This is a genomic window from Escherichia sp. MOD1-EC6842, assembly GCF_002965705.1.
GTDB lineage: Bacteria > Pseudomonadota > Gammaproteobacteria > Enterobacterales > Enterobacteriaceae > Escherichia > Escherichia ruysiae.
This window is the reverse complement of sequence record NZ_PTRF01000006.1, coordinates 230,687-281,325: the sequence shown is the minus strand read 5'-3', so window position 1 is coordinate 281,325 and position 50,639 is coordinate 230,687. Positions and strand designations below refer to the sequence as shown.

Genomic DNA, 50,639 nt, shown 5'->3' with positions numbered 1-50,639 from the left:
GTAATCGGTAATAATATCGACATTGTAATTATCACAATTATAAAAAATATTTTTGAGTTTCCATGTGAGTCAGATTCTTTAAGTTTTTGGAACGTTCTTCTTATTACTGGATTAACTGCTGAAGAAATTATAATAATAATGATAAAAGCAGCTAAAAAATTTAATGTATATTTTGCGTAGTAACTTTCATTATTCATATCAAAAAACAGCAACCACACCAGGGCACAAAACAAAGTCATGCCAAAGCATATAAATGAAATAATAAAGCCAATTTGTTGTGTTCTTTTATCAAGTTCAGAGAGGAATTTCTCACTAACTCTTTGACATTTATAAGATGAAATAAGAGCATGAACGGCATTGAAAAATATATTTGTGCAAATCAAAACAAAGAATATATTGATTGGCATAAATCCTATAAGTGTATCAAAGAAGAAGTCTTGTTGAAGATAGTACGGTAATCGATCATCAACTTCCATCAATAATGTTAATATAAACCCGAAAGAAACATAAAAAAACAAACCTTCCTCACGTAGTTTTTTAATGTAATTTTTGAATTTAAAATCTTTAATCATCTTCAGCATAGCTATTCCTTATTGTAAATAATATGGCCGAGGTAGAAAATGCGACCCCGGCTATCAACGTATTTTATGTTGGCAAAGCAATTTTCCCCGTTAGCATATCAAACATCAGATAAGCAAAGCCCTTTGCCCGAGCTGGATCGGATAAATATTGCAACATAAATTCTTGCCGAGCGTCATTACTGTCCATTACAGCATTATCAACTGCCTGGAGGAAATCACCAAGAATAGCTTGTTCTGGCGGATTGTTTTTAATTTGTGTCATAACATTTTCATTTTCAGTTATTTTGTTATACACCGCAAAAACATTGCTGATCATATCTTTGTCGGTCAAATGGTCGCTAATGAATAATTCATTCATCCGAGAAAGAACCTGAGATAAAAACTCCTCTTTTTTATCTTTCGCTTTTGCCGTACCAATATCATTACTTGCATCCAGCGTATAGTCAGGCGTTTCTTCCTGTAAGCGTAAATCTTGCTCATGGATTTTCGATAAACGATAGTGACTCATCTCCACATTACTGAGATCAATTTCATCCTCTTCCAGACGTTGCTCATGCAGCAGCGGGCGCAGGTGGCGGGCAAACAGACTTAGCTTTTCCAGATCCTTGTCATCGTACTCGACGATCTGTGACATAAATTCGTAGAAGCGAACAAAGCTGCCGAGATCTTTTTTGAATATTTCCAGACGATCCTTTTCCTGCTTACAGGATTTAAAACTGTTTTCCGCATTGGTAATTAACACCGTGTCGCCCGTTTTTTTGGTGCGCTCGAACATCTCTTTGGCAGTCAGATAAGCATCTATTGCCATCAGATAACGCTTTTTCCAGCGTTCTACCGCCGGTTTACAGATATTACTGATCGCCGCATTCGATTTATTTTTGGTGAAGAAAGCCTCGCAGAACTGCTCGACTTCATGCCACTGAAAAATCTGCGTGGCGCGCAGTTTTTCAAACAGATCGAATACTTGTTGCGGATCGCTGACATCGGTCAGTTCCGCCGTCTGGTAATAGGGCTGGAATGCGTCGAGGATCTCGTTCGGATCGTTATAAAAATCGAGGACAAAAGTGCCCGATTCCGCTTTGCCCGGATAGGTTCGGTTCAGGCGGGAGAGCGTCTGCACGCACTCGACGCCGCCGAGGGCTTTATCCACGTACATCGCGCACAGCTTCGGCTGGTCAAAACCGGTCTGGAATTTATTGGCGACCAGCATGACCTGATAATCGTCGCTGTCGAAGGCTTCGCGCATATCCCGTCCTTTCAGGCCGGGGTTCATGTTTATTTCAGTAAATTTCTGGTTTAACAACGCGAGGCTGTTGTGGTCGCCTTCCTGAAATTCAACTTCCCCGGAAAACGCCACCATTGCGCTGATTTTCTGGTAATTGTTCTCTCTAAGGTATTTATCAAACGCCAGCTTGTAGCGCACGGCAGCTTTACGCGAACTGGTGACCACCATCGCTTTGGCCTGGCCGCCAAGCAGATGCATCACATGTTTGCGGTAGTGCTCCACAATCACCTTCACCTTCTGCGAAATATTGTGATCGTGCAGGGTCACCCACTGGTTAAGCCTGACCTTCGCCCGTTTGCTATCGACTTCGCGGTCTTTGTCTTCCAGCTTTTGCAGCAACTGATACGCCACTTTGTAGTTGGTGTAGTTTTTCAGCACGTCGAGGATAAAGCCTTCTTCGATTGCCTGGCGCATCGAGTAGACGTGAAAAGCCGCAGGTTTATTGGTTTTTGACGCCGGTTCATCCGGACGCGGGCGGCGGCCAAAGAGTTCGAGGGTTTTGGATTTTGGCGTAGCAGTAAAGGCGTAGTAGTTCAGGTTACTGCTGCCCTGACGTGCGGCGATGGTCGTATCCAGAACATCTTCTGACGAAAGCACCACGTCATCATCCAGCTCTTCGCTCATCAGCACTTCTTTAAGCTGACGGGCGGTGGAACCGCTTTGCGAGGAGTGCGCTTCATCGGCGATCACCGCATATTTACGCTGTTTCAGGCTGACGCTGTTTTCGATTGCTTTGAGTACGAATGGGAACGTCTGGATGGTGACGATAATTATCGGCTGCGAGTTTTCCAGCGCACTGGCGAGCTTTTCTGATTTGGAGCCGTCGCCCTCTTTGTTATTGATGCGCCCGACCACGCCGTCGACATGTTCAAACTGCCAGATGGTGTCCTGAAGCTGGTCGTCCAGCACCGTGCGGTCCGTCACCACGATAACGGAGTGGAACTGCTTTTCCCCGTTTGTGTCGTACAGACGAGAAAGCTGGTGGGCGGTCCAGGCAATGGAGTTCGATTTACCGGAACCGGCGCTGTGCTGGATCAGGTATTTATTGCCGGTTCCTTCAATCGTCGCGGCTTCCAGCAGTTTGTTGACCACATCCCACTGATGATAGCGCGGGAAGATCAGGCTCTCTTTCTTCGCTTTCAGCCCGTTCCACTCCTCTTTTTCTTCAATCTCCAAATGGACAAAACTGGCGAGGATTTTTAATAAGTTATCCGGTAGCAGCACTTCATTCCACAGATAATCCGTGGCGTAGCGGCTGGCATCTTCAGGGACTTCGTTGCCCGCACCGCCATCTTTGGTGCCTTTGTTAAACGGCAGGAAGAAAGTGCTGTCACCCGCGAGTCTGGTGGTCATAAAGACGTCATACTGGCTGACGGCAAAATGCACCAGCGCGCCGCGCTTAAAGGTCAGCAGCGGTTCGGGTTTATTGGTCGCGGGATCTTTCGGCAGGCGGGTCTTTTTGTACTGCGCAATGGCGTTCTGCACCGCCTGTTTAAATTCGGATTTCAGTTCCAGTGTGGCAACCGGCAGGCCGTTGATAAACAGCACCAGGTCGATGCGCCATTTTTGGGCTTTTACGCCCGTTTCTGCAAAGACGTTATTTGAGGCATACGGGCTGTAGACCAGTTCTGGCACGATACGGCAGATATTCTGCTGATAGCGCGCCAGCGTTTCCGGGTTGAGGTTGTGTTCTGGCTTAAACTGGCACAGCGAAAAACGGGCGTTGCGAATTTTCAGGCCGTGGCGCAGTACGCCAAGCGTACCCCAGGTGCGCGACTGGATATCGGTGGCGTTGCTGTCGGCTTTTTGAAGCTGCGCGACCAGCGCGTCGAGGAAATGGCGCTCGGTATCGTTGGGGTAAACGCGGGCGAATTTCTCCCACTCCTGCGGTTGGGTGGTTTGAACGAAGTTTAAGGTATCCTGTGCGTATAGTGCTCGTTCCCGGTCGTAGCCGTCACCTTTGCCGACAATCCAGCCTTTTGTCACCATCTGGGCGATGATGTCGTTTTGCAGGTTGACCTCTTTTGTAATGTCGTGGCTCATGCGCTGGCCTCCGTGGGGGCTTCTGCTTCGGGGATGGGGGCGGTCCAGTTGCGGAGGTCTATTTTGCCGGTGACGGCGGCAGAGATAAGGGCGGAGCGGCGTTCTTTAAGAAGTTCGATTTGTTGGAGTTGTTTATCGATTAGGATGTCGATTTTTGTGGTTTGACTATCCAGATATACAACTATACGTTCCTGTTCTTTAGGTAAAGGGAACCATATTGAGATACCTTTTAGAATTGCTTGAGTAACACTAAATACTTTTACTCCCTTTACTGTATTGCGAATTTGTGTTCGCAATTCTTTGCTATCTAAGAGATAGGCGTAAAATCTAAAGCATTCTTTATTTAGAGGACGAGTGATAATAGTGTGATAGCCTGCAAAAATTGTTTCTTCAATAATTAATTGTGTGAAATTCCCAGCACCTTCGGTATCTTCTGATGTGTCTGCAAAAACAATGTCACCTTTTTGGATTAATGATGATGAGTTATTTTTAAGATGAGATATGTCTACACATTTCAATGCATGGACTTGAGGGTTAACTTCAAATCTATATTTAGAGTGTATTTCACCATAATTCACACAAGGTATACCTTCATCCTGAAGGTTTTCTTTGGTAATTGTTAATCCCTTTCCAAAGCTAAACATGTAGCGCAGTTTGCTTAATCGCCAGTGCGCGGGTATTTCCCCCAACCACTCAACCCCAGAATCTTTCATCGGCACATCAGGATTTAGCCCTTTGGTCACCGCATGGCTAATCACTGCCTGACGTTTTTCTTTTAGTAGCTCAATAAGTTGTTGTTGTTTCTCGATCAGTTTGTCGATTTTTGCGGTTTCGTTGTCGAGAAATAGAGCAATTTTCTCCGCTTCGTTATGGCTAGGTGTAAGCAAAAAGGAGTTTCTTATAAGCTCCTGATTTAATATTTTAGCACCATAAATGTTGGTTGAGGAATTCTCTATTATGAATTTTGGAAGCGCATAATATAAGTATGATAGTGGAAGTTCTGCCTTATTTAGAAACGAGGCAATTGCTTCATTTGTATATAAATCACAGTCAGCAAATGAAATAGCACCAACAGATAATTTAAAACTGTATAACAGTGACCCTCTAGGGGTTATCTCCATAGAGGCTTCTTTTGCCGCTTGATCTGAGATGCATTTTGCTGTGCTCGAAATAAATTTACCTTGCAGGTCGGAGATGTTGACCCATAAATTATTACCAATAAAATTAGCATCATTTTTAGTCGAAGGAGTCCAGCCAACTTGAAAGGGAGCTATATGTTTTACTCGACTTAATTTCCATTGGTAAGGTATCTCCCCCAACCACTCCACCCCAGAATCCCTATACTCCGGATACGCCTGATACTTATTTAACCCCGCCATTAGGAATGTACCTCCTGCAGCAGTTTCATAATCTCGGCACTTACCGCATCCAGATCCGCATCAATCTCCTCCAGCGGCCTTGGTGGCTGATAAACATAAAAATGACGATTAAACGGAATTTCATACCCCACAATCCCGATATCTCCATCTTTCGCATCGCGCTTATCGGCGTTAATCCATGCATCCGCCACATGCGGCAACACTTCTGCTTTGAAGTAACCCTCGATCAACTCGCTGGTCGATACCGCCGGGTTCAGCGGCACATTTTCGTTATCGCGCAGGTCGCCATCCGGCTCAAACTCCACAACCTTTCCGTGGTACTCAAACGCGCCGTAAAGCGGTTGAGCCGCCTCTTTCAGTACCTTGCTGATTACCGGTTCGGCGTCCGGGTTTTTGCGGGTAATGGCATCGATGAACTGTTTGTTCTCTTTCGCATCCAGCTTCACGCCTGCGGTTTTGAACGCCTCTTTCAGCGTCAACTGGAACTGATTAAAGTCATTGCTGATAGCGTCTTTGCCACCCGTCTGCATACCCATCGCAACCTGAATACGCTGCGCTTTTTCCATTAACTCACGCTGGGCCAGCCATAATTTACTGTCGAGCAGATCTTTAATTTGCTTCTCTTTCAGCTCGGTGAAATCGGCTTTAAGAATGGCGCGGGCTTCACTTTCTATGCCAGTGAAGTCACCGTAGTTACCGTCTTGCCACTGGAAGGCAAAGGCGTCATACAGTTGCACCATCGGTGCGTTAAACGGCTTCGGCGCAAAGCGCAATGTGGCAATAGCGTCATCGGTCATCTGAGCCGACAGGCGTAACGGGCGCTCAACGGTTATGCGACGATAGCCAAACTCTGTGCTGTGAAAGACTTTGCTGGCAAAGGTTTTTGCTGCCTCGGTTTTGGTTGTTGCGGACTGGCGTCCCCGGCTGGATTTTGGCTCTGGTGCTTTCTCCAGGCCTAACGCCGCAAGCGTGGTGGTGGCAACGGATTCGAAATCGCCAAACGTGCGGGTGATTAAGCGAATATCTTCATCCCCGAGAATATTGCGTTTTGACCCCAGCGATTTACGCATCTTGCCGCAAAGATTGCTGCCGTCAATTAGCTGAACTTTGCCTTTACGCTCTGGCGCTTTTTTGTTGGACAGCACCCAAACATAGGTGGCGATACCGGTGTTGTAAAACATGTCGGTGGATAGGGCGATGATGCCTTCCAGTAAATCCGCTTCCAGAATGTAGCGACGGATCTCGCTTTCGCCGCTGCCCGCGCCGCCGGTGAATAACGGGGAACCGTTAAGAATGATGCCGATCCGCCCGCCACCGCTTTTGGCATCGCGCATTTTGCTGATCAGGTGCAGCAGAAACAGCAATGAACCGTCTGAGACGCGGGGCAGGCCAGGGCCAAAGCGGCCATCAGCACCTTTGAGTTTGTGCTCGTCGTTGATGTCACCTTCGATCTTTTTCCAGTCCACGCCGAAAGGTGGGTTAGAAAGCATGTAATCGAATTTTTCAGCGGGGAGTTGATCGTTTGAAAGGGTGTTGCCGAGTTTGATAAGGCTGACGTCCTGACCCTTAATCAGCATGTCGGCTTTACAGATGGCGTAGGATTCCGGGTTTAACTCCTGACCAAACGCGCGCATCACGGCATTGGGGTTTTGTTTGTGGACGTACTCCATACCGGAAGAGAGAAAGCCGCCGGTTCCCGCCGTCGGGTCGTAAAGGGTGCGGATGATGCCGTCTTTGTTGAGTGCATCATCATCATCGAAAAACACCAGCGAGGTGGTCAGATTGACGATATCTCGTGGGGTAAAGTGCTCCCCGGCGGTTTCGTTAGAACTCTCGGCAAAACGTCGGATCAGCTCTTCAAATACCAGCCCCATGTCATGGTTGGTGACGTGCTCCGGGTATAAATCTGCTTTAGCGAATATTTGCACCACTTTAAACAGTAAGTTCGCATCAGCCAACTGCCCGACAAACTCGCTGAACTTGAAGTGTTCGAAGATCTCGCGGGCATCTGAAGAGAACGACTGGATGTAGTTTTCCAGGTTGTCCTGTATACCATTTTGCCCCATTTTGCTGAGATCCATCGCTGAGGCATTGAAGAACGTGAGGCCATTGGTCGCCCGCAGGATCATTTTCTCCTGGGCTTCCTCCGGCAGTTTCATAGCTTTTACTTTTTGCGCCTCGGCAATGACCGCGTCTTTACTTATTTCGAGTACGCATTCCAGACGACGAAGAAGTGTGAAAGGGAGAATAATTCGCCCATATTGTGATTGTTTAAAATCGCCGCGTAACAGGTCGGCGACAGACCAGAGAAAGGCCGCAATTTGGCTGAAATTAGGTAATGACATAAAAAGCATTCCTTGCCCTGCATGAGAGGGGATTTTCAATGTGAAGTGAATGCTTTGTTATATCAAATTACCATCAACAATATCAAAAATATGATCTTTTTCAATAGGTTATATGTATATATTTGGCGTATAAATTATTCCACTGAATGTGTTCTTGGGAATTTCTTAATATGCTTTGAATTATCCTGAAATATTGTCTTTGCAGCAGTAAAGTCGCTGACTTTTATTTTTTATTCGAAGCATAATGACGCAGTTTGCCAGCGCAATTTGACAGGCGTCATTCATGAAAGCCACCGAAGCCCGATTACTCGATTTTCTAAAACGCTCTCAGCAATTCGTTATTCCCATTTATCAGCGTACTTATTCATGGTCAGAGGAACAGTGTCGCCAATTCTGGGACGATGTAATACGGGCCGGACTACGCGAGGACATCTTGGCACACTTTATTGGCTCGGTGGTGTACATCGAACAGGGTCTGTATCAGGTTTCGGGGATTTCGCCGTTGCTGGTGATTGACGGACAACAACGTCTGACAACGGCGATGTTATTGCTGGAAGCATTGTCCAGACATCTTGGTGATGAAGAAGTGATGGATGGTTTCTCCACCATGAAATTACGAAACTACCAGCTCAACCTTTCACGCTGACTTCCTCAACCCCGCAAACGCCGCCCTTATCTCTTCCTCTGGCAGCTGAATCCCGATAAACACCATCGTGCTATGCGGTTTTTCATCGCCCCACGGGCGATCCCAGTCGGCGCTGTAGAGGCGCTGGACGCCCTGGAACAGCAGGCGGTTAGGTTCGCCGTCAATCCATAGCATCCCTTTGTAACGCAGTAGTTTATCTGCCGACTCCAGCAGCAGGTTTTCCATCACCCGGGAAACTTCGCTGATATCTACCGGGTAATCCAGTTCCACCACAATCGACGAAATATCGTTTTGTTTATCCGCGATAAAGTGAAAACGTGGCTTGGTGCTGACGACGTTCTCTTCCAGCATAAAACCGTTGGTGTTGAACAGCAGGCCCAGGTCGATGTCGCCGTGGGTGACGGTGTAGACCGGTGCACGGGCGTTGATGCGCGCCAGGCGTTCACGCAGTTTTTCTGCTTCGCCAGCGACGTCGGTTTTGGTCAGCAGAATACGGTCAGCGTAGCCAACCTGTGACTGGGCGATGGTGAACTGGTTCATCTGCTCATCGGCATGTACCGCATCCACCAGCGCAATCACGCCGTCCAGCAGGTAACGCTGGCATAAAATCTCATGGGAGAAAAAGGTCTGAATAATCGGGCCGGGATCGGCCATGCCGGTGCATTCAATCACCAGACGGTCGAACTGAATATTGCCCTTGTCGAGATTATCCAGCAGGTCGAGTAGCGCGTCTTCCAGCTCGTTGGAGCGCGAACAGCAGATGCAGCCGTTGGTCAGCGTTTTGATCTGCGTGGCGCGGTCGCCAATTAACTGATCATCAACGGAGACTTCGCCGAATTCGTTTTCAATCACGGCAATCTTGTAGCCGTGTTGTTCGTTAAGAATATGGCGCAGCAGGGTGGTTTTGCCCGCGCCTAAAAAACCGGTGAGTAGGGTAACTGCAATCGGGTTCATGCTCTCTCCATTAACAACAGCGCATACCGCCTTTACCATCGCCGCCGTAGCGTGCGTTCTGGCGTTCGCGGAAGAATTCTTCATAGCTCATGTACGGCTTGTCGGGATGGTTGGTCTTCATATGCTCGACGTAGTTGTCGTAGTCTGGAATGCCAATCAACATCTTCGCCGCCTGGCCGAGATATTTTTTTGCCTGTCCTAAGTTACCAAACATAGTTCACTCTGATAAGAACAAAGCCCCGCCGAAGCGGGGCTGAGATTGCTGACAAACTCGCTTACAGGTCAATACGGTCACTGTTTGCTCCCTTTCCCTGGAAGGCGAGAGGGCCAGGGTAGAGTATTTATATACACCGACGCTGGCCTGTTCCCCTCACCCTAACCCTCTCCCCGAAGGGGCGAGGGGACAATCCGTGCGCTTGCCTGGCTTTGTCATCAGCCTGAGCCCCGCCGAAGCGGGGCTAAACACGGTTAGTGGTGCGAAGAGATCTTCACGCCGCCTTCCGGGATTGGAACGTACGGCGTTTCTTTGTCAGTACGTTTGTCGCTGTTACGCACCTTCAGCCAGGTTTTGAAACCGTAGAAGATGATGCTGTACACCACAATCAGGAACAGAATACTCAGACCCGCGTTGGTGTAGTTGTTCACAACGATGTGGTTCATGTTGGCAATCTGCTGCGCCGTCAGGTCAGTACCGTTAGCAATCTTCTCTTTGTACTGGCTTGCCATGTAGAAGAAGCCTTCCATCTGCGGGTTGGTGCTGAACAGTTTCAGACCCAGCGCCCAGGTGGTGCAGATAAGCAGCCATACCGCCGGAACAACAGTTACCCAGATGTATTGGGTGCGCTTCATCTTAATCAGCACAACGGTGCCCAGAACCAGTGCCACGGCTGCTAGCATCTGGTTGGAGATACCGAACAGCGGCCACAGGCTCTTAACGCCGCCCAGCGGATCGACCACCCCCTGATACAGCAGGTAGCCCCACAGACCCACACAGCCCGCTGTACCGATGATACCGGCAACCAGAGAGTCGGTTTTTTTCAGGAACGGGATGAAGTTACCCATCAGGTCTTGCAGCATAAAGCGGCCAGAACGCGTACCGGCATCCAGCGCGGTCAGGATGAACAGTGCTTCGAACAGAATACCGAAGTGATACCAGAAGCCCATGTCAGCCATCGGCAGCACTTTGTGGAACACGTGAGCGATACCTACCGCCAGCGTCGGCGCACCACCTGCACGGTTCAGGACAGAAGGTTCACCAATGTCTTTCGCGGTTTGCAGGATCTGCTCTGGCGAAATCACGAAGCCCCAGGAGCTGACGGTTGCTGCCGCGTGTGCGGTAACGTCTTTCAGCTGCGCCATGATGATCGGCGCGTTCTCGCCCCCCATTTCATGCAGGTTAGGCATGGTGATGCCGAGACCCGCAGGCGGGGTATTCATCGCGAAGTAAAGACCCGGTTCGATGATGGACGCAGCAACCAGCGCCATAATCGCCACGAAGGACTCCATCAGCATTGCGCCGTAGCCGATGAAACGCGCATCGGTTTCGTTAGCCAGCAGTTTCGGCGTCGTACCGGAAGAGATCAGCGCGTGGAAGCCAGATACCGCACCACAGGCGATGGTGATGAACAGGAACGGGAACAGAGCGCCTTTCCACAGCGGGCCAGTACCATCAATGTACTGAGTCATCGCAGGCATTTTCAGTTCCGGGTTCAGCACCACGATACCCAGCGCCAGGCCGACGATAACGCCGATTTTCAGGAAGGTTGCCAGATAGTCGCGCGGTGCGAGGATCAGCCACACCGGCAGCAGTGCGGAAACAAACGCATAGCCAATCAGCGCGAAGGTAATGGTGGTGTCTTTAAAGGTCAGTGCCGGACCCCAGTACGGATCGTGAGCAATCACGCCACCGAAGTAGATAGAGGCAACCAGCAGCACGATACCAATGACAGAGACTTCACCTACACGCCCCGGACGAATAAAGCGCATGTAGATACCCATAAACAGCGCAATCGGTACGGTTGAGCAAACGGTGAAGACACCCCACGGACTTTCGGCCAGGGCTTTAACCACAATCAGCGCCAGGACGGCAAGGATGATGATCATGATTAAGAAACAGCCAAACAGCGCGATAGTCCCCGGTACTGGTCCCATCTCTTCTTTGATCATCTCACCGAGAGATGCGCCGTTACGGCGAGAGGAGATAAACAGCACCATAAAGTCCTGTACCGCACCGGCCAGCACTACCCCCGCCAGCAGCCACAGCGTGCCAGGCAGGTAGCCCATCTGCGCGGCGAGCACCGGACCAACCAGCGGACCGGCACCGGCGATAGCGGCGAAGTGGTGACCAAACAACACGTAACGGTTGGTCGGAACGTAGTTCAGACCGTCGTTGTTAATAACCGCAGGCGTCGCGCGCGTGGGGTCGAGTTTCATCACTTTCTGGGCGATGTATAGGCTGTAGTAGCGATAAGCCACCAGATACACCGACACAGAGGCGACCACGATCCATAGGGCGCTGACGTGCTCCCCCCGACGTAATGCAACTACCGCGAGGCAGAATGCACCGATGATTCCAAGAATCACCCAGGGTATGTGCTTGAATATCTTTTTAGTATCCATAGTAAAACCTGGCATGTATTGATTAATAGTTGGCCGAAGCCGTTCTAGGTTTGCGTTGCGTTTGAGGAGGTAAATTGACCGCTATCCTGCAGTGATGTTGCCAGAGTTACGCGCGCGTAAAGTAAGGTAAATAACTGAGTGGTTAAATTAGGGACGTAAGCGGTCAGTTTTGCGGTTGAGCGGTATTGAGCAAGGTTTATGAAGACTATTTATGTGATATTGATCACAACCGAAGCGATTTTTAGCCCTCAGTTGTGTTACTCATATAAAAATTATATTCATGCTATATATATTAAAACCCCATTTCCTCACTGATAATATTATTTTGGCCAATAATATTAATCTATTGGCAAATATCCTCACGTTCAAAATAGATACAGCTAATGTGAAAAATAAGAAAGAAAAATATATCAATACGTGGTTATTGTATTTTTGAACAAAAATAAAAAAGTGAGGTAAATTTAATCAATTTCAGGTCGCTACCTATAAAGTTTTCTCATTCCAGGCCGAAAATTCTGCTATCGGTCAACAGGAAAAGAGAAACCATGTTAAAACGTATCAGGATCGTGACCAGCTTACTGCTGGTTTTGGCCGTTTTCGGCCTTTTGCAACTGACATCAGGCAGCCTGTTCTTTAACGCTTTAAAAAAGGACAAAGAAAATCTCTCCGTCTTACAAACCATTCGCCAGCAGCAATCTACGCTAAATGGCAGTTGGGTTGCGTTGTTGCAGACGCGTAACACCCTCAACCGTGCGGGTATCCGCTACATGATGGATCAGAACAATATTGGCAGCGGTTCAACCGTCGCCGAGCTGATGCAGAGTGCCACTATTTCGTTGAAACACGCGGAAAAAGACTGGGCAGATTACGAAGCACTACCACGTAACTTGCATCAGAGCACAGCGGCTGCTACGGAGATCAAACGTAATTACGATATCTATCACAATGCACTGGCGGAGCTGATCCAGTTGTTAGGGGCGGGCAAAATCAACGAGTTTTTTGACCAACCTACTCAGGGATATCAGGACGGTTTCGAGAAGCAGTATATGGCGTACATGCAGCAAAACGATCGTCTCTATGACATCGCCGTCGCTGATAATAATGCTGCCTTTAACCAGGCAATGTGGGTGCTGGCGGGTGTTCTGATCGTCGTACTGGCGGTCATCTTCGTCGTCTGGTTTGGTATTAAAACGTCGCTGGTAGCGCCGATGAATCGCCTGATCGACAACATTCGTCATATTGCTGGCGGCGATCTGGTGAAACCGATCGAGGTAGATGGCTCCAATGAAGTGGGGCAACTGGCAGAGAGTTTGCGCCATATGCAAAGTGAACTGGTACGTACCGTGGGTGATGTGCGTAATGGTGCAAATGCCATCTATAGCGGAGCCAGCGAAATCGCTACCGGTAATAACGATCTCTCTTCACGCACTGAGCAGCAAGCCGCTTCGTTAGAAGAGACGGCAGCCAGCATGGAGCAATTGACTGCGACAGTGAAACAGAATGCCGAGAACGCGCGACAGGCAAGCCATCTGGCGTTAAGTGCTTCCGAAACGGCACAACGTGGCGGTAATGTGGTCGATAGCGTGGTACAAACTATGCGCGATATATCTACCAGTTCGCAGAAAATCGCCGATATTATCAGCGTTATCGACGGTATTGCTTTCCAGACTAATATTCTGGCCTTGAATGCGGCGGTCGAAGCAGCGCGTGCGGGTGAACAAGGGCGTGGTTTTGCGGTGGTCGCGGGAGAAGTGCGTAATCTGGCTCAGCGTAGCGCCCAGGCGGCGCGTGAAATTAAAAGTCTGATTGAAGATTCGGTTGGCAAAGTGGATGTCGGATCGACACTCGTCGAAAGCGCCGGGGAAACTATGGCGGAGATTGTCAGCGCCGTGACCCGCGTGACCGATATCATGGGCGAAATTGCCTCCGCTTCTGATGAGCAGAGTCGCGGTATCGATCAGGTTGGTTTAGCGGTTGTTGAGATGGACCGGGTAACGCAACAGAACGCTGCGCTGGTGGAAGAGTCAGCCGCTGCTGCTGCCGCGCTGGAAGAGCAGGCCAGCCGCCTGACTGAAGCTGTGGCTGTATTTCGTATTCAGCAAGAGCAACAGCGTCAGCGCGAAGCGTTGGCGGTAAAAACGGTGACGCCGGTTGTGCCGCGTAAAGCGGTAGTGGCTGATGGCGGGGATAACTGGGAAACGTTTTAATTGCCACAAAAAATGCCCGATAAGCGATGACTTATCGGGCAAGGGGAGATTACTCTTTATGCGGATCGCTAATGGGTTGATGTACCATGAAGATGTACGCCAGCGCGCCTGCTGCGGTGACGCAACCGCAGATGAGCAGCGCCAGACGGAATGAGTGAGTGGTATCGACAATAAAACCGGTAATAATCGGTGCTAATGAGGCACACATGAAGCTGGCAAAGTTCTGGATACTGCCCACTGACGCAGCCATGCGAGAAGCGACCGCTACGTGAACCAGCCCCCAGCAGGAGGTTCCAGCAAAGTGAAGGCAGAACAGCGCCATGCCAATCAGCAGAACCGCACTCATGGGGGTTGTCGCTTGTGGTACTACCAGAGTAAAGGCGGCTGAAATGAACATCCCGGTAACAATACAGAGCTTACGGTTCTTAATCGGCTTCATCCCGCCTTTGACCAGCCAGTCGGTCACATATCCGTTGAGTAGCATCCCGATCCCACCAAACAGGAAAGGTATTGCTGCCATCAAGCCCGTGCTTTTTAAATCCAGGTGATAGACTGTTTGCAGGTAACCTGGCAACCAGGCAATGTACAACCACCCCGCATAGTTCATACCACTGAAACCGAGCATCATTCCCCACATTGTGCGGTTACGAAACAGGCTGCGCCATTCGGCAAAAGTGAGTGGGTCGCGGCGGGTATTGACGCTACCGGCGTTGAGATAGGTTTGTTCAGCGGCGGTCAGCACCACCTGCTCGCGGTTGCGATAGAACATAAACCAGGCGATGGCGAGAAAAATGCCCAGTAAGCCGATGGTTATAAACATCCCACGCCAGCCGATGGCCAGCATTATCGCCGCCAGAATCGGCGGGCTTATGGCAATACCAATGACGGAGGCCGCGTTGAAAAAGCCCATCGGGCGTCCACGTTCTTTGATGTTGTACCAGTCGTTAATCACTTTAACACCGCACGGGTTCATGGGAGCCTCGCCGATCCCCATACCTATGCGCATCAGCACGAACTGCGCCAGGCTGTGCACCATGCCAGACATTGCCTGAAACAGCGACCAGACGATCATCCCTAGCCCCAGCATCAGGCGTGGGCCTTTGCGGTCCAGCAGTATGCCTGCGGGCAATTGCGCAATCCCGTAAGAGAGCGAGAACACGGAGAGTAAAGCGCCCATCTCGGTGGCGTTTAACCCCAGCTCTCCACGAATAGTTACATTTGCTACCGACAGCGAACTGCGATCGAGAAAATTTATTACCGCAGCAATAAATAATAACAACATGGCGGTGGTTTGAATGTGTTTAATTCGGGGACTACGTTGAATTAATCCATTTGGTGGCACGGGGATATCTACCGACGACGATGAGCGAAAGGACGAATGCGGATCGAGGGTAATATTTTCTTTTTCCACGCCGAACTCCTGTATTTATAATATTTTAATTATTGCGTAATTATGTATTGCGCAGGGTTAATATTAATGGCAGATGAAATTTTTAGGATTTCACTACCGCTCACAAAAAAACATTTATAGTCGACTGGTTGCGAGCATAGGTAAGCCGGAAATTTCGGGCGTTTATATTTTGATAAAACCGTGCACAATCTAATAGTTTGCTGTTTTTAATCTGTATTTAATAAACGTACCGCTTGTTCTTCTTGATGGAACGAATCATCGCTTGTTTAGCTGAATTCAAATGGTTACGTAGTGCAAGCGTTGCATCCACATAGCTGCGGCAAACCAAAGCACTGAGAATAGTCATATGCTCATCTATGGCAATAATATTGCGCTGCCTGCGATCGTTTTCGTCCCATTGATAGTGGAAGTGGAAGATGACGGAGATAATATCAATGGATTGATTGAAAAAGATATTGTCAGTGGCTGAAAGCAATAAGGAATGGAACTCTCTGTCCAGTTGCGAGAAGGTGTGAAAATTACTGCCGATGTTGTCACGCAGCATTCGGTGGCGTTCGAGCATGGTTTTCACCTGAAACCAGCGCGGATCATTATCAGGCAGAGTGAGAAAACGCTGGATTGAGCGCGTTTCCAACATTTCGCGCAGTTCAAAAAGCTGCTCGGCGTAGGATTGATCGAAATGCTTTATCCTCCACTGACCGCGTTTTTCGCTTTGGGTGAGGTTGTAGCACCATAATTTTAAAAGATATTTTCTTGCCGTAATCGAGCTGACACCTGCCGCTCGCGCCAGTTGTAGCTCAGAAAAAGTTTCACCAGGCAACAACTGACGCTGATTTATCATCGTGAAAAAAAACTGCTCAAATACTTTATCCTGCTCACTTATCGAAGCTGCGGGACAGGCAAAACCATCGTTGTGATCAGGTTTACGCGTGATGACGTGGTCATTTCCGACCTGCGTCAGGACACCGCATTCGCGTAAGTGGCTGAGAACATGACGCACCGTGGTGCGACTGACGTTGTACATTTCCGCTAGTGAGCTTTGCGATGGGAGTGGGGAAGGGATATGACCACATACCATCTCATCAATAAACTGGTTAACTACATTATGGCGTAAATTTTGTGAGCGACTCATATTTTTCTCCTTGTCGCGCTATTAAAACCCGATTTAAAACATTTTTATGCGTGTATTTTCACAAAATAGATTTTCTATTTCACTGGCGTTTTTCATTTTCATTGATATCTAAGACAACAAAAAATGGAGAGCAGAATTATGCCTAAGATAAATACATTAATTTGCCAGAAACCGAAAGAATTAGTCTGGAAACAATATGAAATGCCTATTCCCGGTGGCGATGAAGTATTGATAAAGATTAAGTCTGTCGGAATTTGTGGTACTGATATTCATGCCTGGGGTGGGAATCAACCATTTTTTAGTTATCCACGTGTGTTAGGCCATGAAATATGTGGCAAGATTGTTGAATTAGGTAAAGATATTGCTGATCTCAAAAATGGTCAGCAAGTTGCCGTGATCCCTTATATTGCCTGCCAGAAATGCCCGGCGTGTAAAAGTGGTCGCACCAACTGCTGTGAAAGCATTTCGGTCATTGGCGTTCATCAGGATGGCGGTTTTAGTGAGTATTTAAGCGTGCCAGAGGCGAACATTTTGCCCGCAGATGGCATTGACCCGCAGGCGGCAGCGTTGATTGAACCCTTCGCCATTAGTGCTCATGCGGTACGTCGCGCGGCAGTTGCGCCTGGTGAGCAAGTGCTGGTGGTCGGGGCGGGGCCAATCGGTTTGGGAGCTGCGGCAATCGCTAAAGTTGATGGCGCACATGTGGTGGTGGTGGATACCAGTCCGGCGCGGCGTGAGCATGTGATAAGGCGTCTGGAGCTGCCCGTGCTTGATCCGTTCGCAGAAGATTTTGATGACCAACTACGTGCGCAATTTGGCGGCTCTCTGGCGCAGAAAGTGATCGACGCGACAGGTAATCAACATGCGATGAATAACACTGTTAATCTGATTCGCCACGGTGGCACGGTAGTCTTTGTCGGCCTGTTTAAAGGCGATTTGCAAATCTCTGATCCAGAATTCCACAAAAAAGAGACCACAATAATGGGTAGCCGTAACGCTACGCCGGAAGATTTTGCGAAAGTCTGGCGGCTGATGGCGGAAGGGAAAATCACTGCTGACATGATGTTAACCCATCGCTATCCGTTCGCCACGCTGGCAGAAACCTATGAGCGCGATGTGATTAACAATCGTGAGTTGATTAAGGGCGTGGTTACTTTCTGATAATGAGTGACTGGTAAAGTGGCTATGCAGTGTTGGACACTATTTTTATTTATCAATAATGTTTTGTTGGTCGGATAAGACGTTTACGCGTCTTATCCGACCTGTAAATCAGTCAGTGATTACCCTTCTCGCTCCACCACTTTAATTTCCACCATCCCGATACCGAGTTTACGCGGCGAGTGACCGAGAATATTCCCTTCGTTAGTTGCGACGGGTTCCGGCGGCACAATCACCAGGGTGTCGGCATCGGTTGGGTTCTCGAAATGCAGCGTAGTGGTGGTTACTTCGTTGCCCAGCACGATGGTTTGTTCTTCATTGCCAACGCGTACCGGAATGGGGCGGCTGGCGTTATTACCGTAGGCTTTGGCGGTAATCACCAAATCAAATTTCTTCGGCAGCGGATGCTTGTACTCGATTTTCACTTCATCGCCAAGCTGTGCGTTGGACCAGCGTCCCCACGACTCCGGACGGGAAATCCCGCTAAACTGTTTTACCTCTTCCGGCGCACCCGCGACGTTAAAGATGAAACTGTCTGCTTTGTAGCGAATATCGTTATCGACAATCTTCAGTGTATCGACATTGCCTTTGTAGCGTTCCATGTCGATGACCGTGTCCTTAAATGCCGTTTTACCTTTCCATTCTGGCTTATCGACATGCTGCACTGTTTGTTGCCCGCCAAGTTGCCCCTGTGAAACACACCAGTCGGTAGAAAGCGCCAGTTCCGGCGCCCACAACTGCCCCATTTTGTAGCAGCGGTCAACCCAGATGAAATTATCACGTGGGGCGAAATCGGCCAGTTGGAAACGCAGTGGCGCGGAGTATTCACTTTCTGGCAGTGGTTCCACTCGTTTGTCTGAAACCCGCAACAGCAGCGGCAAACGGAAATGACTACCTGAGAAGGCGATCATATTTTTATTCTGATTGATGGTAAATTCTTTTATCTCGGTGGGGAATTTCCACAGACGAACGATATCCGGTTTCCACGCCAGTACTTTCTCTTTCATGTTGAGGAACACTTCTGACATTGACTGACCAGAAAGGCTACTGCGTCCGAGGCCGATAAAATTATCACCACCAAGGATATCCAGTACCGTAGCGCCGTTATCCATCGTGTTGCGCTTCACCGCCAGCGTCTCTTGCTGCGGTTTGTCGCCACGGATGACAAAAAACAGGTTATTGCGATCCTGCTTATTGAGGTATTTCCATGCCGTGTTGTTCATCGCCAGATGGTCGGAAGAGACGACAATGACGGTATCTTTAAACCACGGAGAGGCTTTGATTTTATTGATAAACGCCGCAATGTTCTCCTGGCTGCAACTTACCGCGCTGAATGACTGGTTCGGTTTACCGTCAAAATCATATTTTTTGCGATTACAGGTACGAGAGATAAAACCATCCGGGTGATGGGTATCGACCGTCAGGGTAAACAGTGAGAACCGTTGACCGGAGCGAGACAGCTCCTCAAATTTTTTCCATGCTTCATCCAGCACGGTATCGTCGTAGAATCCCCAGTCGTTGCGATAATGTGGGTCTGCGACCACGCTTTTCAGCTCTTCCGAGCCGTACAAATGGTCGAAACCGTGTGATTTCAGGAACACATCTTTACCGGCAAAACGCAGATTGGCTCCCTGTACGAAATAGTTCTGATAACCCGAGTTTTTCAGAATATCGCCCAGACAGATGTTCTGCGGGAAGAAGCTGGAAACGGATGCAGAAGCGTTGCCTTCAAATGGAGCAAAAAGCGGAATGCCACACTGGGAAGCCACCATGCCCGCAATCGTGTAGTCCGTTCCCGGCAACTGCTGCGTGTGGCTGAAATCCAGACTTTCATTTTTCAGCGCGCCCAATTCAGGCGTGAGATCCGGGAAAGCATCGTTGTCAAAATAGGTGCGCTCGAGGCTTTCTCCGTAGATATAAACCAGGTTGAGTTTCGGGTCAGGAATGGTTTTCGACGGTTCTTTATAATAAGCCGCAAAGTCCGGATCGCCGTCGCGTGACTGTGATTTCACCAGTTCCGTTATCTGACGAAACGCCGGGCTGGCATCGACAGAAGCCAGTGCCAGCAAGAGCGCCAAAAGGCTGTAACCAAAATGGTGCGGATGATGACGGCGGCGGCGCAGGATCCAGCCCAGTGCACCGAAAACGACTGCCAGTGCCAGTACAATGCCAATACCTGGCAGGATATATTTGCTGACGCCTGCACCGGTCAGGCTGTTGGTTAAGGTATAGAGAACCGCGTCGTTAATGCCATCGCCAGTAAAGTAGTCACTGGCAAAAAGGGTGATATTTAAAACGACAAATAGCCCCAGCACCGTTAATGTGGCGGCAAACCACCAGGTGTTACGTCCCGCTTTCCATGCGTAGATCAGCACAGAGGCGAGAAACAAGGCAAATGAGAGTAGTTCTGACAACGGGCGATCCTCACTAAACCAGGCTGTGTAGCCGATGCTTAAGATTTTTTGAGAAACACAATGTAATGGCGCTGCCATATTGCTGCAATTCTAGTGTCAAAAAAATGCGATGTTGTTAGGAATTAGTTTATAAACAGACTTTTTTGATCGGGGTTGTTTCCCGCATAGCAGGGGATGAAAGCGTCAGAAGCGGGAAAAAGAGAAGGGGATTGCCGCGCCAGCCGATTAACAGCTAAAACGCGGCGTTATGCGGATCAAGAGATAAAGTTCAGACCTTGCTTTAATACCAGATCGCAGGCTTTGGTTTTCACTTTCTCCGCCAGCGGAGTCGTACCGATGTTATCCAGATTAAGCTGCTGGCCATCTTTGGTTTTCAGCAAACCCTGAATACCGTCCAGATAGTTGGTGTCTTCTTTCTGCTCTTCGCTGTTCAGACCTAACTTTTCCAGCACCTGGTTTTTGATGTTTTCCGCATCGGTCACCGAAGCCAGCTTTTGCTTCGCGCAGTATTGCAGAATGCCTGCGGCATTGTTCATGTTATCTGCGCTTAATGCCTGGTTGCCGCTACTAAGCAGGTTAGTTAATGAAGCGAGCGACCAGCCGCCTTCCTGTGTAGTGCTGTTTTGATTGCTTAACTCGCTGGCGGCACTGGAGAGCGCATCTTTCCAGGAAGCGGCATTTACCCCGGTGGAAATTAATGCGCTGGCGGTAATTGCACAGCACAGAAGGTGTTTAACAGTTTTCATCATCATTACTCAAGGTGGAATTGTGTCGCAGTATAACGCCGGGAATGGGGATTAATACTCTTTACCCGTTACTCGACTACGATAACTGTCCCAGTTGAAGATCACCCACAGACTGTTACCCAGGCGCATACGATCCATAACACGCTCGCCCAGCAACTTCGTCATTTCTTCCATATTGCTGTTCGTCAGCATTCCGGTTGGGCGCTTGGAAGAAGAACGACGATCGACGATCTGATTGATGATCACTTTTTCGTATTTAGATTCGGTCTGCACGCCGATCTCGTCGATCACCAGTAGATCAACGTTGCTCAGATCGTTGAGCAGTTGTTCTTCACTGACGCCGCTATTTCTGAAGGTATCTTTCATCGCCGACATAATATCGGCAACAGTAATAATCAATACCGATTTGCCGCGCAGCAGTAGTTCGTTGCAGATTGCCGCCGCCAGATGGTTTTTACCGGTGCCCGGCTTGCCAGAAAAGATAAAGCTGGCGATGTTGCCGTCGAACTCTTCGACATATTGACGCGCTTTGCTCAACGCATTCATCTGCCCTTCGCATTCAACACGATAGTTCTCAAAGGAACAGTTCTGATGCAGCGGACGAATGCCGGAGCGGTTAAAGGTGCGCTGCATTTTCATCGCCCGATTCTCGCGCTCCAGAGCGGCGGAGCGGAGCGCCCCTTGTTCTTTCTGCCACGCCAGAAGTTCTTCACCCGTTTTGAAGGCGGGTTTGATATGGGCAGGCATCATTTTTTGCAGGCGTTGCATCAGGTCGCCAACGTTTTTCATCGTTACCCTCTGAATCCTGGTGGAATTTGGCTGTCAGGTTCGCTGACCGTGTTCACATCTCGTTTGGCTAGTCCGCCGTTGCTGGCGCGGCCAATTTGCAGACTGCGCGCCAGTTTTTGCTGCCACTGCACATGGTGAAAAACTTTACCTTCCGCCTGCCAGTAGGCAATGAATGAGGCCAGTTCTTCGGCGGTAGCGGGTTCTCTTAGTGCCACGCCCCATAACGCGGCCTGGCGGGTAAAGTCGGCATCGGGTCGCCAGTCTGGGTACATGGCAAATTTCCCCATCGGTACGGCAACGGGGGCAGTTTGCGGTTCCTGATAGAGTTGATCGTCCAGAGCGATATCGCTTCCCGGACGCGCCAGCTTTTCTTCCAGCGCCAGCAGTTCAGCAAGACGCGCGGGCGTGACGGCATAAAACGCCGGAGCGTTGTTAGCAAATACGGCAACCATTCCGCCTTCAGCTTTTGCCAGAACGGTCTGGTGATCGTGTACCAGGGCGTCAATACCAACGACGTCCGGGGTCAAAACTCTGGAAGACATACTGTTTCTCAATATGGAACGATGAACGAGAAGGGAGATTACTTTTATAGTAACACACGGATGAAAGGAGGCTGTCTCTCATCCGTGTGCTTTAAGCGAGGCAATTTTATACGCGAGGGCGCTTGCGGTACAACCATAATCCAGGAATGGAAAGGCCGATGGATAATGCTCCAACAATTGATGACGCCGTAAGAAAGTTGGTTAACAGGGTAATCATCAACGGCTCGCTGTAACCTAACTGACTGATTTTTACAGCTGAAATCATTGCTGTATAAGCAGAGATGCCAGGGAACATAGGGATAACGGCCGCCACGGTAAAGACTTTTGGATGCGCCAGATACCAGCGCGACCATTGAATTCCAATGGTGCCGACCAGCATAGAGGCCATAAAGGTTGACCACTCAATATTCAGCCCGGTAGTCATTAAGATCATTCGTGAACCATGACCAATCGCGCCAAGCAGCGCACACCAGCGTAACGCTCGAACCGGAACGTTGAATACCATCGCAAATCCGACCGCAGGAATTGCCGCGAGGATCATATCCTGCACCAACGCTATGAGAAATTCGATCACACCCATCCGCGTAGCCCCCAAATCGTGAGTGCCATCACCACGCCAACGCAGGTAGCCAACGTCAACAGGCTGGCAATTGCCCAGCGTGCCAGCCCGGTATTGATATGGCCTTTAAACATATCGGCGACGGCATTAATCAACGGAAAGCCCGGCACCAGCAACAGAACGCTGGCCGCCATCGCGATGGTAGGCGTATGACTGAATGTCGGAAGTTGTAAAAGGAGGCCGGAAATCGTGGTGGCGGCAAATGCAGTGAGGCAAAAGTTTATCTGTGGGTGAAGATGGCGTTGTGCCAGCAGCTGGCGGATGTACATAGCGATCATGCTGGCGAAGAACGTAATTAGCGCGCCGTCCCAGCCACCGTTATTCAGTTTGCAGAAACAGGCGCAAGAAAGTCCTACCATCAAGGCTACCAGCCAACGCGGATAGCGCAGAGGATGTATTTGGCTAAAACGCTTCTCCACACCTTTGTAATCCAGCAATTTGTGTTCCGCCAGAATCACAATGTGTTGTACTTCAGTAACCACATGCATATTAATGCCGCGATCCTGATTTTTACGTGTCGAGGTTAAACATTGACCATCTTTAATGGTGGTTAGCACAATTGCGTTGGAAGAGATGGAGCTTTCAACGCAGTCCATCCCCAGCGCGCGCCCAAGTCGTGAAGAAAGCTCATCCACCAGCGCACTTTCCGCCCCGTGCTGCAAAAGAAATAATCCGCACTGGATACATAACCGTGTTACGGCTCGCTGTTGCTCAGTTTGCATAACTCGCCCTTTGTCATAGACGTGCTGCGTATTGTTCAAATAATGAGACCCCATTTGTATCATGAAGCGCGGTTGTTTTGGGGTTGGTTAAGATCAAAATTGCGCTGATTAATTCTGGTTATGGCGACAGGAAGCGATCTGCGTCAGAGGTCAAATAAATATCCTCATGAATATTATCACTGAAATGAATTTATAGTTTTGTTTTTACTCGTTTGGCTAATAGCAGGGAAAATCAATTTTTCGAATCTGGATAAGAAATATCTTTCAGTTTTTATTGATTTTTTTGTTGCTCTTTCGGTCTAAAGGCCTTGTGTTTCGCCTTTGACCATTATTTTGAATGATATCGTAAACTGATTGGATTTGTGGTTTTTGATTAAGTATTTCTAACAACATAATTTAGATATTTTAAATGTGTCAGAGGTATTTTACCAGGTTATTATTTGATGCTAGCCTCCTGAAACATACAAAGGATTTTTGGTGTGTCAGGGGTAAACTGATATGGAAGTGAATGCTAAGGATAATTTATTCGCTAGAACTATTAATTTGTTGGATTAATTTAGGGGGTGAATATCCTGAATTAACCATCATGATTTATAGAGAGTGGATATGGAGGATATATGTTGCCAGGATGCTGCAAAAATGGAATTGTTATCAGTAAAATACCCGTTATGCAGGCAGGATTAAAAGAGGTCATGAGGACCCATCTACCTGAATATGAAATAACGAGTAGCGCCTCTGCGGAGGAGTTAACCTTATTACAATTACGTCGTGCTGGGTTAGTGGTTGCCGATTTATCCGGCGAAACGGAAGACCCGCGTTCCGTTTGTGAACATTACTATTCATTGATCTCACAATACCGGGAAATACATTGGGTTTTCATGGTTTCGCGTGCCTGGTACTCCCCGGCAGTAGAACTGCTAATGTGTCCAACAGCGACGTTACTGTCGGATATTGAACCCATTGAGAATCTGGTTAAAACAGTTCGTTCCGGTAATGCGTATGCGGATCGTATCAGCGCGATGCTGACCTCTCCGACAATGGCTGAAACTCAGGATTTTAGCTATCGCACCGTCGTTCTGACGCTTTCAGAGCGTAAGGTACTGCGGCTGTTAGGCAAAGGATGGGGCATCAACCAGATAGCTTCATTGCTCAAGAAAAGTAATAAAACTATCAGCGCACAAAAAAACAGTGCGATGCGTCGGCTGGCAATTCACAGCAATGCTGAGATGTATGCATGGATAAATAGCGCACAGGGTGCAAGAGAACTTAACTTGCCTTCTGTTTATGGAGATGCCGCAGAATGGAACACAGCCGAATTAAGAAGAGAAATGTCGCACTCGTAGAAAAATGCGTCATGAGCAGTATCGGTATTGAGAGTTTATTCAGAAAGTTTGCGGGTAACCCTTATAAGCTCCACACCTATACCAGTCAGGAGTCGTTTCAGAATGCAATGTCGCGGATCTCGTTCGCGGCGGTCATTTTTTCTTTTTCTGCCATGAGAAGTGAGCGCAGAGAAGGATTATCTTGCCTGACTGAGCTGGCGATTAAATTTCCGCGTACCCGACGTTTGGTTATTGCAGATGATGATATTGAAGCACGGTTGATCGGTTCATTATCTCCATCTCCGCTGGACGGAGTATTAAGTAAAGCATCGACGCTGGAAGTTTTTCATCAGGAGTTGTTTCTGTCATTAAATGGTGTGCGTCAGGCGACCGATCGGCTGAATAATCAGTGGTACATTAACCAAAGCCGGACGTTAAGCCCAACGGAGAGAGAAATATTGCGTTTTATGTCGCGTGGCTACTCAATGACACAAATTGCCGAGCAGCTTAAACGCAATATTAAAACGATCCGGGCGCATAAATTTAATGTGATGTCGAAACTGGGCGTCAGTTCTGATGCGGGGTTGTTGGAGGCCGCAGATATTCTGTTATGTATGCGGCATTGCGAAACAAGTAACGTGTTGCATCCCTTTTAATATGCTTAATGCCGGGTTATCGTCCCGGCAAAGTTTTTATTTCAGCGTACAGTCACCACATTGCTGCACATCCGGTAGGCGATAACGCTGGCAGCAGGTACGGCGTACCAGCAGACCATCGCGTAGCACTACTGTACGCCAGAGTGGATTATCTTCACCTGTAGTGAGCGTTTTCTCAAAAAACAGGGCATGACGCAGCGATTCAACCGCTGCCTCGCCGAGCAACTGCTTCATCTCTGTCAGATACCAGTTGATCAAATAACCGGTATTACTCCAGATGAGTTTGCCGTTGATCTCTCCAGTTGCTTCTAATGCCTGCACTACCGGGACAAGCGCCTGGCTGATTAACGTTTCCATTCGTTGTTGTGGAGAATGCGTTGTTGCGTTTTTATCTTCACATACATCGACCCAGAAACAGGCTGCGCGCCCGGTTTCGTGAAACTCAACGTGGAAATGTTCTGGAGAAAGGTCTAACGCTTTTTCCTGCGTCAGCAGCGCCAGCATTAAGGGTGGCACCATCAGGCCGATATACCATTGCGCCCAGAGTGAGATCAGCGGTTTGTTCTCACGGATCATCATCGGTTGATTACGGTAGATATGATCGGAATAGACCGCCAGTAGAGAACGTAGCGCATTCGGTGATGACCATTGCGCCAGTGTCATGGCGTTAAGCGGGGCGGGTTCATCCAGACGGATAAACTCCAGCAAATGTTCACGATGTTCTGCGATCGTCGCCCGTACTGATTCCGCAAGCCCAGCATCCTGCGGCTGGAGATGCGTTCGCCAGATAACATCTTCATAGAGCGGTGCAGAACGATAGGCCATAATCGTGATAGTAATCTAAATGATAATGATTGCTAATCCTAGCGATAGGTTTGCCCGATAGCAAGGGATTTCTCTGGCTTGCAAATGATAAAAATTATCATATGATATTGGTTATCATTATCGTTTTGAGAGATTAAACCATGTTGCAACGTATGCTGGGCAGTGGTTGGGGAGTGTTGCTGCCGGGATTGCTGATTGCAGGGATGACGTATGCGGATTTATCGCCGGATCAGTGGCGGATTGTCATTCTGATGGGATTAGTGTTGACGCCGCTGATGCTATATCACAAACAGTTACGGCATTACGTTTTACTACCATCGTGCCTGGCGCTTATTTCTGGCGTCATGTTAATGATAATAAAGTGGAATCAGGGATGAAAAATCAGGGAAGAAACAAGAGAGGAAGTAAAGATAATTGGTGCGAGGGGGGGGACTTGAACCCCCACGTCCGTAAGGACACTAACACCTGAAGCTAGCGCGTCTACCAATTCCGCCACCTTCGCATACCATCAATTCTTAAAAAGAATTGCTACCACGGAGGCGCATTCTAGTGGTTTTCAGCTTTTCGTCAATAGTTAATTATCGCCTGATGTGTAATTGCTGGAAAAATGGTCATCAGGAGGCTAACGTGCAGGTTTTGTATGTCGGATAAGGCGTTCACGCCGCATCCGACATGGTATGTGGGTGCAGATGCCAGATGCGACGCTGGCGCGTCTTATCTGGCCTATGAAGGGCTAATGTGCAGTTTTTGTAGGTTGGATAAGGCGTTCACGCCGCATCCAACAAGGATTGCGGCGAGAGACTTAACCTTTCTTCGCCTGGCGGGTCATAATGGCGCGATACACCTTGAAACGCCCGGTTTGCGCGATAACTTCGTGGAAGCCAAATGTCTCATCCAGCACGTCCGGATAAGGCAGGAAGGCGTTCGCTACAATTCGCAGCTCGCCGCCGCTATTAAGATGACGCACCGCGCCGCGAATCAGCGTTTGCGCGGCATCCAGGCTGGTTTGCATCCCATCGTGGAACGGCGGGTTGGAGATGATCATATCAAAACGACCTTTCACCTCAGAAAAGACGTTGCTGGCAAAGACTTCACCTTCAACACCGTTAGCAGCAAGCGTTGCGCGGCTGGCTTCTACCGCTGGTGCAGAAACATCGCACAGAGTGAGGCGAATCTTCGGTGAATGGCGCGCAAAGGCAACTGAAAGCACGCCCGCACCGCAGCCAACATCCAGCACTTTACCTTTCGTGTGCGGGGTTAACGTCGAGAGCAGCAACTGGCTACCGACATCCAGACCGTCGCGGCTAAACACGCCAGGCAGCGTTTTGACCGTCAGGCCATCGACGCTGTATTCGCCCCAGAATTTATCGGCATCAAATACCGGCTGTTTTTCCAGACGACCAAAATAGAGGCCGCAGCGACGGGCGCTGTCTACCTTATTCAATGGCGCATAATCTGCCAGCATTTGCTCGGCGCTGCGCACGCCGCTACGGTTTTCGCCAACGACGAAAATGTCAGTGCCCACTGGCAGCAGAGAAAGTAAATTCATCAACTGGAACTGAGCTTCCGGTTTGTTCTTCGGCCAGTAGTAAATCAGCGTATCGCAATCTGCGACGTCGTCCGCCGTTGCAACCAGACTAAAACGGGCGTTATCACCCATCTGGCGGCTTAACACCTGCCAGTGGTGGAATTGCTGGGTATGAGCACGACTGGTCGCGGTATCTAAACGCGCGGGCAGGTCATCCTGTAAGTCACCGGCAAACAGAATACGGCTTTGTTCGAAATCATCACTGTGGCGCAGCAAGACTTCACTTGCCGGGGTAAATGCAGACATGGAATGCTCCTCAATTGATACTGGCGGCGATTATAGCCATATGTTGGCGCGGTATCGACGAATTTGCTATATTTGCGCCCCTGACAACAGGAGCGATTCGCTATGACATCCCGACGAGACTGGCAGTTACAGCAGCTGGGCATTACCCAGTGGTCGCTGCGTCGCCCTGGCGCGTTGCAGGGGGAGATTGCCATTGCGATCCCGGCACACGTCCGTCTGGTGATGGTGGCAAACGATCTTCCCGCCCTGACCGATCCTCTGGTGAGCGATGTTCTGCGCGCATTAACCGTCAGCCCCGATCAGGTGCTGCAACTGACGCCAGATAGGATCGCGATGCTGCCGCAAGGCAGTCGATGCAACAGTTGGCGGTTGGGTACTGACGAACCGCTGTCACTGGAGGGCGCTCAGGTGACATCACCGGCGCTCACCGAATTACGGGCAAACCCAACGGCACGCGCCGCGTTATGGCAACAAATTTGCACATATGAACACGATTTCTTCCCTCGAACCGACTGATTTACCTGCGGCTTTCCACATTGAACAACGCGCCCACGCCTTTCCGTGGAGTGAAAAAACCTTTGCCAGCAACCAGGGCGAACGCTATCTCAACTTTCAGTTGACACAAGACGGCAAAATGGCTGCGTTTGCGATTACGCAAGTGGTGCTGGATGAAGCTACATTGTTCAATATTGCGGTCGATCCCGACTATCAGCGTCAGGGACTGGGAAGGGCGTTGCTGGAACATCTGATCGACGAGCTGGAAAAACGCGGCGTGGCGACGCTATGGCTGGAAGTCCGCGCCTCTAACGCCGCTGCCATTGCTCTGTACGAAAGTTTAGGCTTTAACGAGGCGACGATTCGCCGCAATTACTACCCCACCACGGACGGTCGCGAAGACGCCATCATCATGGCGTTGCCAATCAGTATGTAAGACAAGGTGGAATAATGAAGTGGGACTGGATTTTCTTTGATGCCGATGAAACGCTGTTTACTTTTGACTCGTTCACCGGCCTGCAGCGGATGTTCCTTGACTACAGCGTCACCTTTACCGCTGAAGATTTTCAGGACTATCAGGCCGTTAACAAACCACTGTGGGTGGATTATCAAAACGGCGCGATCACTTCATTACAGCTCCAGCACGGGCGTTTTGAAAGCTGGGCCGAACGGCTGAACGTCGAGCCGGGTAAACTCAACGCTGCCTTTATTAATGCGATGGCGGAAATCTGCACACCGCTGCCTGGCGCGGTTTCCCTGCTTAACGCCATTCGCGGCAATGCCAAAATCGGCATCATCACCAACGGTTTTAGTGCCTTGCAGCAAGTGCGTCTGGAACGAACGGGTTTGCGTGATTATTTCGATTTGCTGGTGATTTCCGAAGAAGTTGGCGTTGCCAAACCGAATAAGAAAATTTTCGATTATGCGCTGGAACAGGCGGGCAATCCTGACCGTTCACGCGTGCTAATGGTTGGTGACACTGCTGAGTCCGATATTCTCGGTGGCATCAACGCCGGGCTTGCTACCTGCTGGCTGAATGCGCACAATCGCGAGCAACCAGAAGGCATTGCGCCCACCTGGACCGTTTCTTCGTTGCACGAACTGGAGCAACTCCTGTGTAAACACTGATTGCCTCCCCCCCGTTGATGGGTAAAATAGCCGCAATTTTTCGTTTTCAACAAGCGCGGCGCGATGCCGCTTACTCAAGAAGAAAGAATTATGACGTTGTCTCCTTATTTGCAAGAGGTGGCGAAGCGCCGCACCTTTGCCATAATTTCTCACCCGGACGCCGGTAAAACCACCATCACCGAGAAGGTGCTGCTGTTCGGACAGGCCATTCAGACCGCCGGTACAGTAAAAGGCCGTGGTTCCAACCAGCACGCTAAGTCGGACTGGATGGAGATGGAAAAGCAGCGTGGGATCTCCATTACCACGTCTGTGATGCAGTTTCCGTATCACGACTGCCTGGTTAACCTGCTTGACACCCCGGGGCACGAAGACTTCTCGGAAGATACCTATCGTACCCTGACGGCGGTGGACTGCTGCCTGATGGTTATCGACGCTGCAAAAGGTGTTGAAGATCGTACCCGCAAGCTGATGGAAGTTACCCGTCTGCGCGATACGCCGATCCTCACCTTTATGAACAAACTTGACCGTGATATCCGCGACCCGATGGAATTGCTCGATGAAGTTGAGAACGAGCTGAAAATCGGCTGTGCGCCGATCACCTGGCCGATTGGCTGCGGCAAGCTGTTTAAAGGCGTTTATCACCTGTATAAAGATGAAACCTATCTCTACCAGAGCGGTAAAGGTCACACCATTCAGGAAGTACGCATTGTTAAAGGGCTGAACAACCCGGATCTCGACGCTGCGGTTGGAGAAGATCTGGCACAGCAACTGCGTGACGAACTGGAACTGGTGAAAGGCGCCTCTAACGAGTTCGACAAAGAATTGTTCCTTGCGGGCGAAATTACTCCGGTATTCTTCGGTACTGCGCTGGGTAACTTCGGCGTCGATCATATGCTGGATGGTCTGGTGGAGTGGGCGCCTGCGCCGATGCCGCGTCAGACTGATACCCGTACCGTAGAAGCGAGCGAAGACAAATTTACCGGCTTCGTATTTAAAATTCAGGCCAACATGGACCCGAAACACCGCGACCGCGTGGCGTTTATGCGCGTGGTATCCGGTAAATATGAAAAAGGCATGAAGCTGCGCCAGGTGCGCACCGCGAAAGACGTGGTGATCTCTGACGCGCTGACCTTTATGGCGGGTGACCGTTCGCACGTTGAAGAAGCGTATCCTGGCGATATCCTCGGCCTGCACAACCACGGCACCATTCAGATCGGCGACACCTTTACCCAGGGTGAGATGATGAAGTTCACCGGTATTCCGAACTTCGCACCGGAACTGTTCCGTCGTATACGTCTGAAAGATCCGCTGAAGCAAAAACAGCTGCTCAAAGGGCTGGTACAGCTTTCTGAAGAGGGCGCAGTGCAAGTGTTCCGTCCGATCTCCAATAACGACCTGATCGTCGGTGCGGTTGGTGTGCTGCAGTTTGATGTGGTGGTATCGCGCCTGAAAAGCGAATACAACGTTGAAGCAGTGTATGAGTCAGTCAACGTTGCCACCGCCCGCTGGGTAGAATGCGCGGACGCAAAGAAATTCGAAGAGTTCAAGCGTAAGAACGAAGGTCAACTGGCGCTCGATGGCGGCGATAACCTCGCTTACATCGCCACCAGCATGGTTAACCTACGCTTAGCGCAAGAGCGTTATCCGGACGTTCAATTCCACCAGACCCGCGAGCATTAATTCTTGCTTCCAGGGCGCGGCAGCCGCTGCGCCCTGTCAATTTCCCTTCCTTATTAGCCGCTTGCGGAATGTTCTTAAAACATTCGCTTTCGCTTATGTTTGCTCGCTTTTTAGCCGATATGGCGAGCGGTTTCAAAATTGTGATCTATATTTAACAAAGCAATGACATTTGTGTCGGCTTTAAATACCGTTATATGAGTAGGTAACAGTATTTAAAACCGTTAACTGTCATTCGATTGATATTAATAACTGATTAAGAAGTTGTAACGGTCGTTATTCATCACCTATCGCTTTTGTGATGGCGACCATTGACTTCTGTCGAGGGTGAAGTCTCTCCCTATTCAGCAATGCAACCTCGTGTTGCCTGGCTCAAATTACGAGCAAATATACAGGAATAAATCGATGACTATGACAAGACTGAAGATTTCGAAAACTCTGCTGGCTGTAATGCTGACCTCTGCCGTCGCGACCGGTTCTGCCTACGCGGAAAACAACGCGCAGACCACCAATGAAAGCGCAGGGCAAAAAGTCGATAGCTCTATGAATAAAGTCGGTAATTTCATGGATGACAGCGCCATCACAGCGAAAGTGAAGGCGGCTCTGGTGGATCATGAAAATATCAAGAGCACTGATATCTCTGTCAAAACCGATCAAAAAGTCGTGACTTTAAGCGGATTTGTTGAAAGCCAGGCACAGGCCGAAGAGGCAGTGAAAGTGGCGAAAGGCGTTGAAGGCGTGACCTCCGTCAGCGACAAACTGCACGTTCGCGACGCTAAAGAAAGCTCCGTGAAGGGTTACGCCGGTGACACCGCCACCACCAGTGAAATCAAAGCCAAACTGCTGGCGGACGACATTGTTCCTTCACGTAAAGTGAAAGTTGAAACCACCGATGGCGTGGTTCAGCTCTCCGGAACCGTAGATTCTCAGGCACAGAGCGACCGTGCTGAAAGTATCGCCAAAGCGGTAGATGGTGTGAAAAGCGTTAAAAATGATCTGAAAACTAAGTAATTCGTCGTAATTCGTCCTCCCGAACTTTGTCGGGAGGCGCGATGTGCACCACACTAAAAATATCGCATTGAGTGAATATCAAGCGGTGACATTAACTATGGTAAAGGAGAGGCTTATGTTTCGTTGGGGCATCATATTTCTGGTTATCGCGTTAATCGCCGCCGCTCTTGGGTTTGGTGGTCTGGCCGGTACTGCAGCGGGTGCTGCAAAAATTGTCTTTGTCGTCGGGATTATTCTGTTCCTGGTGAGTTTGTTCATGGGCCGAAAACGACCCTAGATTTCAGACGATTAAGAAAATTTTATACAAAGCCAGTCCAGCGGACTGGCTTTTGCGGTTTTAGCGAATAATAAATTGCGTTACTTTGTCATTCTTTCACAACAAAAACAGGAAGGCAGAGGTGGGGCAGCGAATACCTGTAACGCTTGGTAATATTGCGCCGTTGTCGCTAAGGCCGTTCCAGCCTGGACGAATTGCGTTGGTGTGCGAAGGCGGCGGGCAGCGTGGAATCTTTACGGCTGGCGTGCTGGATGAGTTTATGCGCGCGCAGTTTAATCCTTTCGATCTCTATTTTGGCACGTCCGCCGGGGCGCAGAACCTTTCGGCGTATATTTGTAATCAGCCCGGTTACGCGCGCAAAGTCATCATGCGCTATACCACAAAGCGCGAATTTTTCGATCCAGTGCGCTTTGTCCGTGGAGGAAATCTTATCGATCTCGACTGGCTGGTGGAAGCGACTGCACGCCAGATGCCGTTGCAGATGGATACCGCCGCGCGGTTGTTCGATAGCGGCAAATCGTTTTATATGTGTGCCTGTCGTCAGGATGACTACACACCAAATTACTTTTTACCAACCAAACAAAACTGGCTGGATTTGATTCGCGCCTCCAGTGCTATTCCAGGTTTTTATCGCACCGGGGTTTCACTTGATGGGATTAACTATTTTGATGGTGGCGTCAGCGATGCGATTCCGGTTAAAGAAGCGGCAAGACAGGGGGCGAAAACGCTGGTGGTAATCCGCACCGTGCCGTCGCAAATGTACTATACGCCGCAGTGGTTTAAACGCATGGAACGCTGGCTGGGAGACAGTAGCCTACAACCGCTGGTCAATCTGGTGCAGCATCATGAAACCAGCTATCGCGCCATCCAGCAATTTATTGAGAAACCGCCAGGCAAGCTACGCATTTTCGAAATTTATCCGCCGAAGCCGCTGCATAGCATCGCGCTTGGCAGTCGGCTTCCGGCGCTACGCGATGACTATAAACTTGGGCGTTTATGCGGTCGCTATTTCCTGGCCACGGTCGGTAAAATGCTAACCGAAAAAGCACCGTTCACTCGCCATCTGGTGCCTGTGGCGATGCCGGAACCGATCGTCATTCCGCCAGCGCCAGTCGCCAACGATACGCTGGTTACCGAGGTGATAGACGCCCCGCAGGCGAATGACCCGACATTTAACAACGAGGATCTGGCTTGATTTGCCGTTTTATCGACACCCACTGCCATTTTGATTTTCCGCCGTTTAGCGGTGATGAAGAGGCCAGCCTGCAACGCGCGGCACAAGCGGGCGTAGGCAAGATCATTGTACCGGCAACTGAGGCGGCAAATTTTGCCCACGTGCAGGCGTTAGCGGAAAATTATCAACCGCTGTATGCCGCCTTAGGGTTGCATCCGGGGATGTTGGAAAAACATTGCGATGCGTCGCTGGAGCAGTTACAGCAGGCACTGGAAAGGCGCTCGCCGAAGGTGGTGGCGGTAGGGGAGGTAGGCCTGGATCTCTTTGGCGACGATCCGCAATTTGAGAGGCAGCAGTGGTTACTTGACGAACAACTGAAACTGGCGAAACGCTACGATCTGCCGGTGATCCTGCATTCACGGCGCACGCATGACAAACTGGCGATGCATCTTAAACGCCACGATTTATCGCGCACTGGCGTGGTTCACGGTTTTTCCGGCAGCCTGCAACAGGCTGAACGGTTTGTACAGCTGGGCTACAAAATCGGTGTAGGCGGTACTATCACCTATCCACGCGCCAGTAAAACCCGCGATGTCATCGCAAAATTACCGCTGGCATCGTTGTTGCTGGAAACCGACGCGCCGGATATGCCGCTCAACGGCTTTCAGGGGCAGCCTAACCGCCCGGAGCAGGCTGCCCGGGTATTTGCCGTACTGTGCGAGTTACGCCCGGAACCCGCAGATGAGATTGCCGACGTGTTGCTTAATAACACGTATGCGGTGTTTAACGTGCCCGATGGCTGGTAAGGCCGTCCGTAAGTGAACAATGGTGCTGCTTGTTCCCCTCACCCTAACCCTCTCCCCAGAGGGGCGAGGGGACTGATTGTGCTTGATGTTGAGTTTTGCGACATCTCTGGCATGTCACAAATACAGCGCCGGAAATATCAATCGACTTACCCCGCGCTCCCGTAACGCACCAGCCAACTGCTCAACGTCTTCCGGTGTGGCGCTCGCCCAGCTTTGCGCTTCGCCATATACGCCGTGGGCATGAAACGCGTTCAAGCGTACCGGAACATCGCCAAGTCCCTTGATAAACGCCGCCAGTTCTTCAATGTGTTGCAAATAATCCACCAGATTGGGGATTACCAGTAAACGCAGTTCTGCCAGCTTGCCGCGCTCTGCAAGCAAACTGATGCTGCGCTTAATCTGTTGATTATCGCGTCCGGTTAACTGTTGATGACATTCGCTCCCCCACGCTTTGAGATCGAGCATTGCGCCGTCGCACACCGGAAGCAATTTTTCCCAGCCGGTTTCGCTCAACATGCCGTTGCTGTCCACCAGACAGGTGAGATGGCGCAATTGTGGATCATTTTTGATAGCAGTAAACAGCGCCACCACAAACGGCAGTTGGGTCGTGGCTTCGCCACCGCTCACCGTGATCCCTTCAATAAACAACACCGCTTTGCGGATATGACTAAGCACCTCGTCCACGCTCATGGTTTGCGCCATCGGCGTGGCATTCTGCGGGCACATCTTCAGGCAGGTATCGCACTGCTCGCAGACTGCAACGTTCCACACCACTTTGCTGTCAACAATCTGCAACGCCTGATGCGGACACTGTGGCACGCATTCCGCGCAATTATTACAGCGCCCCATCGTCCACGGATTGTGACAGTTTTTGCAGCGCAGATTGCACCCTTGTAAAAACAGAGCCAGACGACTGCCTGGCCCGTCAACGCAGGAGAAGGGGATAATCTTACTGACTAAAGCGCATCTGCTGTTCATGGCTTATCACGCGCGGCTGGCGTTCCAGAATACGAGTGTTACGTGCAGCTTCTTCGCCCAGCCATGTTGTGTTGGTACGTGAACCTTCGGCACGATATTTTTCTAAATCCGACAAACGCACCATATAACCGGTAACACGAACCAGATCGTTACCGCTGACATTGGCGGTAAATTCACGCATTCCGGCTTTAAAGGCACCGAGGCAAAGCTGTACCAGCGCCTGTGGATTACGCTTGATGGTTTCGTCGAGCGTCAGAATGTCGCTGATCCCAGAGTAATAATATGCATGATGCGGGGCGACGGTTTGCAGATGGGTGATTGGATCTGGCTCATCGCCATACGGCAATCGCGCCCCCGGCGTGGTGCCGATATCGGAACTGATCCCCGACTGTGCGTGTAACATGGCGCGTTTTTGCCAGCCATATTTCACGGGAGTATTGGCGACAAACTCCGCCAGTTGCGCGCTGATGCGATAACCGACTTCATTTGCGGCGGCTTCTTTACCGTAGCGCGCGGCAATCCCTTCTTTCTCGCACAGCAAGTTAACCGCTTCCGCCAGCCCGTACATGCCAAACATCGGCACAAAACGTTCAGGATCAATCAACCCTTCTTTGACCAGGAAGCTATTCTCAAAGAAGTGTGATTGTTGATAGAGAAATTCACATCGCGCATCGATGATGGCGATCTGCTGCTGGCAGTAGTGCGGTAGAGTGCGCGTAAAGAAGTCATCCAGCGATTCACTGTGCTCTGCAATGGCTTTCAGATTAAGGCGTACTAGCGTGCTGCCACCGCCAGCCAGCGGCAGTGAGTTGTAACAGCTCACGATCCCGTAGCCCCCTTTTGTGAAAATTTTATCATGCACCGGACCGTTGGCGATGTGCGGTTTGCTACATTCACAAATGTTTTTTGCCACTTCCAGCAGCAGATCATCAGGGGTGATTTCAGGATCGTAGATAAAGGTCAGATTTGGAGAAACCTGCTTCAGCTCAGCATCTGCGCGTAAAATTGCACGGGTGATGGGGGAATCGGACGGGCCGATATTGGCATGCATAAAAGCGTCTGGCAGGGTTCTGTCGAGATAACGCCAGAAACGTTTTATTCGAATATCGATTTCGTCTTGTGTTAGAATTTTAACATACGGTTGCAACAACGCATCCAGTTGCCCCAGGTAGACCGGCATTGATGTGACTGACGGGACATGGTGATAAAGAATGGTCAGCAGGGAGAGCGCATCATCAAGATCTTTCGCGCCTTCCAGCTCCAGCCATTCAGAACCGTTCGCCAGAAAACGGGCGTAATCGGGTAAGACATAGCGCGGTTTGTACGGCGCATGACCTTCAAACATATCGCAGATTACGCCTTCATCCAGCGCGCGGCGGGCTTCGGCAGGAAGCTGTGGGTAAGGCAGATTGTTTTCTGCTTCCAGTGCCAGAAAATGGCGCTTCTGCTCCGGGCTAAGTACCGGACTGGTGACAATTTGCTGGCAACGTTGTTGCAGTGCCATTTCATGAGAAGTGGGCATCTTCTTTTCCTTTTATGCCGAAGGTGATGCGCCATTGTAAGAGGTTTCGTGATGTTCACTTTGATCCTGATGCGTTTGCCACCACTGGCGCATTCATTTGAAAGTGAATTATTTGATCCAGATCGCATTACCATAATGCAAATTTGTAAGTAGATTTTCTTAATTGTGATGTATATCGAAGTGTGTTGCGGAGTCGATGTTAGAATACTAACAAACTCGCAAGGTGAATTTTATTGGCGACAAGCCAGGAGAATGAAATGACTGATCTGAAAGCAAGCAGCCTGCGTGCACTGAAATTGATGGACCTGACCACTCTGAATGACGACGACACTGACGAGAAAGTGATCGCCCTGTGTCATCAGGCTAAAACTCCGGTCGGCAATACCGCCGCTATCTGCATCTATCCTCGCTTTATCCCGATTGCTCGCAAGACTCTGAAAGAGCAGGGCACCCCGGAAATCCGTATTGCTACGGTAACTAACTTCCCACACGGTAACGACGACATTGACATCGCACTGGCAGAAACCCGTGCGGCAATCGCCTACGGTGCCGATGAAGTTGACGTGGTGTTCCCGTACCGTGCGCTGATGGCGGGTAACGAGCAGGTTGGTTTTGACCTGGTGAAAGCCTGTAAAGAGGCTTGTGCAGCGGCGAATGTGCTGCTGAAAGTGATCATCGAAACCGGTGAACTGAAAGACGAAGCCCTGATCCGCAAAGCATCTGAAATCTCCATCAAAGCGGGCGCTGACTTTATCAAAACCTCTACCGGTAAAGTCGCGGTGAATGCGACGCCTGAAAGCGCGCGCATCATGATGGAAGTCATCCGCGACATGGGCGTAGAAAAAACCGTTGGTTTCAAACCGGCGGGTGGCGTGCGTACTGCGGAAGATGCACAGAAATATCTCGCGATTGCAGATGAACTGTTCGGTGCTGACTGGGCAGATGCACGTCACTATCGCTTTGGCGCTTCCAGCCTGCTGGCAAGCCTGCTGAAAGCTCTGGGCCACGGCGACGGTAAGAGCGCCAGCAGCTACTAAGCTGCCTTTTGCCAGAGGGCGGATGCCGGATGCTACGGGTCGGGTGCCGTGTAGGCATGATAAGAAGCGGTCAGCATCAGGCAATAACAACATCCGCCATCTGGCAACAACGCCTTCAAACTTATTCCACGGGAGGTTACCTTGTTTCTCGCACAAGAAATTATTCGTAAAAAACGTGATGGTCATGCGCTGAGCGATGAAGAAATTCGTTTCTTTATCAACGGCATTCGCGACAATACTATCTCCGAAGGGCAAATTGCCGCCCTCGCGATGACCATTTTCTTCCACGATATGACAATGCCGGAGCGTGTCTCGCTGACGATGGCGATGCGAGATTCAGGAACCGTTCTCGACTGGAAAAGCCTGCATCTGAATGGCCCGATTGTTGATAAACACTCGACCGGCGGCGTCGGCGATGTGACTTCGCTGATGTTGGGGCCGATGGTCGCTGCCTGCGGTGGTTACATTCCGATGATCTCCGGTCGCGGCCTCGGTCATACTGGCGGTACGCTCGACAAACTGGAATCAATCCCTGGTTTCGATATCTTCCCGGATGACAACCGTTTCCGCGAAATTATTAAAGACGTCGGCGTGGCGATTATCGGCCAGACCAGCTCACTGGCTCCGGCGGATAAACGTTTCTACGCAACCCGTGATATCACCGCAACCGTGGACTCCATCCCACTGATCACTGCTTCTATTTTGGCTAAGAAACTGGCGGAAGGGCTGGATGCGTTGGTGATGGACGTGAAAGTCGGTAGCGGTGCATTTATGCCGACCTACGAACTCTCTGAAGCCCTTGCCGAAGCGATTGTTGGCGTGGCAAATGGCGCTGGCGTGCGCACCACTGCGCTGCTCACCGACATGAATCAGGTGTTGGCCTCCAGTGCCGGTAACGCGGTTGAAGTGCGTGAAGCGGTGCAGTTCCTGACCGGTGAATACCGTAACCCGCGTCTGTTTGATGTCACAATGGCACTGTGCGTGGAGATGCTTATCTCCGGCAAACTGGCGAAAGATGACGCTGAAGCGCGCGCGAAATTGCAGGCGGTGCTGGACAACGGTAAAGCGGCAGAAGTCTTTGGTCGTATGGTGGCGGCACAAAAAGGCCCAACCGACTTCGTTGAGAACTACGCGAAGTATCTGCCGACAGCGATGCTGACGAAAGCAGTCTATGCTGATACCGAAGGTTTTGTCAGTGAAATGGATACCCGCGCGCTGGGGATGGCAGTGGTTGCAATGGGCGGCGGTCGCCGTCAGGCATCTGACACCATCGATTACAGCGTCGGCTTTACTGATATGGCGCGTCTGGGCGACCAGGTAGACGGTCAGCGTCCGCTGGCGGTTGTCCACGCGAAAGACGAAAACAGCTGGCAGGAAGCGGCGAAAGCGGTGAAAGCGGCAATTAAACTTGCCGATAAAGCACCAGAAAGCACACCAACCGTCTATCGTCGTATCAGTGAATAATTGTATACTGATCTGATCATTTAAATTTGAAGCACTGAGTACGGAGAACATATGAAACGTGCATTTATTATGGTGCTGGACTCATTCGGCATCGGCGCTACAGAAGATGCAGAACGCTTTGGTGACGTCGGGGCTGACACCCTGGGTCATATCGCAGAAGCTTGTGCTAAAGGCGAAGCTGATAATGGTCGTAAAGGGCCACTGAATCTGCCAAATCTGACCCGTCTGGGGCTGGCGAAAGCACACGAAGGTTCTACCGGTTTCATTCCGGCAGGAATGGACGGCAACGCTGAAGTTATCGGCGCGTACGCATGGGCGCACGAAATGTCATCCGGTAAAGATACCCCGTCTGGTCACTGGGAAATCGCCGGTGTACCGGTTCTGTTTGAGTGGGGATACTTCTCCGATCATGAAAACAGCTTCCCGCAAGAACTGCTGGATAAACTGGTCGAACGCGCTAATCTGCCGGGTTACCTGGGTAACTGCCACTCTTCCGGTACGGTCATCCTGGATCAACTGGGCGAAGAGCACATGAAAACCGGCAAGCCGATTTTCTATACCTCCGCTGACTCCGTGTTCCAGATTGCCTGTCATGAAGAAACCTTTGGCCTGGATAAACTCTACGAACTGTGCGAAATCGCCCGTGAAGAGCTGACCAACGGCGGCTACAACATCGGTCGCGTTATCGCCCGTCCGTTTATCGGCGACAAAGCCGGTAACTTCCAGCGTACCGGCAACCGTCACGATCTGGCTGTTGAACCGCCAGCACCAACTGTGTTGCAGAAACTGGTTGATGAAAAACACGGCCAGGTGGTTTCTGTCGGTAAAATTGCAGACATCTACGCTAACTGCGGTATCACCAAAAAAGTGAAAGCGACCGGTCTGGACGCGCTGTTTGACGCCACCATTAAAGAGATGAAGGAAGCAGGTGATAACACTATCGTCTTCACTAACTTTGTTGACTTCGACTCTTCCTGGGGTCACCGTCGTGACGTCGCGGGTTATGCTGCGGGTCTGGAACTGTTCGACCGCCGTCTGCCGGAGCTGATGTCACTGCTGCGCGATGACGATATCCTGATCCTCACCGCTGACCACGGTTGCGACCCAACCTGGACTGGTACTGACCACACCCGTGAACACATTCCGGTACTGGTGTATGGCCCGAAAGTAAAACCGGGTTCGCTGGGTCACCGTGAAACCTTCGCGGATATCGGTCAGACTCTGGCAAAATATTTTGGCACTTCTGATATGGAATATGGCAAAGCCATGTTCTGATAATGGGTGCGGCTTGATGCCCTCACCCCGGCCCTCTCCCACAGGGAGAGGGTGAAAACATGTTGATAAGGATAAAACAATGGCTACCCCACACATTAATGCAGAAATGGGCGATTTCGCTGACGTAGTTTTGATGCCAGGCGACCCGCTGCGTGCGAAGTATATTGCTGAAACTTTCCTTGAAGATGCCCGTGAAGTGAACAACGTTCGCGGTATGCTGGGCTTCACCGGTACTTACAAAGGCCGCAAAATTTCCGTAATGGGTCACGGTATGGGGATCCCGTCCTGCTCCATCTACACCAAAGAGCTGATCACCGATTTCGGCGTGAAAAAAATCATCCGCGTGGGTTCCTGTGGCGCTGTTCTGCCGCACGTAAAACTGCGTGACGTAGTTATCGGTATGGGTGCCTGCACCGATTCCAAAGTTAACCGCATCCGTTTTAAAGACCATGACTTTGCTGCTATCGCTGACTTTGACATGGTGCGTAACGCGGTAGACGCGGCTAAAGCTCTGGGCGTGGATGCGCGCGTTGGTAACCTGTTCTCCGCTGACCTGTTCTACTCTCCGGACGGCGAAATGTTCGACGTGATGGAAAAATACGGCATCCTTGGCGTAGAAATGGAAGCGGCTGGTATCTACGGCGTAGCAGCAGAATTTGGCGCGAAAGCCCTGGCTATTTGCACCGTGTCTGACCACATCCGCACTCACGAGCAGACCACTGCTGAAGAGCGTCAGACCACCTTTAACGACATGATCAAAATCGCACTGGAATCCGTTCTGCTGGGCGATAAAGAGTAATTGTTTTTCGCTGAAAGGCGATTGTCGTGTTAAGCCGGAGCGGGAGACTGCTCCGGCTTTTTAGTATCAATTCATTTTTCTCTCCAGCTTGAATATTTTCGCTATACTTTTCAGTGAAATGTGTTAATAAATCTATTCAAGTATCTATTCACGAATCTATTCATTAATGAGAGAACTGACCGATCTTTTACTGCAAGGGCCGCGTTCTGCCCCGGAATTGCGCCAGCGTCTGGCAATCAGTCAGGCGACGTTCTCACGCCTTGTTGCCAGAGAAGATCGGGTGATTCGCTTTGGTAAAGCACGGGCAACGCGATATGTACTGCTGCGGCCTTATCGCGGAATAGAACGTATTCCCGTCTGGCGAGTGGACGCTGCCGGAAAGGCGCATAAATTCGCCGACATCCGGTTGTGCTGGCCGCAGGGAAGTTGTCTGGTAACAGGCGCAGATGGCGACGAACAGTGGTTTGATGGTTTGCCCTGGTATTTGACCGATCTCCGACCACAGGGTTTTTTAGGGCGCGCGTGGGGCAGGAAGTTAGCCGCGCAACTGAATCTGACCGAAGATATCCGTCTCTGGCAGGAAGAAGAGGTGCTCTACGCCCTGACCGTATTTAGCGGTGAATATACCGGCGGCTGGCTGGTCGGGGAGGGGAATTATCAGCAATGGATTACTGCACAACGCCCTGCGGCAATTACTCTGGATGAAAAACTCATCCGCTATGAACAACTGGCACATGACGCACTGGCAGGAGAAATTGTGGGTTCTTCTGCGGGCGGTGAGCAGCCAAAATTTACCTGCTATGCACAAACGCCGTCAGGCAATAAACATGTGTTGGTGAAATTCACCGTGCCGCAGCAAACCGCAGTCAGCCAACGTTGGGGTGACCTGCTTATTGCGGAATCTATTGCCGCGCAAATCCTGCGCGCTGGCGGGATCTACGCCAGCCAGTCAACGGTGCTTGTAACAAGTAACAGGCAGGTATTCCTTGAAGCGGAACGCTTTGACTGCAAAGGTAACGATGGTCGCTTGCCCATTGTGTCGCTGGAGGCGGTGCAAAGTGAGTTTATCTCTTCTCCGGGATCGTGGCCGGAGGCAATGCGCCGTTTGTGTGAGCAACAACTTGCCACCCATGAGAGCGTGGCGCAAACAGAAGTGATCTGGGCGTTTGGGCGACTTATCGCTAACAGTGATATGCATGCAGGCAATTTATCGTTTTATTTATCTGAACCGCCATTTGCGCTGACGCCCGTCTACGACATGCTGCCGATGGCTTATGCGCCAAACAGCGCCGGAATGTTGCGAGATGCTGCCATTGAGGTGAAGTTTGATCTTAACGTCAGTAAAAGCGCATGGTTAACGGCGATCCCGCTGGCGCAGCAGTTCTGGCAAACGGTCGCCGGAGATCCGCGTATCAGCGAGGCGTTTCGCCACATTGCGCAAGAAATGCCGGAAAAAATCCGGCAAATCGAAGAGAAAGTTGCCCGCATGGGCGCGTAGTTACCGCACAGCCCCAGCCATCCACGCTGACAATTCCCGTAGCTCTTTTTCCTGTTCAGGGAAGTCGACCAACAGAGCTTCGCACTCTTGTTGCAGCATATCCGCGCGGTACAGGCAGCCTTGCAGTCGCCCGGCGAGGGCTTCCAGCGGCGCGGGGTTGAGGCTGTCGGTAAACACCTGGGCGCGGGTGATATGGCCTTTTTCAACGTCGAAATGCAGTTCTACGCCGCCCCAGGTAAAGCGTTCATCCAGCAGATGCGAGAACGCCGGAGCCTGACCGAAGTTCCACTCCCAGCTACTCTGACGGGCAAAGGTTTCGGCGAAGTTCGGCAGGTCTGGCGTTTTGTCCGGGGAGATGATTTCCGCTTCCACGCGCTCGCCATAATGGGCGAAAAAGGCCTCGGTTATGGCCTCGCAAACCTGCTCATGGGTAATTTCCGGCAGCAATTCGGTCAGATTGGTCACGCGGGAACGTACCGAGGTAATGCCTTTCGCCGCCAGTTTCTTTTTATCCGGGTTGAGATAGTTTGCCAGACGGCTAAGGTCGGCATTGAGCAGCAAGGTGCCGTGGTGGAAGCCACGATCTTTGGTTTCGCGATAGGCCGAGCCTGAGACTTTGCGGTCGCCTTCGGCGGTTTTCACCACCAGATCGTTACGTCCGGAGGCTTCGGCGCTGACGCCAAGCGCGTTCAGCGCATTGAGCACAATTGATGTGGAGATGGTTTTATCGTACTCCGGCTTGCCAGCCATAAAGGTAAAACAGGTATTGCCGAGATCGTGGAACACCGCGCCGCCACCGCTACTGCGCCGCGCCAGTCGGACGTTATCTTCTTCCATCCGCCGGGTATTACACTCTTTCCACGGGTTCTGTGCACGACCAATCACCACGGTGTCGGCATTGCGCCAGAGAAACAGAACGCGCTGCGTGGCGGGCATCTGGCGAAAAATACATTCCTCCACCGCCAGGTTAAACCACGGGTCGTAAGAGTCAGAGATGAGCAGGCGTAATGTGGACATAACGATTTCCTTTCTTGTAGTAATGGGTCACTCTTTTTTCTCGCCTTCTTCCTCTTCCGGCACCGGTTTGCTGGCGGTTAACAGGAAGGGAGATTGCTGCCAGCGGGTGCGCTTACCCTGCAACAACGTGCGGGTCAGCACTACGCCGATTGCCAGTGAGAGCAGCAACATCAGGCGTAAAATGTTAGTGGTGTTATCCACCTGTTGGGCTTCGGTGGCGAGCGTATGGGTGTCGAGTGTCAGGCGCAGATAGCCGAGCGGGCCGTTTTTACCCGCAATTGGCTCGACAATCTGCTGGTTAAAATAGCCGCCTGCTTTTTTACCGTCGAGCGCCAGCCGGTCGCGCACTTCGACGCTTTCGCCAGAACGTGCGATAAGATCGCCTTGTTCGTCATACACACCCGCGTCGAGGATGCGGCTTTCATCCGTTAACTGATCGAGGATCGCCTGAATGCGTTTTTCATCCGGTGAGTCGGTACGCATCAGCGGTGCAACGTTCAGCGTCACCTGACGCGCCAGGGTACGGGCCAGTTCTTCCAGCTGTGGATTACGCTGTCGCTGGTGGTTTTGACTAAACCATGACGCCCCCTGCATCAGCGCCACTAACAAGGCGAGGCAGAACAGGACAATCACTGCCCGATGCAGCCGGAATTTCAGTTTTGTGCGAGCCATCTTCCACCCTTTGAAAATTTGAGACTTAATGTTGCCAGAAGCAATGGATACAAGGTAGCCTCATGCGTTATTTTCCCTGCTTCGAACGATTTTACAGGAGCCTTAATGCCTAACATTACCTGGTGCGACCTGCCTGAAGATGTCTCTTTATGGCCGGGTCTGCCTCTTTCATTAAGTGGTGATGAAGTGATGCCACTGGATTACCACGCAGGTCGTAGCGGCTGGCTGCTGTATGGTCGTGGGCTGGATAAACAACGTCTGACCCAATACCAGAGCAAACTGGGTGCGGCGATGGTGATTGTTGCCGCCTGGTGCGTGGAAGATTATCAGGTGATTCGTCTGGCAGGTTCACTCACCGCACGGGCTACACGCCTGGCCCACGAAGCGCAGCTGGATGTCGCGCCGCTGGGGAAAATTCCGCACCTGCGCACGCCGGGTTTGCTGGTGATGGACATGGACTCCACCGCTATCCAGATTGAATGTATTGATGAAATTGCCAAACTGGCCGGAACGGGCGAGATGGTGGCGGAAGTGACAGAACGGGCGATGCGTGGAGAACTTGATTTTACCGCCAGCCTGCGCAGTCGCGTGGCGACGCTGAAAGGCGCTGACGCGAACATTTTGCTTCAGGTACGTGAAAATCTGCCGCTGATGCCAGGCTTAACGCAGCTGGTACTCAAACTGGAAACGCTGGGCTGGAAAGTGGCGATTGCCTCCGGCGGCTTCACCTTCTTTGCCGAATACCTGCGCGACAAGCTGCGCCTGACCGCCGTGGTAGCTAATGAACTGGAGATCATGGACGGTAAATTTACCGGCAATGTGATCGGCGACATCGTAGACGCGCAGTACAAAGCTAATACCCTGACCCGACTGGCACAGGAGTATGAAATCCCGCTGGCGCAGACCGTGGCGATTGGCGATGGTGCCAACGACCTGCCGATGATCAAAGCGGCAGGGCTGGGGATTGCCTACCATGCCAAGCCAAAAGTGAATGAAAAGACGGAAGTCACCATCCGTCACGCTGACCTGATGGGGGTGTTCTGCATCCTCTCCGGCAGCCTGAATCAGAAGTAATTGCACGCCCGTCATCCTGCGGGCGGCACAGCATTAACGAGGTACACCGTGGCAAAAGCTCCAAAACGCGCCTTTGTTTGTAATGAATGCGGGGCAGATTATCCGCGCTGGCAAGGGCAGTGCAGCGCCTGTCATGCCTGGAACACTATCACCGAGGTGCGTCTTGCTGCGTCGCCAACGGTGGCGCGTAACGAGCGTCTCAGTGGCTATGCCGGTAGCGCCGGAGTGGCGAAAGTCCAGAAACTCTCCGATATCAGCCTTGAGGAATTGCCGCGTTTTTCTACCGGATTTAAAGAGTTCGACCGCGTATTAGGCGGCGGGGTGGTGCCGGGAAGCGCCATTCTGATTGGCGGTAACCCTGGTGCCGGTAAATCCACGCTGCTGCTGCAAACGCTGTGCAAACTGGCGCAGCAGATGAAAACGCTGTATGTCACTGGCGAAGAGTCGCTGCAACAGGTGGCAATGCGCGCTCATCGTCTCGGCCTGCCGACTGACAATCTCAATATGTTGTCGGAAACCAGCATCGAGCAGATCTGCCTGATTGCCGAAGAAGAGCAACCGAAGCTGATGGTAATTGACTCGATCCAGGTGATGCATATGGCGGATGTTCAGTCATCGCCAGGCAGCGTGGCGCAGGTGCGTGAAACGGCGGCTTATCTGACGCGTTTCGCCAAAACGCGCGGTGTGGCGATTGTCATGGTCGGGCATGTAACCAAAGATGGCTCGCTGGCTGGTCCGAAAGTGCTGGAACACTGTATTGACTGTTCGGTGCTGTTGGACGGCGACGCCGACTCCCGTTTTCGCACCTTACGCAGCCATAAAAACCGCTTCGGCGCGGTGAATGAGCTGGGTGTATTCGCGATGACCGAACAGGGACTGCGTGAAGTCAGCAATCCTTCGGCAATCTTCTTAAGCCGTGGCGATGAAGTGACCTCTGGCAGTTCAGTGATGGTGGTATGGGAAGGGACGCGCCCGCTGCTGGTGGAGATTCAGGCGCTGGTCGATCATTCGATGATGGCGAATCCGCGCCGCGTGGCGGTCGGGCTGGAACAAAACCGTCTGGCGATCCTGCTGGCGGTGTTGCACCGTCACGGCGGTCTGCAAATGGCTGATCAGGATGTCTTTGTTAACGTGGTCGGCGGCGTGAAGGTGACGGAAACCAGCGCCGACTTAGCGTTACTGCTGGCGATGGTTTCCAGCCTGCGTGACAGACCGCTGCCGCAGGATCTGGTGGTGTTTGGCGAAGTGGGGCTGGCAGGGGAGATTCGCCCGGTGCCCAGCGGTCAGGAACGAATCTCTGAAGCGGCGAAACACGGTTTTCGCCGGGCGATTGTTCCGGCAGCCAACGTGCCGAAAAAAGCGCCGGAAGGGATGCAGATTTTTGGCGTTAAAAAACTCTCCGACGCGCTTAGCGTGTTCGACGACTTATAATGAGAGATACGGAGGGAGATATGTCGTCATTTGATTACCTGAAAACTGCCATCAAGCAACAGGGCTGCACGTTACAGCAGGTGGCTGATGCCAGCGGTATGACCAAAGGGTATTTAAGCCAGTTACTGAATGCCAAAATTAAAAGCCCCAGCGCGCAAAAGCTGGAGGCGTTGCACCGTTTTTTGGGGCTTGAGTTTCCCCGACAGAAGAAAACCATTGGTGTGGTATTCGGTAAGTTCTACCCGCTGCATACCGGACATATCTACCTTATCCAGCGCGCCTGTAGCCAGGTTGACGAGCTGCATATCATTATGGGCTTTGACGATACTCGCGACCGCGCGTTATTTGAAGACAGCGCCATGTCGCAGCAGCCAACGGTGCCGGATCGTCTGCGCTGGTTATTGCAAACCTTTAAATATCAGAAAAATATCCGCATTCATGCCTTCAACGAAGAGGGCATGGAGCCGTATCCGCACGGTTGGGATGTGTGGAGCAACGGCATCAAAAAGTTTATGGCTGAAAAAGGCATTCAGCCGGATCTGATCTACACCTCGGAAGAGACCGACGCACCACAGTACCTGGAGCATCTGGGGATCGAAACGGTGCTTGTCGATCCGAAACGCACTTTTATGAGTATCAGCGGAGCGCAGATCCGCGAAAACCCGTTCCGCTACTGGGAATATATTCCCACCGAAGTGAAACCGTTCTTTGTGCGCACCGTGGCGATCCTCGGCGGCGAGTCGAGCGGTAAATCTACCTTGGTAAACAAACTCGCCAACATTTTCAACACCACCAGTGCGTGGGAGTTTGGTCGTGATTATGTCTTTTCACACCTTGGCGGAGATGAGATTGCGTTGCAGTATTCCGACTACGATAAAATCGCGCTGGGTCACGCACAATATATTGATTTTGCAGTTAAATATGCCAATAAAGTGGCGTTTATCGACACCGATTTTGTGACAACGCAGGCGTTCTGCAAAAAGTACGAAGGGCGTGAGCATCCGTTCGTGCAGGCGCTGATCGATGAATACCGTTTTGATCTGGTGATCCTGCTGGAGAACAACACGCCGTGGGTGGCGGATGGTTTACGCAGCCTCGGTAGTTCGGTGGATCGTAAAGAGTTCCAGAATCTGCTGGTGGAGATGCTGGAAGAGAACAATATCGAATTTGTGCGGGTTGAAGAGGACGATTACGACAGCCGTTTCCTGCGCTGCGTGGAGCTGGTGCGGGAGATGATGGGGGAGCAGGGTTAAGACCCAATGCCTGATGCGACGCTGACGCGTCTTATCAGGCCTACTGTTTTGCAACCTATTGAAATCGCTGGGCTTGTAGGCCGGATAAGGCGTTCACGCCGCATCCGGCATTTTACGCATTACTTCGCAATACGCTTGTACTTGATACGCTTCGGCTCCAGCGCGTCTGCGCCCAGCGTGCGTTTCTTATACTCTTCGTACTCGGTAAAGTTACCTTCGAAGAACTCGACTTTACCTTCATCCTGGTAATCCAGAATGTGCGTCGCGATACGGTCGAGGAACCAACGGTCGTGCGAGATAACCATCGCGCAGCCCGGGAACTCCAGCAGGGCGTTTTCCAGCGCACGCAGGGTTTCGATATCCAGATCGTTGGTCGGTTCGTCGAGCAGCAGCATGTTGCCGCCAACCTGCAGCAGCTTCGCCAGATGCAGACGACCGCGCTCACCACCGGAAAGTTCGCCAACGCGTTTGCCCTGATCAACCCCTTTAAAGTTAAAGCGGCCTACGTAGGCACGGCTCGGCATCTCGGTGTTACCGATCTTCATGATATCCAGTCCGCCGGAAACTTCTTCCCAAACGGTTTTGCTGTTATCCATTGAGTCACGGAACTGATCAACAGACGCCAGTTTCACCGTTTCACCTAAAGTGATGGTGCCGCTGTCCGGCTGTTCCTGACCAGAGATCATACGGAACAGGGTCGATTTACCTGCACCGTTCGGCCCGATGATCCCGACGATTGCCCCTTTCGGGATCGAGAAGCTCAGGGAGTCAATCAGCAGGCGATCGCCGTAGGATTTACGCAGGTTGCTGACTTCCAACACTTTATCGCCCAGACGCGGTCCAGGTGGAATAAACAGTTCGTTGGTTTCGTTACGTTTCTGATATTCGGTGTTGTTCAGCTCTTCAAAGCGCGCCAGACGTGCTTTACCTTTCGACTGACGGCCTTTAGTCCCCTGACGTACCCACTCCAGCTCTTTTTCAATCGACTTACGACGTGCTGCTTCTTGCGAAGCTTCCTGCGCCAGACGCTGATCTTTCTGCTCCAGCCAGGAGGAGTAGTTACCTTCCCACGGAATACCTTCGCCACGGTCAAGTTCGAGGATCCAGCCCGCAACGTTATCGAGGAAGTAACGGTCGTGGGTAATCGCCACAACGGTGCCTTCGAAGTCGTGCAGGAAGCGTTCCAGCCACGCTACGGATTCGGCATCCAGGTGGTTAGTTGGTTCGTCGAGCAGCAGCATGTCTGGTTTTTCCAGCAGCAGGCGGCACAACGCCACGCGACGACGCTCACCACCGGAGAGGTTAGCGATTTTCGCCTCCCAGTCCGGCAGACGCAGCGCATCTGCTGCACGTTCCAGTTGCACGTTCAGGTTATGACCGTCGTGAGCCTGAATGATCTCTTCCAGACGGCCTTGTTCAGCTGCCAGCTTGTCAAAATCGGCATCCGGATCGGCGTATAACGCATACACTTCATCCAGACGTTTCAGGGCGTTAACCACTTCAGAAACCGCCTCTTCAATGGACTCACGCACGGTGTGTTCCGGGTTTAGCTGCGGTTCCTGCGGCAGATAACCAATCTTGATATCCGGCTGCGGACGCGCTTCGCCTTCGATGTCTTTATCGATGCCCGCCATAATGCGCAGCAGGGTAGATTTACCGGCGCCGTTCAGACCCAGGACGCCGATTTTTGCCCCAGGGAAGAAACTCAGAGAGATGTTTTTCAAAATATGACGTTTCGGCGGAACAACTTTGCCGACACGATGCATGGTATAAACGAATTGAGCCACGTTGGACTTCGCCTCTATGTTTATCGTGATGATGA

43 protein-coding genes, 1 tRNA gene and 1 pseudogene are annotated in these 50,639 nt (G+C 50.9%); 22 read left to right on the top strand and 23 right to left on the bottom strand.

Annotated elements, in window-relative coordinates; translation table 11 throughout:
- The 4 genes from A7Z29_RS10185 to A7Z29_RS10170 form a co-directional block, all read right to left on the bottom strand.
- The coding region (locus A7Z29_RS10185; protein WP_105290165.1) for a hypothetical protein at positions 1–581 on the bottom strand (581 nt) is incomplete at its 3' end.
- A gap of 64 nt (positions 582–645) precedes the next feature.
- Entirely contained in the window at positions 646–3,909 is a 3,264-nt protein-coding gene (locus tag A7Z29_RS10180) for a type I restriction endonuclease subunit R (protein ID WP_105290164.1), read from the bottom strand.
- The gene (locus tag A7Z29_RS10175; protein ID WP_105290163.1) at positions 3,906–5,288 is read right to left on the bottom strand and encodes a restriction endonuclease subunit S; all 1,383 of its coding nucleotides are present in this window, start codon (positions 5,286–5,288) and stop codon (positions 3,906–3,908) included. Before A7Z29_RS10175 ends, A7Z29_RS10180 begins: the two co-directional genes overlap by 4 nt.
- Complete coding sequence (locus A7Z29_RS10170) at positions 5,288–7,633, bottom strand: type I restriction-modification system subunit M (protein WP_198599421.1); 2,346 nt, start codon at positions 7,631–7,633, stop codon at positions 5,288–5,290. The genes A7Z29_RS10175 and A7Z29_RS10170 overlap by 1 nt, the downstream gene beginning before the upstream one ends.
- A gap of 283 nt (positions 7,634–7,916) precedes the next feature.
- Here A7Z29_RS10170 and A7Z29_RS10165 point away from each other — a divergent pair.
- Positions 7,917–8,264, top strand: a pseudogene (locus A7Z29_RS10165) (DUF262 domain-containing protein); the annotation flags it as partial.
- 6 nt (positions 8,265–8,270) lie between these two features.
- On the opposite strand, the gene yjiA reads toward A7Z29_RS10165, so the two are convergent.
- From yjiA to btsT, 3 genes are all read right to left on the bottom strand, one after another.
- Entirely contained in the window at positions 8,271–9,233 is a 963-nt protein-coding gene (gene yjiA, locus A7Z29_RS10160; RefSeq protein ID WP_021550147.1) for a GTPase, read from the bottom strand.
- Between the two features lie 10 nt (positions 9,234–9,243).
- Positions 9,244–9,447 carry a YbdD/YjiX family protein gene (locus A7Z29_RS10155; RefSeq protein ID WP_000467859.1) on the bottom strand — a complete coding sequence of 68 codons (204 nt, stop codon included), beginning with the start codon at positions 9,445–9,447 and terminating at the stop codon, positions 9,244–9,246.
- 254 nt (positions 9,448–9,701) lie between these two features.
- Positions 9,702–11,852: a pyruvate/proton symporter BtsT gene (btsT, locus tag A7Z29_RS10150; RefSeq protein WP_105279358.1), complete on the bottom strand. Its 2,151-nt coding sequence runs from the start codon at positions 11,850–11,852 to the stop codon at positions 9,702–9,704.
- A gap of 545 nt (positions 11,853–12,397) precedes the next feature.
- Between btsT and tsr the strand changes: the two genes are divergently transcribed.
- A complete protein-coding gene (gene tsr / locus A7Z29_RS10140) occupies positions 12,398–14,059 on the top strand; it encodes a methyl-accepting chemotaxis protein (RefSeq protein WP_000919636.1) in 1,662 nt (553 codons plus the stop codon).
- 49 nt (positions 14,060–14,108) lie between these two features.
- On the opposite strand, the gene A7Z29_RS10135 is transcribed toward tsr, so the two are convergent.
- Both A7Z29_RS10135 and A7Z29_RS10130 read right to left on the bottom strand, forming a co-directional pair.
- Positions 14,109–15,470: an MFS transporter gene (locus A7Z29_RS10135; protein ID WP_085460289.1), complete on the bottom strand. Its 1,362-nt coding sequence runs from the start codon at positions 15,468–15,470 to the stop codon at positions 14,109–14,111.
- 217 nt (positions 15,471–15,687) lie between these two features.
- Entirely contained in the window at positions 15,688–16,602 is a 915-nt protein-coding gene (locus A7Z29_RS10130; RefSeq protein WP_032227054.1) for a GntR family transcriptional regulator, read from the bottom strand.
- A gap of 138 nt (positions 16,603–16,740) precedes the next feature.
- Here A7Z29_RS10130 and A7Z29_RS10125 point away from each other — a divergent pair, with 138 nt between their 5' ends.
- Positions 16,741–17,763, top strand: a complete 1,023-nt coding sequence (locus tag A7Z29_RS10125; protein WP_105290162.1) for a zinc-binding alcohol dehydrogenase family protein — start codon at positions 16,741–16,743, stop codon at positions 17,761–17,763.
- Between the two features lie 119 nt (positions 17,764–17,882).
- Here the strand turns inward: A7Z29_RS10125 and opgB are convergent, their stop codons facing one another.
- The 6 genes from opgB to A7Z29_RS10095 all read right to left on the bottom strand — a co-directional run bounded on the left by opgB (position 17,883) and on the right by A7Z29_RS10095 (position 23,592).
- Positions 17,883–20,174, bottom strand: a complete 2,292-nt coding sequence (gene opgB / locus A7Z29_RS10120; protein WP_085460350.1) for a phosphatidylglycerol--membrane-oligosaccharide glycerophosphotransferase — start codon at positions 20,172–20,174, stop codon at positions 17,883–17,885.
- Positions 20,175–20,428: 254 nt separating this feature from the next.
- A complete protein-coding gene (yjjA, locus tag A7Z29_RS10115; protein WP_077629660.1) occupies positions 20,429–20,923 on the bottom strand; it encodes a DUF2501 domain-containing protein YjjA in 495 nt (164 codons plus the stop codon).
- Positions 20,924–20,971: 48 nt separating this feature from the next.
- The gene (dnaC, locus tag A7Z29_RS10110; protein WP_000799918.1) at positions 20,972–21,709 is read right to left on the bottom strand and encodes a DNA replication protein DnaC; all 738 of its coding nucleotides are present in this window, start codon (positions 21,707–21,709) and stop codon (positions 20,972–20,974) included.
- Positions 21,710–21,711: 2 nt separating this feature from the next.
- Entirely contained in the window at positions 21,712–22,251 is a 540-nt protein-coding gene (dnaT, locus tag A7Z29_RS10105) for a primosomal protein DnaT (RefSeq protein ID WP_010346632.1), read from the bottom strand.
- Positions 22,252–22,357: 106 nt separating this feature from the next.
- Positions 22,358–22,831, bottom strand: coding sequence for a threonine/serine exporter (locus A7Z29_RS10100; protein WP_032227057.1), 474 nt, complete (start codon positions 22,829–22,831; stop codon positions 22,358–22,360).
- Positions 22,822–23,592, bottom strand: coding sequence for a threonine/serine exporter family protein (locus A7Z29_RS10095; protein ID WP_024212502.1), 771 nt, complete (start codon positions 23,590–23,592; stop codon positions 22,822–22,824). Before A7Z29_RS10095 ends, A7Z29_RS10100 begins: the two co-directional genes overlap by 10 nt.
- Before the next feature lie 617 nt (positions 23,593–24,209).
- Between A7Z29_RS10095 and A7Z29_RS10090 the strand changes: the two genes are divergently transcribed.
- Entirely contained in the window at positions 24,210–24,935 is a 726-nt protein-coding gene (locus A7Z29_RS10090; protein ID WP_000936647.1) for a helix-turn-helix domain-containing protein, read from the top strand.
- A complete protein-coding gene (gene bglJ, locus A7Z29_RS10085; RefSeq protein ID WP_024165170.1) occupies positions 24,893–25,570 on the top strand; it encodes a DNA-binding transcriptional activator BglJ in 678 nt (225 codons plus the stop codon). The genes A7Z29_RS10090 and bglJ overlap by 43 nt, the downstream gene beginning before the upstream one ends.
- A 36-nt stretch (positions 25,571–25,606) precedes the next feature.
- On the opposite strand, the gene fhuF is transcribed toward bglJ, so the two are convergent.
- On the bottom strand, positions 25,607–26,395 hold the full coding sequence (gene fhuF / locus A7Z29_RS10080) for a siderophore-iron reductase FhuF (protein ID WP_032227059.1): 789 nt from the start codon (positions 26,393–26,395) through the stop codon (positions 25,607–25,609).
- A 140-nt stretch (positions 26,396–26,535) separates the two neighbouring features.
- Between fhuF and A7Z29_RS10075 the strand changes: the two genes are divergently transcribed.
- Positions 26,536–26,772, top strand: a complete 237-nt coding sequence (locus A7Z29_RS10075; RefSeq protein WP_000941740.1) for a DUF1435 domain-containing protein — start codon at positions 26,536–26,538, stop codon at positions 26,770–26,772.
- A 38-nt stretch (positions 26,773–26,810) separates the two neighbouring features.
- On the opposite strand, the gene A7Z29_RS10070 is transcribed toward A7Z29_RS10075, so the two are convergent.
- Both A7Z29_RS10070 and rsmC read right to left on the bottom strand, forming a co-directional pair.
- A tRNA-Leu gene (locus A7Z29_RS10070) sits at positions 26,811–26,897 on the bottom strand.
- Between the two features lie 300 nt (positions 26,898–27,197).
- Positions 27,198–28,229: a 16S rRNA (guanine(1207)-N(2))-methyltransferase RsmC gene (gene rsmC / locus A7Z29_RS10065; protein ID WP_001272354.1), complete on the bottom strand. Its 1,032-nt coding sequence runs from the start codon at positions 28,227–28,229 to the stop codon at positions 27,198–27,200.
- Positions 28,230–28,331: 102 nt separating this feature from the next.
- Between rsmC and holD the strand changes: the two genes are divergently transcribed.
- The 8 genes from holD to A7Z29_RS10025 all read left to right on the top strand — a co-directional run bounded on the left by holD (position 28,332) and on the right by A7Z29_RS10025 (position 34,797).
- The gene (gene holD, locus A7Z29_RS10060) at positions 28,332–28,745 is read left to right on the top strand and encodes a DNA polymerase III subunit psi (RefSeq protein ID WP_105290161.1); all 414 of its coding nucleotides are present in this window, start codon (positions 28,332–28,334) and stop codon (positions 28,743–28,745) included.
- Entirely contained in the window at positions 28,714–29,160 is a 447-nt protein-coding gene (gene rimI / locus A7Z29_RS10055) for a ribosomal protein S18-alanine N-acetyltransferase (protein WP_105290160.1), read from the top strand. Before holD ends, rimI begins: the two co-directional genes overlap by 32 nt.
- Before the next feature lie 14 nt (positions 29,161–29,174).
- Complete coding sequence (gene yjjG, locus A7Z29_RS10050) at positions 29,175–29,852, top strand: pyrimidine 5'-nucleotidase (protein WP_000870704.1); 678 nt, start codon at positions 29,175–29,177, stop codon at positions 29,850–29,852.
- Between the two features lie 90 nt (positions 29,853–29,942).
- The gene (gene prfC, locus A7Z29_RS10045) at positions 29,943–31,532 is read left to right on the top strand and encodes a peptide chain release factor 3 (RefSeq protein WP_000175941.1); all 1,590 of its coding nucleotides are present in this window, start codon (positions 29,943–29,945) and stop codon (positions 31,530–31,532) included.
- A gap of 402 nt (positions 31,533–31,934) precedes the next feature.
- A complete protein-coding gene (gene osmY / locus A7Z29_RS10040) occupies positions 31,935–32,540 on the top strand; it encodes a molecular chaperone OsmY (protein WP_032224325.1) in 606 nt (201 codons plus the stop codon).
- Positions 32,541–32,655: 115 nt separating this feature from the next.
- Positions 32,656–32,817 (top strand): DUF1328 domain-containing protein, encoded by a 162-nt coding sequence (locus A7Z29_RS10035; RefSeq protein WP_000490275.1) that lies wholly within the window; start codon positions 32,656–32,658, stop codon positions 32,815–32,817.
- 121 nt (positions 32,818–32,938) lie between these two features.
- Entirely contained in the window at positions 32,939–34,012 is a 1,074-nt protein-coding gene (locus A7Z29_RS10030; protein WP_010345506.1) for a patatin-like phospholipase family protein, read from the top strand.
- Positions 34,009–34,797, top strand: a complete 789-nt coding sequence (locus A7Z29_RS10025) for a metal-dependent hydrolase (protein ID WP_105290159.1) — start codon at positions 34,009–34,011, stop codon at positions 34,795–34,797. The genes A7Z29_RS10030 and A7Z29_RS10025 overlap by 4 nt, the downstream gene beginning before the upstream one ends.
- A gap of 114 nt (positions 34,798–34,911) precedes the next feature.
- On the opposite strand, the gene A7Z29_RS10020 is transcribed toward A7Z29_RS10025, so the two are convergent.
- Positions 34,912–35,775 (bottom strand): YjjW family glycine radical enzyme activase, encoded by an 864-nt coding sequence (locus A7Z29_RS10020; RefSeq protein ID WP_105290158.1) that lies wholly within the window; start codon positions 35,773–35,775, stop codon positions 34,912–34,914.
- On the bottom strand, positions 35,747–37,297 hold the full coding sequence (locus tag A7Z29_RS10015) for a YjjI family glycine radical enzyme (RefSeq protein WP_105290157.1): 1,551 nt from the start codon (positions 37,295–37,297) through the stop codon (positions 35,747–35,749). The genes A7Z29_RS10020 and A7Z29_RS10015 overlap by 29 nt, the downstream gene beginning before the upstream one ends.
- Before the next feature lie 257 nt (positions 37,298–37,554).
- On the opposite strand from A7Z29_RS10015, the gene deoC reads away from it, so the two are divergent.
- The 5 genes from deoC to yjjJ all read left to right on the top strand — a co-directional run bounded on the left by deoC (position 37,555) and on the right by yjjJ (position 43,370).
- On the top strand, positions 37,555–38,334 hold the full coding sequence (gene deoC / locus A7Z29_RS10010; protein WP_001298497.1) for a deoxyribose-phosphate aldolase: 780 nt from the start codon (positions 37,555–37,557) through the stop codon (positions 38,332–38,334).
- 141 nt (positions 38,335–38,475) lie between these two features.
- Positions 38,476–39,798 carry a thymidine phosphorylase gene (gene deoA / locus A7Z29_RS10005; RefSeq protein WP_000477816.1) on the top strand — a complete coding sequence of 441 codons (1,323 nt, stop codon included), beginning with the start codon at positions 38,476–38,478 and terminating at the stop codon, positions 39,796–39,798.
- 51 nt (positions 39,799–39,849) lie between these two features.
- Entirely contained in the window at positions 39,850–41,073 is a 1,224-nt protein-coding gene (gene deoB / locus A7Z29_RS10000; RefSeq protein ID WP_000816471.1) for a phosphopentomutase, read from the top strand.
- 79 nt (positions 41,074–41,152) lie between these two features.
- On the top strand, positions 41,153–41,872 hold the full coding sequence (deoD, locus tag A7Z29_RS09995; RefSeq protein ID WP_000224878.1) for a purine-nucleoside phosphorylase: 720 nt from the start codon (positions 41,153–41,155) through the stop codon (positions 41,870–41,872).
- A gap of 166 nt (positions 41,873–42,038) precedes the next feature.
- Positions 42,039–43,370, top strand: coding sequence for a type II toxin-antitoxin system HipA family toxin YjjJ (yjjJ, locus tag A7Z29_RS09990; RefSeq protein WP_105290156.1), 1,332 nt, complete (start codon positions 42,039–42,041; stop codon positions 43,368–43,370).
- Here the strand turns inward: yjjJ and lplA are convergent, their stop codons facing one another.
- Together lplA and A7Z29_RS09980 are read right to left on the bottom strand one after the other, a co-directional pair.
- On the bottom strand, positions 43,371–44,387 hold the full coding sequence (gene lplA / locus A7Z29_RS09985) for a lipoate--protein ligase LplA (protein ID WP_001550572.1): 1,017 nt from the start codon (positions 44,385–44,387) through the stop codon (positions 43,371–43,373). It lies immediately after the preceding gene.
- Between the two features lie 27 nt (positions 44,388–44,414).
- A complete protein-coding gene (locus A7Z29_RS09980) occupies positions 44,415–45,059 on the bottom strand; it encodes a YtjB family periplasmic protein (RefSeq protein ID WP_000124613.1) in 645 nt (214 codons plus the stop codon).
- A 105-nt stretch (positions 45,060–45,164) separates the two neighbouring features.
- On the opposite strand from A7Z29_RS09980, the gene serB reads away from it, so the two are divergent.
- Genes serB through nadR form a run of 3 tightly spaced genes read left to right on the top strand, consistent with a single transcriptional unit; the run spans position 45,165 to position 48,817 of the window.
- On the top strand, positions 45,165–46,133 hold the full coding sequence (serB, locus tag A7Z29_RS09975) for a phosphoserine phosphatase (protein WP_001132952.1): 969 nt from the start codon (positions 45,165–45,167) through the stop codon (positions 46,131–46,133).
- 48 nt (positions 46,134–46,181) lie between these two features.
- Positions 46,182–47,564 (top strand): DNA repair protein RadA, encoded by a 1,383-nt coding sequence (gene radA / locus A7Z29_RS09970; RefSeq protein ID WP_001029698.1) that lies wholly within the window; start codon positions 46,182–46,184, stop codon positions 47,562–47,564.
- A gap of 20 nt (positions 47,565–47,584) precedes the next feature.
- Complete coding sequence (gene nadR / locus A7Z29_RS09965; RefSeq protein ID WP_000093820.1) at positions 47,585–48,817, top strand: multifunctional transcriptional regulator/nicotinamide-nucleotide adenylyltransferase/ribosylnicotinamide kinase NadR; 1,233 nt, start codon at positions 47,585–47,587, stop codon at positions 48,815–48,817.
- 119 nt (positions 48,818–48,936) lie between these two features.
- On the opposite strand, the gene ettA is transcribed toward nadR, so the two are convergent.
- Positions 48,937–50,604, bottom strand: a complete 1,668-nt coding sequence (gene ettA, locus A7Z29_RS09960) for an energy-dependent translational throttle protein EttA (protein WP_000046760.1) — start codon at positions 50,602–50,604, stop codon at positions 48,937–48,939.
- Positions 50,605–50,639 lie beyond the last annotated feature (35 nt).

What these genes read in the sequence shown, in the direction of transcription:
- A7Z29_RS10035 (WP_000490275.1), top strand. Translation starts at nt 32,656, where the DNA reads ATGTTTCGTTGGGGCATCATATTTCTGGTTATCGCGTTAATCGCCGCC.
- yjiA (WP_021550147.1), bottom strand. Translation starts at nt 9,233, where the DNA reads ATGAACCCGATTGCAGTTACCCTACTCACCGGTTTTTTAGGCGCGGGC.
- dnaC (WP_000799918.1), bottom strand. Translation starts at nt 21,709, where the DNA reads ATGAAAAACGTTGGCGACCTGATGCAACGCCTGCAAAAAATGATGCCT.
- yjjJ (WP_105290156.1), top strand. Translation starts at nt 42,039, where the DNA reads ATGAGAGAACTGACCGATCTTTTACTGCAAGGGCCGCGTTCTGCCCCG.
- A7Z29_RS10180 (WP_105290164.1), bottom strand. Translation starts at nt 3,909, where the DNA reads ATGAGCCACGACATTACAAAAGAGGTCAACCTGCAAAACGACATCATC.
- yjjA (WP_077629660.1), bottom strand. Translation starts at nt 20,923, where the DNA reads ATGATGAAAACTGTTAAACACCTTCTGTGCTGTGCAATTACCGCCAGC.
- A7Z29_RS10075 (WP_000941740.1), top strand. Translation starts at nt 26,536, where the DNA reads ATGTTGCAACGTATGCTGGGCAGTGGTTGGGGAGTGTTGCTGCCGGGA.
- serB (WP_001132952.1), top strand. Translation starts at nt 45,165, where the DNA reads ATGCCTAACATTACCTGGTGCGACCTGCCTGAAGATGTCTCTTTATGG.
- A7Z29_RS10130 (WP_032227054.1), bottom strand. Translation starts at nt 16,602, where the DNA reads ATGAGTCGCTCACAAAATTTACGCCATAATGTAGTTAACCAGTTTATT.
- deoC (WP_001298497.1), top strand. Translation starts at nt 37,555, where the DNA reads ATGACTGATCTGAAAGCAAGCAGCCTGCGTGCACTGAAATTGATGGAC.
- tsr (WP_000919636.1), top strand. Translation starts at nt 12,398, where the DNA reads ATGTTAAAACGTATCAGGATCGTGACCAGCTTACTGCTGGTTTTGGCC.
- dnaT (WP_010346632.1), bottom strand. Translation starts at nt 22,251, where the DNA reads ATGTCTTCCAGAGTTTTGACCCCGGACGTCGTTGGTATTGACGCCCTG.
- rsmC (WP_001272354.1), bottom strand. Translation starts at nt 28,229, where the DNA reads ATGTCTGCATTTACCCCGGCAAGTGAAGTCTTGCTGCGCCACAGTGAT.
- A7Z29_RS10090 (WP_000936647.1), top strand. Translation starts at nt 24,210, where the DNA reads ATGTTGCCAGGATGCTGCAAAAATGGAATTGTTATCAGTAAAATACCC.
- deoB (WP_000816471.1), top strand. Translation starts at nt 39,850, where the DNA reads ATGAAACGTGCATTTATTATGGTGCTGGACTCATTCGGCATCGGCGCT.
- fhuF (WP_032227059.1), bottom strand. Translation starts at nt 26,395, where the DNA reads ATGGCCTATCGTTCTGCACCGCTCTATGAAGATGTTATCTGGCGAACG.
- A7Z29_RS10020 (WP_105290158.1), bottom strand. Translation starts at nt 35,775, where the DNA reads ATGAACAGCAGATGCGCTTTAGTCAGTAAGATTATCCCCTTCTCCTGC.
- A7Z29_RS10170 (WP_198599421.1), bottom strand. Translation starts at nt 7,633, where the DNA reads ATGTCATTACCTAATTTCAGCCAAATTGCGGCCTTTCTCTGGTCTGTC.
- A7Z29_RS10100 (WP_032227057.1), bottom strand. Translation starts at nt 22,831, where the DNA reads ATGGGTGTGATCGAATTTCTCATAGCGTTGGTGCAGGATATGATCCTC.
- yjjG (WP_000870704.1), top strand. Translation starts at nt 29,175, where the DNA reads ATGAAGTGGGACTGGATTTTCTTTGATGCCGATGAAACGCTGTTTACT.
- A7Z29_RS10015 (WP_105290157.1), bottom strand. Translation starts at nt 37,297, where the DNA reads ATGCCCACTTCTCATGAAATGGCACTGCAACAACGTTGCCAGCAAATT.
- deoD (WP_000224878.1), top strand. Translation starts at nt 41,153, where the DNA reads ATGGCTACCCCACACATTAATGCAGAAATGGGCGATTTCGCTGACGTA.
- prfC (WP_000175941.1), top strand. Translation starts at nt 29,943, where the DNA reads ATGACGTTGTCTCCTTATTTGCAAGAGGTGGCGAAGCGCCGCACCTTT.
- osmY (WP_032224325.1), top strand. Translation starts at nt 31,935, where the DNA reads ATGACTATGACAAGACTGAAGATTTCGAAAACTCTGCTGGCTGTAATG.
- lplA (WP_001550572.1), bottom strand. Translation starts at nt 44,387, where the DNA reads ATGTCCACATTACGCCTGCTCATCTCTGACTCTTACGACCCGTGGTTT.
- nadR (WP_000093820.1), top strand. Translation starts at nt 47,585, where the DNA reads ATGTCGTCATTTGATTACCTGAAAACTGCCATCAAGCAACAGGGCTGC.
- rimI (WP_105290160.1), top strand. Translation starts at nt 28,714, where the DNA reads ATGAACACGATTTCTTCCCTCGAACCGACTGATTTACCTGCGGCTTTC.
- A7Z29_RS10155 (WP_000467859.1), bottom strand. Translation starts at nt 9,447, where the DNA reads ATGTTTGGTAACTTAGGACAGGCAAAAAAATATCTCGGCCAGGCGGCG.
- btsT (WP_105279358.1), bottom strand. Translation starts at nt 11,852, where the DNA reads ATGGATACTAAAAAGATATTCAAGCACATACCCTGGGTGATTCTTGGA.
- A7Z29_RS09980 (WP_000124613.1), bottom strand. Translation starts at nt 45,059, where the DNA reads ATGGCTCGCACAAAACTGAAATTCCGGCTGCATCGGGCAGTGATTGTC.
- A7Z29_RS10125 (WP_105290162.1), top strand. Translation starts at nt 16,741, where the DNA reads ATGCCTAAGATAAATACATTAATTTGCCAGAAACCGAAAGAATTAGTC.
- A7Z29_RS10095 (WP_024212502.1), bottom strand. Translation starts at nt 23,592, where the DNA reads ATGCAAACTGAGCAACAGCGAGCCGTAACACGGTTATGTATCCAGTGC.
- holD (WP_105290161.1), top strand. Translation starts at nt 28,332, where the DNA reads ATGACATCCCGACGAGACTGGCAGTTACAGCAGCTGGGCATTACCCAG.
- A7Z29_RS10175 (WP_105290163.1), bottom strand. Translation starts at nt 5,288, where the DNA reads ATGGCGGGGTTAAATAAGTATCAGGCGTATCCGGAGTATAGGGATTCT.
- bglJ (WP_024165170.1), top strand. Translation starts at nt 24,893, where the DNA reads ATGGAACACAGCCGAATTAAGAAGAGAAATGTCGCACTCGTAGAAAAA.